Raw genomic sequence first — 55,429 nt, 5'->3', positions numbered from 1 at the left:
CCCGGCCATCCGCGTGGACGAGGACCGAGGTGAAGAACCCGATATCGCGCGGAGTCAACGCCGGTACCAGCCCGAGCCGCTCGGCAGCGGCATATCCGGGTCCGTGCAGGTTCACCAGGTAACCGCTACTGCGACGACTCGGCGCGCGTTCGACCACGACGACGTCCCAACCTTGCTGACGCAGCCGAAACGCGGCGGCCAAACCAGCGATACCCGCGCCGACGACCGTCGCCCGCCGGCCCGATGTCTTGGCGTGCTGGTGCGCGGCGTTCTCGAGGGCTTCCATGTGCGACTCCTGGATCGATCCGTTGTCGGCGAAAGTCATCCACGAGCTATCGCCATGCCGTCAACTAATAGTTGACGAGGAAATGATCGTCAACCTATGGTTGACGCATGGATCGACAGGTGCCGCTGCTGCGCGACGTGATCGTCGCGATCGAGCGGGCCCACCCCGATAGCAGCCTGGATCAGTTGGCAGCAGCAGTGATTCACGCTGCGCATTGGTTGGGGCTGGCTGATCAGCTGCTCGACTATTTCGTGGACCAAGCCCGGCACGCAGGCATGCCCTGGGCGGAAATCGGCGCCCACCTCGGTGTCTCCAGGCAGGCCGCGCAGAAACGATTCGCGACCCGCGTCGCAGAACGCCATGCGGCTACCACGCGGCAGTGACGAGCCGAATCGTGGTGGCGCGGCGGACAGGAGGAACCAAGATGCCAGAAGTACCGATTGTCACCGGCGCCCCGGCCAGCCGTGGTGTTGTCGCTGGTTCGGTCCGGCTGGTGCACAGTGTTGACGACTTCGACGCGGTTCGGCCGGGCGATGTCATCGTCTGTCGCACGACCGATCCGTCGTGGACAGTGCTTTTCAGCGTTGCCGCCGCGGTGGTGACCGAAACCGGGGGAATTCTGTCCCATGCGGCAATCGTCGCCCGCGAGTACAGGATTCCAGCCGTGGTGGCGGCCAAGGGGGCGATGGAGGCCCTGGCGAATCATCGGGTTATCTCGGTCGATGGGACCAATGGACACGTTCATGCCGTTCGCTCAACCCAACGTTGATGTCGCTTCACCAGGCATGGCTGCTCGACACGAAAGGGAGGTCCGGGATGACGTACGTTTCACGCAGTTCGTTGCTCGCGTTGCACGCAATCCGCCTTGGCGGGTTTGTTGATACGCAGGCGGTGGCCGACAGATACGCAATGCCTGTCGGCCTCGCCGAGTCGCACGTGCGGGACTTCCGAGAGTGTGGTTGGATCAGCCGCTTCCGTTTCGGGGCGGACGCAGGGTGGTCGCTCACCGAGAGCGGGCGTGCGGAGAACGAGCGGCTACTCGCCGACGAGCTTTCCGAGTGTGGGGCAAAAGCGTTCGTGGAAGACGTCTATCGCGAGTTTCTCCCGCTCAACGCACGGTTGGTGCAGGCTTGCACCGCCTGGCAGCTGACCATCCTTCCCGATGGCAGCATGCAGGACAACGACCACGGGGACGCGCAGCGGGACCGGCCGATCCTGGCCGAACTGGAAAGCCTCGCAGAGGAATTGGTTCCGCTGACGATTCAGCTCACCGAACGACTCGCCCGGTTCTCCGGTTACGATACTCGGTTCGCCGCGGCACTCTCCCTGGCCGCCGACAATCCCGAGATGGTTACCGGCACCAAACACGATTCCGCCCACCGGGTTTGGTTCGAACTGCACGAAGATCTGATTGCCACGCTGGGTATCGACAGGGCACTCCCCACCTGCCCCTAGGTAGGTTCTCCCAACCCCGGCCGTTCGGGCTGTCCAGGAAAGTGTGCAGGCCGTGCTCAGGAACGGCACCGTCGGCAAAACTCCTCACACAAGTGCCCCGGCTGATCGCCAGGAGGAATGCCGAGGGCCGCCAGACACAGCCCGCGGCGATTGCTGCGGTCACCGCACGAGCCGAATGCCCATTGGTCTGTAGAGAGCGGAATCTCAGAATGATGGCGGATCCGCCATGTCACCGCCGAACATTCTGAGATTCCGCCACGACTTTCGAGACCCGACACTTCGAAGGCTCGTTGCTATGCAGGCCGATTGAACTCGCCGTTATGGATGCCAGCGGTGAAGGCGTCCCACTCCGAGGGAGTGAAGACGAGCGCTGGGCCGGTCGGGTTCGTGGAGTCGCGCACTCCGACCATGCCCTCGGCGAGGTGCGCGACCTCGACACAATCCTTGCCACTGGCGCTGCGGCCGCTCTTGAACCACTTAGCCTCGGGCAAGTCGATATTCATGGTGCTAACTCCACGCGACGTAGGCCAGTCGCTATGCAGGCCGGTTGAACTTGCCGTCTTGGATGCCAGCGGTGAAGGCGTCCCACTCTGAGGGAGTGAAGACGAGCGCTGGGCCGGTCGGGTTCTTGGAGTCGCGTACTCCGACCATGCCTCCGTCCAGGTGTGCAATCTCCACACATGTGTCGTTGCCCGAGCTGTGGCTGCTCTTGAACCACTTAGCCTCGGGCAGGTCGATGTTCACCTTCGTACTCCTTCGCGATTGCCCTGATGAGACTCCGGGTGTCATGCTCGCTCAACGCTACCCGCTGTATACCGGAACAGGCTGCCTGATACTGAGCTATCTCGCTTGGCTTGTCCAAGTAGAGATTTCCGCTGAAGCCCTCTACGTAGACAATCGGTGATTCGTTGAGCGCCGGGTTCGGGTGGGCCGGGAACTCGAGGTACACGAAGTCTTTGGTCACCAGGCCCAGGTGATTTGCGGCTCGAAATTCGACAGCCCTGATCGATACGTTTGGGAGGTTACCGATTTCGACAAGCCGGTTCAGTTGGTCGCACATGTTCTGTTCACCGCCTATGCAATAGCGCAACGCGGACTCACTCAGCAGCACTTCCAGAGCGAATCTATCCGAATCGTGCAGTCGGTTTTGACGTTTCGTGACCAGATCAATGTCAGACCCGATTTCAACAGGTCGACCCTGCGCGTCCCATACCGCGTGACGGTAGGAGGGCGTCTGCAACAAACCCGGAAGCAATGTCGACTGCCACGAGATGACGCGGCTCGCGGATTGTTCGAGCCCAACGAACATCTCGAATTCCGGGACCATCGCGCCGGTGTAGGACTGCCACCACCCTTCCTTCTTGGACTCCTGAGCCAACCACAGCAGCAACCGTCGATCGTCATCGCTGGCTCCATACAGGTCGCAGAGTGCATTGATGACCATTCTCTTGATTTCGTTGCCGCGCCCAGATTCCAAGCGCCACAGAGTCTGTGAGCCCATCTCACACGCCTGTGCGGCTCGTGCCCTGCTCAGGTTGCGCTCCTCTCGCAGCTCTCGCAGGCGTCGTCCGAGCACCCGGCGCGGCAGAGTCGTGTTGTTCGATTCGGTCGACAAAGTAATGCCACCCACCCTTTCGTTAGCGTTACTCACGGTCATGTCAAGCTAGATGGAATAGTCAGCCTGTTTGGAGCGAATTCGATTCGGGCCGAATCGAATTGGAGTGCTCCCAACCTACCTGTTCGGTGTTTTACTAGCTATGCGCCAGACGGTCGGGTCTACCGAACATTCGCCCCCCTCAACCACCCCGCGCGGTGGTGAATTCGGCGATGCCGCGCCCCGCCGTCTGATGTTCCAAAATCGCTACCGTCACAATATCTTTCGGAGGTATCCCCGTGTCCGGTCCGACAGCAATTGAGCACAATACGGTGCCTCCCGATTCGAGGACGACCGCGATTCGGCGCGCGAGCGCTCGAGCGGGCGCTGCCGATATCGAAAGCGAGCGGCCGAAGGCGGTCGGAATGGTGCGCGGCGATGTGTCGGGACTGCAAGCGCCTCGGCACGCGATCGCCGTGCAGCGGCACGCCCGTGCGCTCGGCTATCACTACGTGTACACCATCCGGCCGCCACAGGATATCGACGATGCGATCGGCTACGCGCTCGGCATCGCGGCGGGTTTGGATGTGGCCGCGATCGTGGTCTACGGGCTGGACCAGGTGGATAATCAGCCTGCGCGAGTATGTGAGGACTTCGATCTCGAAACAGTCTGTCCCGCAACGACATGGGCGCGCGTAGCGGGTCCGGCGCCGGTCGAGACGGGTGCGGCGTGAGCGACGAGGCGATACTCACCCCGCCGCGGGTCTGCGGCCGTGCCGATGTGCGATTGGCGCACGAGTTGATGCGGCAGCACCGGGTATGTCGGGCCGATCGGTGTATCTGGAAATCGGCGGCGTACTACACGCTGGTGGCCGCGGGGCATCTCGCGCCGCAGACGCTGACGCCGCGCGAGCGGGCCGCGGCGCGCAATATCGCCTTCCCGCGGCTGGACGCGCAACCGCCGGTGTGCGGCGGACCTCCGCTACGAACGCTGCGCGAGGTGTTGGAGAGGTTGTCCGAACTGGCGGTAGCGGTGCCCGACTCGAACGGCACTGCCGACCAAAGGAATTGAACCCGATGGGGGGCCGAATATGCGCGAGCGTCGTACCGAGGTCGATGGGTGGGTGGTCATTTGGGAGATCGACCATTGGCGCATCCGAATTATGCTCGTGCGCAGCGTTATCGATAGTGCGCGGCCTTTGCTGAACGCTGATGTCTCGGTGGGTGCGCCCGATCTGGCCGATATGCGTGAGAAATATCCGAACCTGTCCCGGTTGTGGGATGCGGTGCGGCACGAGTTCTGGGCGGAAGTTATTACGCCCCAGGAGCATTCAGAGGGGACTATTTGATTGATGGACAGGAGCGTTATGGACTATCCACCCATCGAACCGGTGTTGGTGTTGAAGTTTATCGAGTTGGTCACGTCTTGGCCGGTGATGCGCTTGATGGATAGGGCCATGATATGGCCCATATCTTTGACGACCTCGATGTGTTCGCGGATGATCGCGTCTATTGAGTTGTTCTCCCCGGAGGCTTGGGCCTTGAACATCTTGGCTAGATCGTCGGCCATGTGGAAATCGCCAAAGCCGGAGACGTTTTGGGCGCGCTGTGCGAAGACAAGCATGTCCTCTAGCGTGGTGATCCGCTCATCACATGCAGTCATGCAGGCTCGGGCTGCCTGCTCGTCGTCCAAGTACAGCTCGCCGCTGCGTGCCTGGTCCGCGAATTTGCGCCACTGTGCGATGTCATCGCCACTCATGCAGATGCCCCTCCCTGAACGTTCACTGCGGTAGTACTGGAACTATCTCGGCACCGAATCGGCTGAGCAGCGCACATGGATTCTCGGGATTGTCCAGCGCGGCCCTGTTGCTGAGTTCTATCTGCAGAACTCCCTGCTTGGCAGGGAAGACCACATCGCAGAGGAGGTCTTTAGATCCGCCTTCGACCCGGAACTGCCTGCCCTGACGACCGCCGATGGTGACGTCACGGAACTCGACGTTCCCGGATTTGGTCTCGAAGTCCGAGACCGGGCGGGCGGTGGAATACACGGTGATGTAGTACCTGGGCCCCCGCCATCCGCAGATTTCCCAACCGGATTGGTGGACGCCCGCAACACCGCTATCTTTCGTTGTCGGGTCCACGCCCGCAGCCGTGAGCGTGCCGTCGGGGATCTGCGTGCACGGATCGAACAGCTTGACCAGCGCCGCACTCGTCGCACTGCTCGCGGTCGGATTACCGCTCGTAGAACCCCCACACGCGACCAACCCCGGCAGAACAGCCGCCGCGAGCACCATCAACTTCCATCCGTGCGCCATCCCCGCCCTCTCTAGCTGCGACTATCTGGAGAGGTCGACCCTATCAAACGGTATCCCCGGCATTGGGGGGCGAGAGGGGAGGCGCGCGTCGAGGATTCAGTGCAGAATCATGCGCGCTGAAACCCTCGGCGCAGCCGTGTGCGATGCCCGTCACGTCACACCTTCGAGCGGCATGGTGTGAGCGGATCGATACCGCGGAAACGTTGGATTACCAGCGTGTATACAAATGCGTCCGATGTCTGTTTTGTCCGCTTTTCGCGTTGACAGTGCCATACCCCAGGTGCAGGCTGCTGCGTGACTTTCCGTGCGCTCGCCGTAGAGCCGTCGCGGTCTGGCAATCGGAGGAGCAGGGTGGTGCGTTTACGTCAACGGTCGGAAAAATCCGGGGGCACACCGGATATTGCTGCCGACTCTGGAAGTGAACGCCAGGTTGCCGGGAACAGAATAGTGCGGCCGCGCACGATTCGGGGGCAATTGGCTCGAATCCTTGTCCTGTCATTGGTTTTGGTGCTGGCGCTGCTCGGGGTGACGATTGCTCGGGAGGTCGAGGCGTTCCGCGAGAGCGGTGACACCGTGCACGCGGTCTCACTCGCACTGGCCGTACAGGATCTGGTGCAGCAGGCGCAGCGCGAACGCGGGCTCAGCAATGGCCTGCTCGGCGGCGATATCCGATTGGTGCAGGCCGTGTCCGACCAGCGGGTCGAAACGGATCGGGCGATGCGTGCACTCGAGGACGCGGCGGCCGGGAATACGCCCGGCGCGGCCGAAGTGCGTTCGGCGATAGGACAATTCGACGCGCTCGATGCGACCCGCACGCAGATCGACGCCCGCCGGACCAGCAGGCAGGCCGCCTTCCAGTTCTATACCGACGGTATTTCCGCGCTGAATCGTCTGACGCTCGGGCTCGATCAGGCGCGCGATGCGGAGGTGCGGCACGGCTTGGCGGCGCTGTACGCGCTCGGCGAGGCCAAGGAGCAGACGGCCAAGGAGCGCGGCTTCCTCAATGGCGTTTTCGCCGCCGATGAATTCCGCAATGGCGAATATGTCGAGTTCCTCGATATCCGCGCCGCCAAGATGGCCGGGCTGACCGCCTTCGCGCGCGATGCGACCGCAGCACAGCAGGCCCGGCTCGATGCGGTGCTGCGCAGTGAAAATGCCGTCAAGGCAGGTGAATCGGAGCGGATCGCGATCGCGTCGAGCGCGGGTCCGCTGGTGCGTTCGGTGGATCCGAGCACCTGGTGGGCGCAGATGACGGCGGTCATCGATGAGCAGCGCGCGGTGCAGCAGGCGGTCGGCAACGATGTGCAGCGGCGCGCGGAGGCGCTGCGCCGGGATGCGTTCCTCACCCTCGGCGGCTTTCTGCTCGCGGCGCTGATCGCCATTGCCGCCGAGGTGGCGCTGGTCGTCGCCAGTGTGCGCGCCATTGTGCGCCCGCTCGGCGCGCTGGCGGCGGAGGCGGATGATGTCGCCAATCACCGGCTACCCGAGGTGATCGCGGCCTGGCAGGCATCCGGTGAGACCCACCCGGACCCGCCAGCACCCGTGCGCACACCGCGCGGCGCGAGTGCCGAAATCGCTGCGGTGGCAGGGGCATTGGACGGCGTGCAGACCACAGCCTTCGAATTGGCCTCGCAGCAGGCGCTGATCCGGCGCAATACCACCGAATCGATGGCGAATCTGGCGCGGCGCAATCAGAATCTGGTGCGCCGTCAACTCGGGCTGATCAGTGAATTCGAACGCGAGGAACTCGATCCCAAGGGGCTGTCGAATCTGTTCGAGCTCGATCACCTGGCCACCCGCATGCGGCGCAATGCCGAAAGTCTGCTGGTGCTGGTGGGCGCGGCGAGCCCGCGGCGCTGGGCGGAGCCGATCGCGCTCACCGATGTGATCCGCGCTGGGTTGTCCGAGGTCGACGACTATCGCCGGGTAGTGCTGCGGCGGGTGGACGAAGTCGCGATCACCGGCGCGGTGGTCAGCGATCTCGCGCATATGCTCGCCGAGCTGATCGAGAACGGATTGGCCTTCTCCCCACCAGATCTGGAGGTGGAGATCTACGGGCGCAAGCTGCCGAACGGATATTTGCTCGCGGTGGTGGATCACGGTGTCGGCATGCCGGTGGAGCAGTTGGACGAGGCGAATGCCCGGCTGAGCGGCGAAACCGATTTCATTGTCGCGCCGATGCGGTATCTGGGGCATTACGTGGTCGGCCAGTTGGCGCGGCGGCTCGGGATCGATGTCGAGTTGAATGTGTCGCCGGTGAGCGGGATCGTCGCGCGGCTGTTGCTGCCGGTGGGAATCATTGCGGGAGAGAAGGATCGGCGTGCGCCCGGGGAGCGAGGTGAGGCAGGTGCGGTGCCCGCTGGTGCGGTGCCGGGTATGCCGGGGCCTACCGAGTCGGCAGCGTCCGGGCTTGTCGGTGCTGCTAGAGGGTCCCTTGCGGGTGGGAACGACGTAGCTGTGGCTGGGGAGCGGGGCTCGCTGGCTGCTGGTGCGGTGTCGGGTGTGCGGGGGAGTGCCGAGTCGACGGTTGGGTTTGTCGGTGCCTCGGAGGGATCCGCCGCCGGTGAGGCTGTTTCGGCGAGACCGGTGCTCGGTAGGCCGAGACACGGTGCCCCGGTCAACGGCGCTCCGGTCAACGGTGCCCAGGTTAGTGGTGTTCAGGCTAGTGGTGCCCAGGTTAATGGTGCTCAGGTCGATGGCGCTCAGCTCTACGCGGCTCAGATCGACGATGCACTGATCAACGGGCGTCAGGTCGACGGTGCTCCACTCAATAGCGCTTCGGGACCTGGTGCGCCGACACATGGTAAGCGAATGACCGGCGGATCCGCGGACGACGGTGCCGGGCCTCGGCGACAGCGGTCCGGTGGACCCGCGCATGCACGACCGGAACTTCCATCGCCGACACCGGCACCGGCGCCGTTTGCGCGCTTCCATTCCGCGCCGGACGATTTCGGCGATGATGTCGCATCCATCGCAACCGACGTCGACCGAGCCGTAACAAGGGGCGACAGGGCGGCGTCCGAGGTTGTCCCCACGGGCGATAGGGCCTCGTTCGAGGTTATTCCGACCGGTGATAGGGCTGCGTCGGGGGGCATCCCGACGGGCGATATGGCTGCGTCGGGGGTCATTCCGACCGGTGATAGGGCTGCGTCCGGGGGCATCCCGACGGGTGATAGGGCTGCGTTCGGGATCAACGGATCGCTGGCGGGTCTGCCGAGGGTGAACGGCGCTGGGAGCGATGGTGCCAACGGATCCAGGACCGATCTGCTTGCAGTCAGCGGATCCGGGACCGATCGCCGCTTCGACGCCGTACCTGCGACCGATCGCCCAACCGACGCTGCACCCGCGACCGGTGGTCTGCGACCGGCTATCCCATCTTCGCTGAGCGGTTTGTCGTGGCCGATACCCGAAACAGCAACGGCAGTACCGGAATCCGATTCCGCACCGGCTGATGTGCAGCGAACCAAAAACGGATTGGTCAAGCGCAACAAGCGAGCACGCGCGGCTGGCAGCGGAAGCGACAGCACGCCAAGGGTTCTCACCCCGACGCCCAGTACTCCGACCGCGGAACGCTCACCGGCCGAAATCCGCAGCATGCTCTCGTCGTTCCGTGCCGGGCACGAGCGCGGCGCTCCCACCCCGCCGCGACCGGAGGCATCCGAAAGCATCCCGCGCGCCACGGATTTGGCGCAAACCCCCGCTTCACCCCCTACCGCAGAGGAGATTCGGTGACCACCCATATACCGACCGCGGACCCGCATACCTTCAACTGGATGCTGGCCAACTTCGTCCGCGATACCGACGGCGTTCGCGATACCGTCGCGGTCTCTTCCGACGGCCTGCTCATCGCCATGTCCGATGGGCTGGACCGCACCGGTGCCGATCGACTTGCCGCCATGGTCTCCGGCCTGGCCAGCCTGGCCCGAAGTGCTTCGCGCAGTTACGCATTCGATGGTCTGAAGCTGATCATGATCGAGATGAAGCGCGGCTTTCTGCTGGTCTCCGCACTCGGTGACGGCAGCTGCCTGGGGGTGATTGCCGACGGCAGCTGCGATGTCGGTCTGGTCGGCTACGAGATGGCGGTGCTGGCCGAACGCGCCGGTGCGCTGCTCGACCCGGCGCTCATTTCGGAATTGCGAGAGTCGTTGCGCAGATGAGACATCCAGACCGGCCGCGGCTGCCGGACCCGCGGATGATCCCGGTGAACCAATCCCTCGGCTGGCTCGGACCGAACCGGCCGCCGCGGGACAGTCCGGATGTGCAGATCCCCGATGATCGATTCGTGCGACCCTTCGTCGTCACGGCGGGACGCACCACACCGCTGATCGACGGGCTGCGCATCGAAACACTGGTGCAGGCAACGCCTGCCGCGCTGTCCGCACCGCTGCACTTCGAACAGCGCACCCTCGTTCGGCTGTGCCAGCAGCCGCATTCCATTGCCGAAATCGGAACGGCGCTGCACGTTCCGGTGGGCGTCGCGAAGGTGATCGTCAGCGATCTCGCGACCGCCGGGCATGTTTCGGTCCGGGACGCCCCCGAACTTTCCACCGCAGCCATCGAGAGGATCAGGGACCTTGTACGGGCACTCTGAATATCGGACCCCAGCGGCCGAGCGGCCCATGCCCGCCTCGGTCAAGATCGTGATCAGCGGCGGATTCGGGGTCGGTAAAACAACATTCATCGGTGCGATCTCCGAGATCGAACCGCTGGAGACCGAGGCGGCGATGACCGAGGTCGCCATCGGCGTCGACGATGCGGGGCGGCGCGAAGATAAGAACCAGACCACCGTCGCCCTCGATTTCGGCCGCATCACCCTTGACAGCTCGCTGATCCTCTACCTGTTCGGCACCCCCGGCCAGGACCGCTTCGTCTTCCTGTGGGACGACCTGGTCGACGGTGCGCTCGGCGCGGTGATCGTGATGGACACCGGCCGGGTCGAGGACTGCTATCCGGTGCTGGACTATTTCGAAGAGCACAACACGCCATTCGTGGTGGTGGTCAACCGTTTCGAACAGGGCGAGCGCTTCGAACTCGACGAGGTCCGCGAGGCACTGGAGCTCGACGAGTGGATCCCGATCCTGGAATGCGATGCGCGAGACCGGGAATCGGTAAAGGAGGTACTCGTAGCGCTGCTGGAACGGGTGCTCGTACAGCGCCTGTCCGCACCACGGCCGCAAGCCCGCGAGGTCGGCTGACCCGTAGCCTGGCGCTCGTGGGTGAGCACAAGGAGCGGATGCTGCGCGGGGAGCTGTACCGCGACAGCGATCCGGAGCTGGTAGCCGAGCGGATCCGGGCTCAGCGGCTGTGCGATGAGTTCAACCACACCGGACCCGAGGAGACCGAGGGGTAAGAGTGAACACTATGGATGCTTTCTACCTGCCCGACTCCTCGGACCCGGACCTGTTCCATCCCACCGAACTCACCCGTGGGCCGTGGTCGCCGAATGCTCAGCACGGCGGGGCACCGTCGGCACTATTGGGGTATGTGATCGAGCAGTGCGAGCCACGGCCGGAGTGCCGGGTCGGACGGGTCACGGTGGAGTTTCTCGGGCCGGTGCCGATCGCGCCGCTGCGGGCCGAAGCGCGAGTCACCCGGGCCGAGGCGCGAGTCGCCCAACCCGGGCGCAGTGTCGAATTGATCGAGGCCACACTGAGTTCCGACCGCGGACCGGTGCTGAAGGCCACCGCCTGGCGGCTTCGACCAGTTGAGCCGGAACTCGACGTACCGACCGAGATGCTGCCGACCGGCACCCGGCCCGGCCCGGACACCGTGACGCCGAGCCCGGATCACAGCTTCCCGAGTACGCAGCCGGTCGGATTCCACACCGGGGTCGAATACCGTTTCGTCTCAGGCGCTTTCCAGACCCCGGGCCCGGCCGTGTGCTGGATTCGCCTGCGCTACTCGATCGTGGCTGGCACCTCGCTCAGCCCGCTGCAGCGCACCCTCGCCGCCGCTGACTTCGGCAACGGCGTCAGCTCCGTACTGCCATGGGGCCGATACTTCTTCATCAATACCGATCTCACGGTGACCCTGCACCGCGACCCGGTCGGCGAGTGGATCTGCCTGGACGCGGCCACCTACCCCGAACACAGCGGCATCGGCCTGGCCGAGTCCCGCCTGTTCGATCAGACGGGCCCGATCGGACGCGGCACCCAGACGCTGCTGCTCGGCACGCGCTGACCCGGATGACAGCGGCGTAGCCGGGCTCGGTAGTCATTCGGTGATGGCGTGGTGGTCGGTGCGGGCAGTGTGGTCGCCCGCGAGCTGCCGTCGCGGCGGACGATCCGGCGCGGGTGCTGTGCGAGTTGTGAGCGTCCGCTCGGCGGGCTCGATGCGTCGGTCTTGGTCGTGACGCATTCGCGGCCATCGGTCGCGGCATCGGCGGGTGCGACGGATCCGTACACCATCGAACTGATCAAGTAATCCGGTGCTGAGCAGGGGATGTCGGACGAATCGGCGCGGTACCGGCCGAGGCGGTCAAAAATCTTCTCGGGAACCCGATGAATTCAGGATGCGCAAGACGTCATTCCTGTGTACCGCTCGAACCAAGGGAGACAGCAATGAGCAACGGCAAGGATTTCGCACTGACCCACGTGTCCATTCTGGTCGGCGACCAGGACAAGGCACTGGAGTTCTACCGCGATGTCATCGGCTTCGAGGTCCGCCAGGATATGCCGTTTCCGGGCGGTCGCTGGCTGACCGTCGGACCGGCGTCGCAGCCCGGTATCGAATTCATCCTGGAGAACCCGGAGATGAACCCGAGTGACGCCGCGCGCGAGGCCGCAAAGGGGCGGCTGGCCAGCGGTGCGCAGGGCACCTTGATCTTCACCACCGAGGCCGTCGACGACACCTTCGCCCGGCTGCGCGATGCGGGCGTCGATGTGGACCAGGAGCCGATCACCCAGCCGTATGGCGTGCGGGACTGCGGATTCCGCGATCCGTGGGGCAACCACCTTCGGTTCTCCCAGATCCTCGGCTGATCATGCCGATGCCGATGCCGATGCGGATCGGCATGAACCCAGGTCAGCACCTCGGCGCGTGGTGAGCACCTGGCAGATCGGACCACCCGAGGGGCGTGCGCAAGGCGGCCTGCGTCGACTGCCGTACGTGCGGCTGTGCACCCGTGCGGAGGCGAATGTCACCGCGAACCTGGTGGCGTCGCGCAGTAGGGTCGAATTCATGAGCGAGCGCAGCGAGCGAGTCATGACATGGCGCGTATGGCGCGCGATGGAAGCGAGCGCCAGCGAGGCACGGGCATGAACCAGGCGCGGATCGACACCGAACAGGACGCGACCCGGCCGCTCCGGGATGACATCCGATTCTTGGGCGGCGTGCTCGGCGACACCATCCGTGATCACGAGGGTCCGGAGGTGTTCGATCTCATCGAACGGGTGCGGATCGAGGCATTCCGGGTACGGCGCGAGGAGGTCGGGCGCAGCGCGGTGGCGGAGATGCTGGACGGCGTCGATATCACGGTGGCGCTGCCGCTGATCCGGGCGTTCAGCTATTTCGTCCTGCTGGCGAATCTGGCCGAGGATATCCAGCGCGATCGGCGGCGGGCGGCGCACGAGGCGGCGGGGGAGCCGCCGCAGGAATCCTCGCTCGCGGCGACCTATCGCAAACTCGACGCGGCGGCACTCGACGGGGCGGAGGTCGCGGATCTGCTGACCGATGCCCTGGTGTCGCCGGTGATCACCGCGCATCCGACCGAAACCCGGCGCCGGACCGTCTTCGATGTGCAGACCCGGATCACCGAATTGATGCGGTTGCGGCAGCGCTTTTCCGAGACCGAGCGGGAGCGGGCCGATTTCGAGCTGCGGATCCGCCGTCAGGTGCTCGCACTGTGGCGCACCGCGCTGATCCGATTGCAGCGCTTGCGGATTCAGGATGAGATCGCGGTCGGCCTGCGCTATTACGAGATCACCCTGTTCGATGTGATTCCAGCGATCAATGCCGAGGTGCGCACGGCGCTGCGGTCGCGCTGGCCGGGTGTCGAGCTGCTGCCGCGGCCGATGCTGCGACCCGGATCCTGGATCGGCGGTGACCGGGATGGAAATCCCTACGTGACAGCCGATGTCGTGCGCACCGCCGCGCAGCAGGCCGCCGCGGTCGCCTTCGGCCGGTATCTGCACGAGCTGGTGGAGTTGGAGAAGTCGCTGGCGCTGTCGGCGCGACTGGTGCCTGTCACACCCGAGGTGGCGGCGCTCGCGGAGATCGGTTACCCGAATCCGGCCGCGTATGCCGATGAGCCGTATCGGCGGGCGCTGCACGGTATCTGGTCGCGGCTGGCGGCCACGGCCGAGCGTGCGCTCGGCGCGGTGCCGGGCCGACCCGGCGAGCAGGGCGCGCGGTCGCAGGCCGTGGACGGGGCGGTGCCGGATACGGCGCTGCCGGTGGGTGTTGCGGCGCAACCGTATTCGTCACCGCAGGCGGTACTCGATGATCTGGATGCCATCGATGCCTCGATGCGGGCCAGCGGTGACGACCTGCTCGCCGACGACCGGCTGGCAGCACTGCGATATGCCATCGAGACCTTCGGATTCCATCTCCAGGGTCTGGATATGCGGCAGAACTCGGAGGTGCACGAGCAGGTCGTCGCCGAGCTATTGGCCTGGGCGGGTGTGCATCCGGACTATGCGAGCCTGTCCGAACCCGAACGGGTCGAACTGCTGGCCGCAGAGCTGCGGACCCGTCGGCCGTTGCTCGGTCCGCATGCGCGATTGAGCGAACTCGCCGCCAAGGAACTCGATATAGTTCGTGCCGCACGCGATGTCGTGGACACCTTCGGTACCGAGGCGGTGCCGAACTACATCATCAGCATGTGCACGTCGGTGAGCGACATGCTGGAGGCCGCACTGCTGTTGAAGGAGGGCGGGCTGCTCGATCCGGGTGAGCCCGACGGGCCGCCGAGCTGTTCGGTGAATATCGTGCCGCTCTTCGAGACCATCGAGGATCTGGGCGCCGGAGCGGACACACTGGCCGCCGCGCTGGATGTTCCGGTGTATCGAGAGTTGGTGTCCGCCAAGGGAATGCGGCAGGAGGTCATGCTCGGATACTCCGATTCCAATAAGGACGGCGGATATCTGGCGGCCAACTGGGCGTTGTACCGGGCGGAGCTGGATCTGATCGAGGTGGCGCGCAAGACCGGAATTCGGTTGCGGCTCTTCCACGGTCGCGGTGGCACGGTCGGCCGTGGTGGCGGCCGCAGTTATGACGCCATTCTCGCCCAGCCCGCCGGTGCCGTGCAGGGTTCGTTGCGATTGACCGAGCAGGGTGAGGTCATCGCCGCCAAATACGCGGAACCCCGTGCGGCGCATCGCAATCTGGAGTCGTTGATCGCGGGCACCCTGGAATCGACGCTGCTCGATGTCGAGGGGCTCGGTCCCGACGCCGAACCGTCGTATGAACTCATGGACGATCTGGCGGCGCGGGCGCGGGCGGCATATGCGCGGCTGGTGCACGAAACACCGGGATTCGTCGAATATTTCCGGCAGTCCACGCCGGTCGCCGAGGTCGGCGATCTCAATATCGGCAGCCGGCCGGCCTCCCGCAAACCGACGAATTCGGTCTACGACCTGCGGGCCATTCCCTGGGTGATGTCGTGGAGTCAGGCCCGGGTCATGCTGCCGGGCTGGTACGGGACCGGTGCGGCACTCGAGGAATGGGTGGGCGGTGATCCACAGCGTCTTGCCACGCTGTCCGACCTCTACCAGCGGTGGCCGTTCTTCCGCACCGTGCTGTCGAATCTGGCCCAGGTCATGGCCAAGAGCGATCTGGATATCGCCGCCCGCTACGCCGAACTCGTCGACGATGTGGCCCTGCGCGAGCACATCTTCGGCATGATTCGCGACGAGCACGCCCGCACCATCCGCATGCACGCCGCGATCACCGGCAACGATCACCTGCTCGCCGACAACCCGTCCCTGGCGGAGTCGATCCACAACCGCTTCCCGTACCTGGAGCCGCTGAACCAGATGCAGGTGGAATTGCTGCGGCGGCTGCGCGCGGGCGACGATTCCGAACTCGTCAAACGCGGCATTCTGTTGACAATGAACGGACTCGCCACCGCACTGCGAAATTCGGGCTAGGCCGTGCGGAACCGGGGCCGTGTGGCACCGGCCGGCGACCTTGCCCCGGCCGGTCCGGCATGGCAACCCGGCCGGGGCAGTCGGTGGTCTTGCGGTTGGAGCTGCGCGACCCGGCACAATCGCAGTGGGAACCGATGCCAGGACAGCGAGGAGCTCGGATGATGAACGACCCGATCCGGCGCGTCGGCCCTGCGGTCAGGATATTCCGCCGTCGACGCAGAGTTCCTGGCCGGTGATGTAGGAGGCGTCGGTCGACGCCAGGAATGCGACGGCCGCGGCTACCTCGTCGGGGCGACCGAGGCGGTTCAGCGGAGCCGAGGCGGCCATCCGCTGCAAGCGTTGGGTGAATTCGCTGTCGGCTAGGCCGGGCCGTCCGCCGGGGATCTCGATCGGGCCTGGGTTGACGGCGTTGACGCGAATTCCGCGGGGTGCGAGTTCGGCGGCGGCGCTGCGAGCCAGCGAACGCAGTGCCGCCTTCGACGCGGTGTATATGCCGGTTCCCGGTCTGCGCCAGGCCGGGTCTACCGGAGCGAGACCGCACAGCACGACGGCCGCGCCGTCGTTGAGATACGGCACCGCCTTCTGCAGTGTGAAGAACGCCCCTTTGGTATTGACGTCGAAAACCTCGTCGAAGCTCTCCGCTGTCACCGCGTCCATCGGTTGGAAGTGTTTGAAACCCGCGTTGACGAACAGGACATCGATCGAGCCGAGGGCCTGGGACACCGTGATGAACAGGGCGTCGAGTGAGTCCGTTTGTGCGACATCCGTCGGTACCGCGAGCGTCGACTCGCCGATCGATGCCGCTGCTGTGTCCAGTCGCTGCCGGTTTCGGCCAGCGATGGCGACTCGTGCGCCTTCGTTGTGGAACCGTTGCGCCGCGGCGTATCCGATGCCGCTGCCGCCCCCGGTGACGACCGCGACCCTTCCGTCGAACCGCCGCCCGGCCGTCACCATTCGATGAATCCGTCCGCGTGCCGCCATACGGTGAGCTCTCCCGCATCGATGCCCTCGACCTGCGTGAATTGCCGGTAGTGCCGATAGATTCCGTCGAGAGTCGGCCACGCGTCCAGCGCGAGGATCTCCGCCGTGGGGGCGGTGTGATCGACCGGCCGACCTTCGGCGCGGCGGGAGTTGGACGCCGGATGGCCGGAGATCGCTTGCCTTTCCCGAACATAGAGGGCATGCGACAGCTGACCCTGTCGGCGCGCGGACGGCAGCTGCGCGGACACGGCGTCGACGAAACCCGGCACCGCGTCGGCGACGGCAGCTGTCCGAGCGCGGAAGACCGCGAAGTACACCGCCTCGAGGCCGTCCGGGGTAGGCACCTGATAGTCGAATCCGCCTGGCGCCCGGTGCCATTCGGACTCCTCCCGGGAGGAGAACAGCAGGTCCCCGGTCTCCTGCGCGAACGGGTTACCGAAGAATGCCTCCATTCCGTTCCCGTCGACCCACAGGTCGACGAACAGCAGCTCCTGCGGCGCGGTGTCCTCCGCACTGACGAGGATCGCATGACTGATGTCTCCGAGGGATCGGGCGATCTCGATGCCCGGCTGCGGTCCGGATCCGACGAATTCGTTGTGGAGCGCGCGTGCTTTACCGAGTTCGACGGCCGCGGGGCCGCGGGTCAAATGGAGGATAGGTATGGGTATGGGCATGGTGCGCTCCTGGGGTGCTATCGGATGGTACGAGTACCGAAGCTATAGACCCCTTGGCAGGGTTTCCATGCCGTGCAATCCTGAAAATATGTCAGATCGTCCGGACATTGCGATAGATGTGCTCACTGACGTGTTGAGTGCCATGGAGCTGCGGGGCTGGTTGCACTCCCGCACCGAGGCCACCACACCGTGGCGTTTCGATTTCCAGGCCAGCCCCGACAGCATCTTCCACGTGCTGGGCGGCGCCGGCGGTTACCTACTCGTCGACGGGCACGCCGCGGTCCAGGTCGGCGCGGGGGACCTGATCGTCTTTCCACATGGCGACCCGCATGCGCTGGCCGACGATCCGGGTTCGGGTCCGGGCCGCACCGTGCGACTGGAATACGAGCCGAGCCGGCCACATCACGTCTTTCCGTTCGCCGGCGACGGGACCGCGACGGTAATGCTCTGCGGGGTGTTGCGGCTCGCTCGCGGTCGGCACCGCCAGCTGCTGGGATCACTCCCCGCGGTGATGCACATCCGGGGCGCCGACGGCCGGTTGTCACCGGAGACCGCCGACATCGTGGCCCTCATCGCGCGGGAATCCCGCTCGCAGCGTCCCGGCACCGAGGCGGTGCTGCGGCGGCTCACCGAGATCCTGTTCATCCACATGATCCGGGCGTGGTTGGAGCAGCAGTCGGCGAACAGCCGAAATTGGTTGCGCGGCTTGAACGATCCCGCCATCGGACGGGCCCTGAGCCTCATCCACCAGGCGCCGGAACGCCGATGGACAGTGGCCGAACTCGCCGCGGCGGTAGCCCTGTCCCGCTCGCAGTTCGCGGCACGGTTCACCGAACTGGTGGCCGAATCCCCGATAAACTATGCCGCGCAATGGCGCATGGAGCATGCCGCGCGCCTGTTGCGAACCGGCGCAACGGTCCCCGCGGTCGCCGCCAGGCTCGGATACACATCCGAGGTAGCCTTCCGCAAGGCCTTCGCCCGCCAGTTCGGCATCCCGCCGGGCGCCTACCGCCGAACTGCCGCCGACGGGCATCCCCGGACCGGTAAGAATGCCGCAACCGCCGCCGGCGCGCCGTAGCCGGGGCCTCGGTAGGCCACGGTCGCGCCCGGATCGGGTGCTGGCCGAGGCCTGCTCCGCACGCGCCAACCGGGCCTGGCTACGCCGCCGTGGCATCCGCGCGACCATCCTGATCCCCGCCAACCAGATCACCAACCGCCGCAACCGGGGCTCGGCCGATGGCCGGCCGCCCGCCTCTACCGCGACCGCAACGCAGTCGAACGCAGCATCAACCCGCTGAAGCAAAACCGTACCGTCGCAACCAGATACGAGAACTCGCAATCCGCTACCTGGCCACCATTCACATCGCCGCCATCAACCAATGGCTTCGAGATTGCTGACAACGCCCATCAAGCACCCACACCATACTTCGCAACACGGCCTCGGGAATTCGGGCTAGCGGTTACTCCGTGACGATCGCGAGTGCGTCGATTTCGACCAGCATTTCCGCACGTGGGAGGCCGGTGAATACCGTTGTGCGGCTGGGCAGTACGTCGCTAGTGGTGTTGGCGGTGACGAATTCGCCGTAGGCGTCGTTCATGATGGCGAAGTCCTCGCGCTTGGTGAGGTAGACGCGCAGCATCACCACATCGTCGAAGGTGGCGCCGCTGGCCTCGACAATGGCCTTGACGTTCTGCAGGGTCCGAATTGTCTGGGCGGCAACGTCGTCGGGGAACAGGTAGGCGTTGGTCGCCGGATCGACCGGGCCCTGACCCGAGACCTGGACGAACGGTCCCTTGCGCACGCCCTGGGAGAAGGTGTGGGCGGGTGCGGGGGCGTCGGTGGTGCGGACGGCGATCTTCTCACTCATGACTAACCTTTCGTTGCGGTCGGGTGTGCGGTGTGGACTGGAGTCCAGCCGAGTTCGCCGGAGATGGCGTCGGCCGCGGCGCGCACCCGCGGCAGTTCGGCAAGCACCTGGTCGTGGTCGAGCAGCATGTCCGGTACCGACATGGAGACCGCCGCGACCACCGTCCCCGTGCCATTGCGCACCGGGACGCCGATGCAGTTGACGAAGCTCTCGTGCTCCTCGTGGTCTTCGGCATAGCCCTGTGCGGCAACGAGTTCCAGCTCAGCGAGATAGCGTTCGGGGGTGCGGATGGTGCGGTCGGTGAATTCGCGGTAGTCGATGCGTTCCGCGATCACCCGCCACTCGGCGCGCGGTTGCGCGGCGACCAGCACCTTGCCGACCGCAGTGCAGTGCAGTGGGGCGGGGCGACCGATCCGTGAGTACATGCGGACGCTTTGGATGGCATCGAATTTGTCGATGTAGATGGCCTCGCCGGATTCGTAGGTGGCCAGGTGGATCGTCTGGCCGGTGGCGGAATTCAGCGCACTGAGATGCGGGCGCGCGAGGGTGCGGACGTCACGCTGTTCGAGTGCCCGGTTGGCGAGCTCGAAAAGCCGTGAGCCGAGCACGTATTGGTGCTGGCTGTCGTGGGTGACGAAGCGCTGGGACTCCATGGTCTGCAGCAGCCGCAGCACCGTCGACTTGTGCACGCCGAGTTCGGCCGCGAGCTGATCCAATGACCGGGCGTCCTCGCCGAGCGAGAGCAGGATGGTCAACGCACGCAACAGACTCTGGCTCATGACCGTGCCCTATTCGTCGCCGACGCTGTGTTCTGGAATCGCTCGCTCATGACTGCGCCTCGCTGGCGCTCGGCTCCGTCACGAGCGAGTGCTCGGCTGTGTTCATTGTTCGCTCGTTCATGACGTCACATTCTCGGCCAACACGTCTCTGCGGTAATGCACACGCCCCCAAGCGGACTCGTCGAGGTCGGCCAGGACTTCCAAGGCCCGCGGCGAGGGCAGTTCGGCGATATCGCCGGTGCCGGTGAGTGCGCCGGCGGCGCACAGATGGCCGAAGCGCAGGCGCTGCGCCAGCGGACGTCCGTGCAGCAGGGCGGCGAGGTAGCCGCCCGCGAAGGCGTCGCCGGCACCGATCCGCTCGGTGATCTCCAGTTCGAGGGCGGGCACTTCGACGCGCTCCGTACCGGAGAATCCGGTGACCGAATGCTCATTGTTCTTGACCACCAGATGTCGCGGCTGCGGGAACAGTGCGCGCAATCGGTCGGCGTCGTCTTCGCCGAAGACCGCACCGGCCTCATCGGCGCCGAGAAAGACCACATCGCAGCCGCGCACGTGGTGGGCCAGCACCTCGGCGGCCTGCGCCGCGCGTCCGGCCCACAGTGCCGGACGGTAATTCAGATCGAAGCTGACCAGCCTGTCCCGGCGCGGCAGTGTGACCAGGGCTTCGGTGAGCTCGGTCGCGGATTCCGAGAGTGCGGTGGTGATTCCGGTGCAGTGCACGACATCGCAGCGTTCGAGCAGACCTGCCGCCGCAGTGGCCGCGAGATCGGCGGTGGACAGTGCGCTGGCGGCGGAACCGGTGCGGTAGTAGAGCATGCGGCTGGCGCGTTCGGCCAGATCCGTGGCCTTGCCCGAACCGCTGCCGCGCTCTTTCACGTAGACCGCGGTGGGGCGTGCGGGATCGGTGACGACCGCGGACACATCGACTCCGCGTGCCGCGAGATGTCCGGTCAGGTACCGGCCGAAGCCGTCGTCGCCGACCCGCGAGATCCATGCGGCGTCCACGTCGAGCTGGGTGAGCACCGTCGCCACATTCGCCTCGGCGCCGCCCGCGGTTCGCTCGAAGTTGTCCGAGTCCTCCAGCGGACCGGGGCGCGCCACCAGAACGGCGAGCCCCTCACCGATGGTCACCGCCCGTGGGCGGGGCGACGTAGTAGCCCACGTCACATCGATCTCCCTTCTGCCCTTGCGGCCACCGGCCATCCAGTGCAGAATAACCACACTGAACACGATGTGCAACAAGCGTTGCAAAATATGCAATGCATGGCAGATATGGCTCAGCGGAGACGATTCCGCGGGAAGGAGCGACATGGCGATTGATGAGAAAGCCGTTGCTGCACTGGCGGATCGGACGCTCGGTCCGGAGCACAAGGGTCTGCCGCCCGCGGCGTGGGGCCGCACAGTCCGGGAATTCCTGGCCGCCGCGCCGTGCCTCGATGAGTTCGAGACACCGGTGCTGACCGTCGATCGCGCCGCCGTCGCGGCGAATGTCGCGGTCATGGCCGATTGGGCGGCGGCTGCGGGCATGCGCTTGGCGCCGCACGGGAAGACCACGATGGCGCCGCAGCTATGGGCCCAGCAATTGGCCGCCGGTAGCTGGGGCATCACCTTGGCCACCGTGTGGCAGGTACAGGTGGCCCGTGCATTCGGCGTCGAGCGGATCGTGCTGGCCAACTCGCTGGTCGATCCCGTCGGATTGCGCTGGGTCGCTGAGGAATTGGCGCGCGATCCGGAGTTCGAATTCCTCTGCTGGGTCGACTGCGTCGAGTCGGTCGCGTTGATGGACGAGCAGCTGTCGGGTGATGTGCGCATTCGGGTGGTCGTCGAACTCGGTGGGCCGCATGGCCGTACGGGTGCCCGAACCGTCGAGCAGGCGCATGCGATCGCGGAGGCGGTCGGCAAGTCCGAGTGGCTGACGCTGGCCGGAGTCGGCGGATACGAGGCCGCGCTTGCGCACGACCGGACTCCGGACGGTATCGACGCCGTTCGGCATTACCTCGACGAAGTCGCTCGCCTGCACCGCGAACTCGCCGCGGCCGGTCGCTATCCGGATCGGGCGATCGTCACCGCAGGCGGTAGCGCCTACCCGGACCTGGTCGTCGAATGTCTCTCCGGGCTCGTCGATGAACGAGGCGCACAAGGTGTTCCGACCACGGTGGTGCTGCGCTCGGGTGCGTACATCATCCACGACGACGGTTTCTACGCGGGTATCTCACCGCTGGCCGCACCGCGCAGCGAACGGCCGCTGCGCTCGGCGATGCACGGGTGGGCGCGCACCGTCTCGCGACCCGAGGCGGAGCTTGCGCTCCTGGATGCGGGGAAGCGCGATCTTCCCTTCGATGAGGGGCTTCCGGTCCCGCAATTCGTTGCGGGACCGGAGGGGCCACTGAATCCGGACGCACATGTCAGCGCGCTCAACGATCAGCACACCTTCCTGCGGCTGCCGGGCGGTGCGCCCACCGATGTGCCCATCGGCAGTGTGGTGCGGCTGGGGCTGTCGCATCCGTGCACGGCCTTCGACAAGTGGCGGCTGATCCCGGTCATCGATGATGCCGATGCCGAGCGGCCGCGCGTTGTCGACCTCGTGCACACCTTCTTCTGACGCCATGACGGACTTAGTGTTTCGCGATATCGACGTCATCGACGGCACCGGAGCGCCGCGTTTCCGCGCCGATGTCGCCATCGACCGGGGACGCATCACCACGATCGCGGAACCGGAAACCATCACCGCGGCGGCGCGGTTCATCGATGCCGCGCCCGGTGCGGTGCTCGCGCCGGGCTTCATCGATATGCACGCACACTCCGATCTGCATCTGCTCACCGATCCCGGTCATTTCCCGAAGATCAGCCAGGGCGTCACCACGGAGGTCATCGGACAGGACGGGCTCTCCTACGCCCCGATCGATGACGCCGCGCTGTCGGTGCTGCGGCGGCAGATCGCCGGGTGGAACGGCAACCCCGGCGAACTCGACTTCTCCTGGCGCACAGTCGGGGAGTATCTGGACCGGCTGGATCAGGGCATTACACCCAATGCCGCCTACCTCGTGCCGCAGGGCACGCTGCGGTTGCTGGTCGTCGGCAGTGAACAGCGTCCGGCCAGCGTCGATGAGATCCGGCGCATGCGTGAACTGCTGGCGCAGGGACTGCGCGAGGGTGCGGTCGGGATGTCGAGCGGTCTCACTTACACCCCCGGAATGTATGCCGACACCGCGGAGTTGGCGGCACTGTGCGAGGTCGTCGCCGAGTACGGCGGCTTCTATGCGCCGCATACCCGCTCCTACGGCAAGGGGGCGTTGGCGGCCTATGCCGAGATGATCGGCCTGGCTCGGAATACCAGGTGCGCACTGCATTTCACGCACGCGACCATGAACTTCAGCGTGAACCGCGGGCGCGCACCGGAATTTCTGGCATTGATCGATGCCGCAAGGGACGAGGGGTGCGATATCACCCTCGACACCTATCCGTATCTGCCCGGCTCGACGACGCTGTCGGCCCTGCTGCCGAGTTGGGCGATGTCCGGTGGCCCGGATGCGGCGCTGGCCCGTATCGATGATCCGGAGATGCGTGCGCGAATCGCCTTTGACGTCAATGTGAATGGTTCCGACGGCTGTCACGGAGTCACGGTCGAATGGGAGACCATTCAGATCAGTGGCGTCGCCAACCCGGAGTTGGGGGAGTGCGTCGGCCGGACGGTCGCCGAGATCGCGGCCGATCGTGATCGCGCACCGGTCGAGGTGTTCTTCGAACTGCTGCGCCGAGATCAGCTGGCCACCACCATCCTCCAGCACGTCGGGCACGAGGAGAACGTGCGCGCGATCATGGCGCATCCGGGGCATATGGGCGGCAGTGATGCACTGCTCGTCGGCGATCGGCCGCATCCACGCGCGTGGGGCACCTTTCCGCGCTATCTGGGCCATTATGTCCGTGAACTCGGGGTGCTCGCACTCGAGGAGTGTGTGCATCATCTGACCGGACGGCCCGCCGAGCGGCTGCGGCTGAGCGACCGCGGGCAGGTATTCACCGGATACGCCGCCGATCTCGTGCTGTTCGATCCGTCGACGATCAGTGATACCGCGACCTTCGACAACCCCAAGCAGCAGGCGCGTGGGATTGCGCATGTGCTGGTCAATGGGGAGTTCGCCATCGAAAACGGCTCGCCTACCGGCAAACTCGCCGGGCGTGCGCTGCGGATGGATGCCTCGCGGAAGGAGACATATTGAATGCCAATGGCGGTCTCGGCGCCCTGGAAGTCATTCGCGCCGACCGGGTGCTGAGTGTGGTTCGCGCGCCCGAGATTCCGGATCCGGCTGCACTGGCAGATGCCTTGGCGCGCTCCGGGATTCGCACGTTGGAACTCACGTTCACCACCCCCGGCGTGCTCGACTACCTGCCGGTGGCCGCGGCCGTCGATGGCGCGGTCGTCGGTGTCGGGACCGTGCTGCACGCCGACCAGGCCAAGGCCGCGATCGACAGCGGGGCTCGGTTCCTCGTCACTCCCGGCGTGCGTGCCGAGGTCGCGGCCGTCGCGGCCGAGTGCGACATCCCGGTCGTCATGGGTGCTTTCACTCCCACCGAGGTGCTCACCGCTCTCGATCTCGGCGCCGCCGCGGTGAAGATATTCCCGGCCAGGGCACTCGGCCCCGGCTACTTGAAAGACCTGCGCGGCCCCTTCCCCGATGTGGCGCTCATTCCCTCCGGGGGCGTCAATGCGGGCAATGCCGCCGAATTCCTCGCCAACGGAGCCGTGGCCGTGACCGCGGGTACCGATGTCGTGGCCCCATCCGACGTCGCCGCGGGCCGATGGTCCGAAATCGCCTCGCGCGCGGCGTCATTCGTTCGATCCATGAATTGAGAGGTACCCACGGTGAGGGAGCGCAGCGAGCGAACAATTCCACCCAGTGCCCAGCGGCGTATGCCCGGGCCGAGCGTCAGCGAGGCACGGGCATGAACGCCACTGTCGACTGGCTGCGCACCACCACCCCGGGGTTGCTGGTGCTGTGCGGTCTCGCGATTGCCGTACTGCTGTTCGCCATTATCAAGGTCAAGCTGGAGCCGTTCATCGCGCTGCTGCTCACCGGACTCGGTCTGGCCCTGGCCGCCGGACTACCGGTGTCGAAGATCGTCGGCACGGCGATCAAGCCCGGTGATTCGCTCTTGGAGACCGGATTCGGCGGCATCCTCGGGCATATCGCGGTCATTATCGGCCTCGGCACGGTGCTCGGCGCGATTCTCGAACGCTCCGGTGGTGCGGATGTATTGACCGGCAAGCTGTTGAGCATCTTCGGCGCCAAGGGCGCGCCGGTGGCCATGGGTCTGCTCGGGCTCATCTTCGGCATCCCGGTCTTCTTCGATATCGGCATCTTCGTACTGGCGCCGCTGATCTATGTGGCCGCCAAGCGCGGCGGGCGGTCGCTGGTGCTGTACGCGATGCCGATGCTGGCCGGTCTGTCCATGACCCACGCCTTTCTCCCGCCGCATCCCGGACCGGTGGCGCTCGGTGGCCTGCTCGGAGTGAGTCTCGGGTGGCTGATCATTATGGGGTTCGTCTGCGGCATACCCGGATTCATCGCGGCTGGCCTGGTGTGGGGCACCTATATCGGCAAGCGGGTCCAGGTGGAGGTGCCCGCCGAATTCCTGGTCCGACCCGATCAACCGGTCGAAGCGAAGGGGGAAGGCCCCGGCACCGCAACGGATCCCGGTTCGACGCGGACCGAGACCCGCGCGCCGTCGGTCGTGCTCATCGGTGGCATCATCGCGATTCCGCTGGTGCTCATCCTCGGTGCGACCTTCGGCACCCAATGGCTGGCCAAGGATTCGCAACTGCTGCAGGTGTTGACCTTCCTCGGTACGCCCGCCGTTGCGCTGTTGATCGCGGTACTCGTCGCCTTCTATCTGCTCGGTGTGCGCCGCGGCTCGAGCGTGCAGGAACTCAGCACGCTCACCGCGGAATCACTCAAGCCGGTCGGCATGTTGCTGCTGGTGGTCGGTGCGGGCGCCTTCTTCGGAAAGGTCATCTCCGCCACCGGAATCGGTACCGCGCTCGCCGACACCATGTCGGCCGCCGGGCTGCCGGTGATCGTGCTCGCCTACATCATCAGCTGTGGTCTGCGCATCGCGCAGGGCTCGGCCACCGTGGCGATTGTGACCACCGGCGGCATCGTCGCACCGCTGGTCGCCGGACACGGGTACTCACAGCTGGCGATCGCGCTGATCGCCATGGCCATCGCGGCGGGCTCGATCATCCTCAGTCATGTGAACGACGGTGGCTTCTGGATCATCTCGAAGTACTTCAACCTGAGTGTGAAGCAGACTCTACAGACCTGGACGGTGTTGGAAACCGTGCTCTCCGTGGTGAGTTTCGCGGTCGCCGCGGTGCTGTTCGCGATCGTCAGCTGAGTGAAGGTCGGACAGATGGCGTCAGTCCGGCACGGGTCGAATCCTCGTGCCGGGCTGGCCGATTCGTGTGGCGCGATGCCATCGAGATAGGCGAAGACGGTTCGCCAATCCGGGCGACCGACGTGGTGCACGCCCATTGCCGTGCTGGTCGGTGCTACGGTGCAGATGATGACATCGAATCTCGGGCAGGAGGTGTGCCCGAGAGCGGAGCCCATGCGGTCTTGTTCGCGAAAGTCGCTGCGGCGGACGGTGATCTGACCCGATGCCCGACCACGAGGGTAAGCCGTCAGCGCAGATCATCGCGGCACGGTCGGTGCTGTCACCCAACGGGAGTCGGTACCGGTGCGGCTGTGGGGCTGGTGCCGCCATCGGTTCAAAACGCGTGGGTTGGTGCTCGATCTGAGTCGAGTGCGGATCATTCGAAATTGCGCAGGGCGACTGTGCAGCGGTTGGCTTGGGCGCGGATGGCGGCGACGAGTTCGGGGGGAGCGCTGAGCAGCGTGAAGTCGATATCGGTCGAGGTGATCATCCAGACCAGTGCTTCCGGAGTGTCGGCACCGACGTGGAGTTGGCAGCTGTGGTCGTCGACGGCCTCGATGACGCCCATACCGGGCCAGACATTCGCCGCGGCCGCCTCGGCGGACCTGTGCAGCAGCGCAATTGCCTGATACGGCCAGGCGCGGGAGGACAGTCGCAGCGAAAGGTGCACCGCGACATCGCCTTCCGGCAGTTCACGCGGGGTGAAGCGCGGGCCGGTCGGGGTGCGTGGCGTGATGCGGTCCGCTCGGAAGGTTCGCCAATCGCCGCGGTCGACATCCCACGCCACGAGGTACCAGCGCCTGCTGAAGTGCACCAGACTGTGCGGCTCCACCGAGCGGCGGGTCGTGGTGCCGCTGTGCGCTCGATAATCGAAGCGCAGCCGTTCGTGCCGTTGACAGGCCTCGGCAATGGCCATCAAGGTATTCGGTTCGACCGTGGCATCCGATGCCCCGACCCGGACCGTCGCGCCACGCAGGGTGCGGACCCGATGGCGCAGGCGCGGCGGCAGCACCTGCTCCAGTTTGGTCAGTGCGCGCAGCGATGCCTCCTCGATGCCCGCCACGGTGCCGTCGGACGCGCTGCGCAATCCGACCGCCACCGCGACGGCCTCCTCGTCATCGAGCAGTAGCGGCGGCAGCGCGGCCCCGGCGCCGAGCCGATAGCCCGCGGTGCCCTGGGTGGCGTGCACCGGATAGCCGAGTTCACGCAGCCGATCCACATCGCGGCGGACCGTGCGGCCGGTGACGCCGAGCCGTTCGGCGAGTTCGGTGCCGGTCCAGTCGCGGTGGGTCTGCAGCAGGGCGAGCAGTTTGAGCAGGCGTGCCGAGGTCTCCAACACGGAATCCAGCATGCCAGAGGCTTAGGAACGATCCTGTCCTAAGCGGGTCATATCGTCGCTTGCATGAGCACCGAACACGACATCCGCCCCTTCCGCATCGATATCCCGCAGGTGCAGATCGACGATCTGCACGCCCGGCTGGCGAATACCCTGTGGCCGGACGAAATCCCAGGCGCCGGTTGGGATAGGGGCGCGTCGATTTCGTATATGCGCGACCTCGCCGAGTACTGGCGCTGTGAATACGACTGGCGGGCAGTCGAAGCACGGCTGAACCGGCTGCCGCAGTTCGTCATCGATATCGATGGGCAGCAGGTGCACTTTCTGCATATCCGCTCGCCCGAACCCGATGCCATGCCGCTGGTATTGAGCCACGGGTGGCCCGGCTCGTTCATCGAATTCCTCGATGTGATCGGACCTTTGAGCGATCCGCGGGCGCACGGTGGTGATCGGGCCGATGCGTTCCATCTGGTCATTCCATCGCTGCCCGGATTCGCATTCTCGGCGGCCGGGCCGAAGGTCGGGGACGGTTCGACCGAGCGGTTCGCACAGGTGGTCGCGAAGCTGATGGCGCGGCTCGGCTACGACCGGTATGGCGCACAGGGCGGCGACGCGGGGTTCTTCGTCTCGACCGAGCTGGGACGGATTGCGGCCGACCGTGTAGTCGGAATCCATGTGAACGGGCCGATTACGCTGCCGTCCTGGGACGACGGTAATGCCGATGCACAGGTTCGGGAACCGGAGTACAGCCCGGAGGATCGGGCGAAGCTGGACAAACTCACCGGCAGCCAGAGCTACACCCGCTACGGCTATGCGATGGTGCAGGCGGGACGCCCACAAACCCTGGCGATCGGTATGCACGATTCGCCCGCGGGGCTGCTGTCCTGGATCGTCGATATCTTCCAGCGCTGGACCAATCCGTCACTCGAATTGCCCGATGCCGCGGTGGATCGCGATGCGCTGCTCACCAATGTCAGCCTGTATTGGTTCACCCGGACCTTCGTCTCCTCGATCAGGCTGTACGGGGAGGGGGACTCGTGGGGGATGGCCTTGCGGAGTTCCGGCGTGCCGACGGCCGCGGCGGTATTCGCCGGTGACAATTCCATTCGCGTGATCGCCGAGCAGCAGCACAATATCGTGCGCTGGACCGAATATGACCGGGGCGGTCACTTCGCGGCAATGGAAGCACCGGATCTGCTGATCGACGATATGCGCGCGTTCTTCCGTGCACTGCGCCGACTCATTCGGTAGCGGCCGTGCCCCGGTAGCGCTCGGCCATGGCGAATGCCGTTGCGGCGAGCCGGTCGCGCAGTTCGGGCGGGTCGAGGACCTCGCAGAATTCGCCGAGCGGGAGGAGGGCGCCCGCCAGCACCTCGAAGGACTCCGATGGGATCGTCACTTCGATCCACCCCTCGGCGTCGGGTGCGGTCGCGGAGGCCATGGCCTCGGCGACCGCGGCGGGCTCATTCGTCAATCGCAGCCGCTGCACATGCGATGCCGCGATCCGGCAGCGCGCCCGCACCCGCAACATTGAGCGCGCGAAATCGTCGGCCGACGCCGACCAATGCCCGGCGAGGTCGAAACCTTGTGGGCGCGTGAATGATTCACCGGTCGGCTCGGCGGAGGTGATCCGGCCGACGCGATAGGAACGCACTGCCGACCGGTCGCGTGCGATGAGATACCAGGTCCCGGCCTTCAATACCAGGCCGAGCGGATCCAGGCGGCGTTCGACGGCGCGGTCCTTGCGTTGGTAGCGGATATCCAGTCGCCGGTCGTGCCACAGCGCATCGACAACCGTTGCCAACGTTGGTGTTTCGTCGGGTCGATGGAACCAGCCCGCCGCGTCCACATGCACGCGCTCCGCGATTCGCGTTGCCCGGCCGCGCAATTCGGGTGGCAGTGCGGCCAGCACCTTGAGCTGTGCGGTGGCCAGTACCGTGCCGAGTCCGAGGTCCGCCGCGGCGGCGGGCTGTCCCGCGAGCAATACCGCATCGGCCTCCTCGGTGGTGAGACCGGTCAGCCGGGTTCGGTAGCCGTCGACCAGCTGCACGCCGCCCGCGCGTCCCGGTTCGCTGTAGATCGGCACGCCAGCGGCGGAGAGCGCCTCGATATCGCGATAGACCGTGCGCACCGATACCTCGAGCTCGCGCGCGAGCTCCGGCCCTGTGGTCCGGCCGCGGGTCTGCAGCAGGAGCAATAGCTGCACCAGTCGACTCGCTCGCATAATTCGAGATTAGCCATAAAACCTGACAGAAGATGTCAGGTTTGGCTCGTACCGTCTTATTCCATGACCACATGGAGCCAGTTCACCGAAGAAGCGCCACACATCGCGACCGTGTTCACTCGTCGGCACAAGGCCACCGGCAATCTCTGCATGCTCGCAACCCTGCGCTCGGACGGCTTCCCCCGCATCAGCCCGGTCGAACCGCGGATTTTCGAGGGGATGCTGGTGATCGTGGGTATGCCGAACACAACCAAGTTCAAGGACCTCGCTCGCGACCCTCGGTTCTGCCTGCACACCGCCACGGTGGACACCCAGGTCGGCGATGGTGACGCGAAGCTGTTCGGCACGGTCGTCGACCTTCCGGACAAGCAGGTGTACGGCCGGTTCGCGCAGCAAGTGTTCGACGAGATCGGGCTCGATATCCGCGACCAAGAATTCGACCACTTCTATATCGCGGACCTGACCAGCGCCTCCACCGTCGAGGTCATCGACGATCACCTGGACATCACCATCTGGAAGCCGGGGCAGGGGGAGCGAGTGGTGCGCAAGCACTGAGCGGTCGGCGGCTTCAGTCGTCGCCGCACTGCGCCGAAGCCGCGCGAGATGGGCTAGCCACGACTCCCATTCCTCGATAAGCAGTTCGAAGAATGGGAGTCGTGTGCCCGGCAACAACTTTCACACGGAAACAGACCGCCATCGACAACCATCCACCATTTGGTGAGGTGAACGAAATGCGTTGATGGTGAACCGAACCCGGGCGGCGATCGTATGCTGTACGCGCGCGGTCAGTTTCGCTGCAGCACCTTCTCGCGGCGCGCCGCCACACTGGATCCGGACTCACGCCGTGCCATCCGGCGCAGCACGATCGGCGCGAGGAGTAGTCCGACCACAGCCCAAATACTGAGCACCCCAAGGGTTTCCAGGTGTCGCCAGGAATCGCCGATCTCGACCGTCACCGTGCTGGCGGGCAGCAGCGCCGACCGCATGCCGAGGCCGAGCCAGTAGATCGGAAACGCCTGGGCGATCCACTGAACCCATTCCGGCAGTGCCGTAATCGGATAGAAGATCCCGGAAATCGCGATCACGCCCAGGATCGGCAGGGTGAGCAGACCCTGGCTGCGTGCGCTGGTGAATACCGACCCCAGGACGGCGCCGATCGGCAGCGTCGCCACCAGTCCGAGCGTGAGCACCCAGGCAAGGGTCAGCCAGGAGCGCACGTCGCCGGTCGCCAGACCGGAGATGATGAACAGCGCGGGTATCAGGAAAATCGCCAAGTCCGCGATCAATCCACCGGATACCGACACGATCTTGCCGAGTAGATAGCCCACCATGCCGTGCGGTGTCGCCTTGGCGCGCAGAAGAGTTCCGTCCTCCCGGTCGGCGGTGAGCTGCTGGCTCATGCTGACCATGGACATCGCGGCATTCATGCCGAGAACGCTCGGCAGCGCCAGCGCACCGAGGAAGAACCCGGTCTGCCCGAAGGATACGTCGCGCAGGAAGAACAGGGTGGTCACCATCAAGACGGGCCAGAGGAAATGGCTGAACAGTTCCTCGGCATTGGTGAATGACTGCCGCAGTTCGATCAGTCCGCGCGACCATCCGGAGCGCAACGCCATCGCGGTAGGGCTCATCGGGCCACCAGCTTCGTTTCGGGGGTATCCATTGCGTGCGTTTCGGATTCGGACTGATGCACGAGTGAGAGATAGGTGTCCTCCAGCGAAGCCCGGCGGACCTCGAGGTTCTCGATCTCGCGGCCGAACCGCTGGAACAGCTCGAAGGTGAATCCGGTCGCATCCGGGGTCGACTGCTGGAAGCTCTGTCCGTCGCGATCCCAGCGCACCTCGTCGGTGCCGGCGATCTGCCTGGCGAGTTCGGCTGCGGTGCCGTCGGCGATAATGCGTCCATTGTCGAGCACCAGGATGCGGTCGGCGAGCTTCTCGGCTTCGGCCAGATCGTGAGTGGTGAGCATGATGGTGGTAGCGCCCTCGGCGGCGAGGTCGTCGATGAGCTTGTGGAAGGCGCGCCGGGCCACCGGATCGAGCCCGGCCGTCGGCTCATCGAGGAATGCCACCTCGGGCCGGCCCACCAGCCCGATCGCCACATCCAATCGGCGTCGCTGTCCGCCGGAGAGCATTTTCACTTTGTGATCCGCCTGTTCGGTCAGGCCGACCGCCGCGATGAGTTCCTCAGCGTTCCAGGGCCTTTCGACCGACTCGGTGGTATAGGCGGCGTAGTACCTGCCGAGGTGTTCCAGGAGTTCCCGTACGCGCCATTTACCGTGATCACGCCAGGACTGCAGGACGATCCCGATCCGCGCCCGCCAGTCCTCGCCGCCGTGCGCCGGATCGGCCCCGGCTACCTCGACCCGGCCCGCCGACCGCATCCGGAACCCCTCCATGATTTCGATGGTGGTGGTCTTGCCCGCGCCGTTCGGACCGAGCAGGCAGAGCACTTCGCCCCGATACGCCCGGAAACTCACCTCGTGCAGGACATCGGTGGCGCCGTAGCGCATGCGCAGGCCCTCCACATTAACGACGACTTCACTCGTCTTCATCGTTTACCTTTCAATGCCGTGATCATGGCTCGGCTCAGGAGAGTGTTCGCTGGATGCGTGCGCGCAGGTCGGCCATGTCGATCCCGGCCAGTGTGAGTGCCCTGGGTACCGTGCCGACCTCGGCCTTCATGATCCCGAAGAGCAGATGTGCCGGCCGTACGTCCTTCTTGCCGACCGAGGTGAACGTGCGGTCGAGCGCTAGTTTGGCCGACGCACCCATCTGTTGCGGACGCTCCACGCGGGGATCGACCGGCAGCAGTTCGAACTCGGCGAGTGATACGCCGCCCACGCGCAGGCTGTGCTCGTACTCCCGGTCCAGCGCGTCGCGGATGCCGTGATGATCGAGCCCGACCGCGGACAGGATCTGTTCGGTGCCGGGATCGCGCTCGGCGGCGATGGCCAGCAGTAGGTGCTGCGCTTCGATCGTCGCCGATCCCATCTCCTGGGCTTGTTCGGCGCCACCGGTGATGATCGCGTGAAAGTACTTGTCGAAGCTGGTCATTGACGCCTCCTCAGCGTGACGCCAGCGGCAATGAGCCGCTTGGCATGTTTCTTGTGCACCGCTTGGCGCGTGACACCGAGCGCCTCCGCGACCTGCGGCCAACTCCAGCCCGCCCGCATGGCCTGCTCGACAGCGGCGTCTTCCAATTGGTCCGCCAGTCGCCGTAGCGCTGCGACCGCGGCCAAGTGATCGGCTGGATCCGGGGTATGTTGGCGCTCTTCGTCAGCCATAAGAGCAACCGTAGTTGACTAAATCTGGTTAGTCAACGAATGTTGCTTATCGCATGCGAGTGTGAGGTGTCGCCGATCTCGGCGAGTGGCGAAGGAGTTTCGATGTCATTGCTCATAACCTCGACCTTCGACCCTCGCCCGCTCTTCACATCGAATATGGTTCCCCAGCAACGACTTTCACACGGAAACTGACACATCTGGCATCGCCATCGACAACCATCCACCATGTGGTGCACGGCGCAGCCGCCAACCGCACCCCTGGAATCAATCATCTGGGGGAGTCCGTCGGCGCCGGACCACGTCAGGTCGCCGACATCGTCAACATCAGCTCGACCGCGGGCCGGGTGGCTCGGCCCGGGACCGCCGTCTACCACCTCACCAAGTTCGGCGTCAACGCGTTCAGCGAAGCGCTCCGGCAGGAACTGCAACCCAGGCGCGTGCGGGTCGGGGTGATCGAGCCCGGCAACGTCGCCACCGACCTGGTCTCCCACACCCGAGCCGAACTACTCGAAAGTGTTCAGTCCCAGATCAATTCCATCGAGCGGCTCGTGCCCGAGGATATCGCCGACGCGGTCACCTACATGGTCGGCCGACCCCGACGTGTAGCTGTCAACGAAATGCTCGTGCGTGCCGCCGACCAGAGCTGGTAGGCCCGGCGTCTCAGTGCGTGGTGAGCTGGGTTGCGATCGATGTCGGAACCGGGATGCCGCGGCGGATCAGGTCTGCTGTGAAGCGTTGTGCGAGCGGGTCGTTCGGGGTTGTGGTCAGGGCGACGACGGCGCGGGTGAGCCGTGGTTTCAAGCTGGCTACCGCGCCGGCGAAGGTGGCGGTCACGGCGGTGGTGGGAACCAGGGCGATGCCGAGTCCGGCGGCTGCCAGTTGTGCCGCGGTGGTGGCCTGACGGGTGCGGGTCGCGGCGGTCAGGGTGACGCCGTATTGGGCGGCGATCTCGTCGAGCCAGGCGCCGAGGCCGTTGTCGGGGTGGTAGTGCACGATCGGATGCTCCGCGATCCGTGCGAAAGTCATTGTGGTGCTGGGCCGTTCGGTGGCTGGCAGGGCGGCGACGATTTCTTCCTCGCCGATGATGTCGAGATGTCCGTCCCAGTGCGTCGGTTCGGGACCGATCGCGATATCCACCCGACCCGATGCCGCCAGTTCGGCAAGGGCGTCGGCGCTCGACAGTTCCGTCAGTGCGAGCTGGATACCCGGATGCCGCCGATGCCAGGTGCGCAGGACCGGTGCCAACAGCGCGGCGGTCATGCTCTCCGCGCAGCCGATGCGCAGTTGTCCCTCGGTGCCCGCGGCGACGGCCCGGCCGGTCGCAATGACACGCTCGGCGGCGGCCAGCGCGGCCCGTGCGTCCGCGACGATCGCGCGACCGGCCGCGGTTGGGCGTACCCCGCGCGGCAGTCGCTGCACCACCGGCGTGCCGATCTCGCGTTCCAGGGCCGCGATCTGATGCGACAGGGCGGGCTGCGACATGTGCAGGCGCGCCGCGGCTTCGGTCACCGATCCGTAATCCAATACGGCGACAAGGCATTCCAGGGCGCGCAGTGTTGCCATTCGGTGATTCTATCGAAATCAGAGAAAAGATTCATGGTGCGACGGGATTGCGACGATACCGGAGCACGTTCGATCTCGGTGAAAGGCAAACAACTACCGAGGAGGCAAGGCATGTCAGCTGTGCTGAATGGGAAGAAGCTGCTCGTCATCGGGGGAGGTTCCGGGATCGGGCAACAGATCGCCGCAGACGCCCTGATCGCGGGTGCACACGTCGTAATCGCTGGCCGGGATCCGAAGGCGATCAGTGCCGCGGTTGCCCGAATTGCCGATGACCACCTAGCCGGGGTCACACCGGGCACCGACGAGGCGACCATCGCCGAACGGGTGTTCGGCGCAACGGTCGACCTGACCGATGAAGATTCGATCCGCATGCTCGCCGAACAGACCGGTGACCTGGACTACCTGGTATCGGTGGCCGCCGCACATGCCAATGGTCCGGTCGCGCAGCTGGATCGAACCGCGATCACCAGGGCATTCGACGCCAAGGTCATCGGCCCGCTTCTACTCGCCAAACACTTCGCCCCGCAAATCCGCACCGGCGGAGCAATCCTCCTGTTCTCCGGCGTCGCCGCTTGGCGCCCCGCCCCCGAACGCACGGTCATGGCCACCACCAACGGCGCCGTCAGCTTCCTCGCCGAAGCCCTAGCCGTAGAACTCGCCCCCATCCGGGTCAACGCCCTCTCCCCAGGCATCGTCGATTCCGGCGCCTGGGACAAAATGGGCACCGCCAAGAACCAGTTCTTCACCGATGTCGCCACCGTCAACCCCGCCCGCCGCGTAGGCCACCCGTCCGACATATCAGCAGCCGCTCTCCTAGCCCTGACCAACCCATTCCTGACGGGCACCACCCTGCACATCGACGGCGGAGGCCGCCTCACCTGAATCACGGCCCCGATCCCGTTCGTTCCGTCGGCATTTCGAGGGCGAGGCGTCATGGCACTCGGCATCGGCGCTCTCGCCTCAGTTGCCCGCGGCCCGCATAACGCAGCGCTTGGTGACCCTCCTACCGCTCGTGCCACAAGCCCTGCCGCTGTCTGACAGAATCTAGGCAGTGCTCAATGCGAGGGGGAACGCAAAGATGGTGTTGTCCGCGCGATTTCAGCCGGGGGCTACTCGGCGACCATTCGTGGATCGGGAAACTGTTCTGGCGACTTTCGACGAGTTGCTCGTCGGATCCGTGGACCAGCCCCGGGTTCTGCTGCTGAGCGGCGTCGGTGGCATCGGCAAATCGCGTCTGGTTGCGGAGCTGCGTTCGCGGGTCGCAAAGCGGCATCCGGCGGCGGTACTGGATCTGCAGGTGCCGAGTCAGCGCCAGGCAGCCGACGGTTTGGCGGTGCTGCGGACGCAGTTCGGCGCACAGAAGGTCAAGTTCCATCGATTCGATATCGCCTGCGCGGTGCTGTGGCAGCGCCTACATCCTCATCTGCGGCTGACGTCGGAGCTGGCATTGGCCGAACACAGTGAGGTACTGACCGAAATCCTCAACGACGCCACCGGAATTCCGGTTTTCGGTACGGCGTCTCGGCTGTTGGAATTGGGTGCCCGGCGCGCGGTTCGCACCCACCGAATCCGCCACGACCCGATCCTGCAGGAGCTCGATCAACTGAGCCTCGGCAATCTGGAAGCCGCGGTGTCGTATCTCTTCGCGGAGGATCTGAAGGCCGCAACGTCGGGTAAGAAACCGTATGTCGTCTTCCTGGACGCATATGAAGCGCTGATGGGAGGTGTCGATCGCGAGGGCAAGGTCGCGGCTTCGGATGCCTGGCTGCGAGATGTCGTGGCACAGTTGAACACCGGGCTCGTCGTCATCGCGAGTCGGGAGCCGCTCGGGTGGGAGCGATACGATCCCGAATGGGCCGCACGAGTGCATTCGGTACAGGTCGACGACCTGCCGATGGCCGCACGGTACGAATTGTTGGACTCCTCCGGTGTCGATGACGCGGAGGAGCGCGAGGCGATCGCGGTGTCGAGCGCCGGGGTCCCGTTCTATCTGCATCTGGCGATCGATGCGCGGAGTCGGATCGAGGGGGCGTCGGTAGCGGCTCTGGTCTCACCCGAAGCGATCTTGGAACGGTTTCTGCAGCATGTGCGGCCGGACGAAGTTCGGACGCTAGAACTGCTGAGCTTGCCGCGCACATTCGATCTCGAGATATTCACCGGTATCGCAGGCCAATTCGGGCTCCCTGGCCATCTCGCCGCGTGGAAGTCGCTGATCGCGTACTCCTTTGTGCACGCCGCGGACGAGGGCGGTGAGGGCGAGCGGTATCAACTGCACCAATTGATGGTCACAGCATTGCGGCACCGACTGGACGCCGATGTGCGGTCGGTTTTGCACGCTACGCTGCACTACCTGTGGCGGGCTCGCGCGGAAAGGCCGGGCGGTCGGGTGTCGGCGCTGCGCGAGGCGGGCTACCACGGTGTCCGAGCTGGAATTCTCAATGCCGTTGCCCTGCTGGAGTACGTCGACCGGATCGAAGCCGCGGGCGGAAATCAGGGGATCGACGGGGTCCTCAGCGATTTGCATAGCTTCCTGGACCAGCCGCATGACACCCTGGCAGATATGGCGGAGCTTTCCGAACTCACCCGGTGCCTCGAGGCCGAGGCAGCGGTTCTGTTGGGCGATGCGAAGCAGGCCGACCGCTTGACCCGCCACGTCGACCTGGCCCGAACCGGTCCGGTCGCGGAACGTCTCGCGCTCGCGGCGGCGAATGCGCGCCGCATACTCGGTGCGACGGACGAAGCACTGTCGATCTATTCGAACGTGTGGGCACGCGGCTCGGGGCGAACGCGATTGCATGCCGGGCAGTGGGCGGCGGATCTGCATATGTGCCAGGGACGTTTCGCTCGAGCGCTGGAATTGTGCGACGAACTGGTCGAATCGGCCGACGATGATGATCGCGACTTTCTTGGAGATGTGGCTCGGTTGCGGCATCTCACCTACCGCTTGTCGTTCGATACCGAAACGGCCGCAAGGTATTTGGCCGAGGCGGATGCGCACTACCGTGCAGCCGGGAGCGTTGTCGGACAGGCCAATGTCGCGACCAACCTGGCCGAGCTATTGGCTTTGACCGATCCGGCACGGGCCATTGCCGCCGCCGGTACGGCGATTGCCGAGCAGCGCGAGCTCGGTGCGCTGCACGAGCTCGGAAAGGCTTACACCGCACTTGGTTTGGCCGAACTCTCACTCGGCGATCCGGACGCGGCCGACCGCGCACTGACCGATGCCTGTGAGATCTTGGAGCGGGCCGGTTACCGTTCCGGTCGGGCGCGGGCGGAGTTGTTCCGCGCCGCTGTGTGCGCGCGGCGAGGTTTGCGCGGCGAGGCCGTCGAGAGCGTCCGATGGGCAGTGACCGAACTGGAAGCGGCGAATGTATACCCGGGATTGGTTCTGGTCGCACGAGTGGTGCTCGCTCTGTTCGGATGGATCGAGCCCGATATCGCCCTGGCGGCTGCACAGGCCCGCCTGCGGACGCGGCCGCCGACCCCGGATCGGAATCTGGACTTGGGCGCCCAGCAGTTGATCGCGCGGATACTGGGCATCAATGCCGACACCTACTACCGTGAGGCGGTTGTGCGAACCGATTCGTCGGCGGGGTACTACAACCACAATGTTCGCGTCGATGGCGCCATGGGCGTGGTGAATGTACGGGTACCGGTCGACGGGGCCGACGTGATGGATCTGCGGATATGGCCCGAGGCGGCGGTATTGCGCACCATCGAGCCGTTCGTCCCCGCCGCGCCGCGCCTGCGCTGGGAGTCCGCGGAACCTGCGTACCAGATCCACGAGTACGTCGAGGGCGAAGTGCTGGACCGGATCGCGCCACGCGGTACGGCTGTTCCTGTACATGTACAGGGCGACGTCGCGACACTGTTCGCGGATCTGCGCCGAATACCGCCCGAACTGCTGCCGCCGAGTTCGACAGGGCGAGCGGAGGATCCGGTTGCGTTCGCGCGGCAACTGTCGAATATCACCAGCCGAGTGCACCGTGAGAACAGTGCGGCGTTCGGTGCGCTGTATGCCCGTCTCGGCGTGCCCGCTAGACCGCTCGACGATGTCGTCGATGCGTGGAACACACTCGAGCCGAGACCATTTCGGCTGTTGCATGCCGATGTGCATCGGAAGAACATGATCATTCGCGAACACGCGGTCGTATTCATCGATTGGGAGCTTGCGCTATTCGGTGACCCGTTGTACGACGTGGCCACCCATCTGCATAAAATGACCTACCTGCCGGATGAGCTCGATACGTTCCTGACCGCATGGGCAGCTGCCGAGCCGGTGGCCGCGCAGGGTTCATGGCGGCGTGACCTGCAAACCTACTTGAATCATGAGCGGGTCAAATCCGTTATTGTCGACTCGGTTCGCTATGCCAAGGTATTGGCTGAAGGGCACGTCACAGCCCAAGCGGCGGGGGCGCTGATTGCCAGTCTGGTCGGCAAACTGGAAGCGGCGCGAGTGATCTGGGGGCAGGACGAAGCGATCGACCCCGGGCTGGTCGAGATAGCGCTGAGGTCTTGGCGCTGACGTGTTTGTCCGAATCGTGATCCGTTGTTCGCCACACTAGTTCGCGGAGACGAGGCGGATACACTGCTCGCCAGGCCTCGGGAAAGTGGTTGCACTGACGTCATCAGCGCGATAGCCTCTCAACATGCATGGGGATGAGGGAGTACTCACTACACGGGGGAAAATTTGGCGCTGGAATAGCAAGCGCGCCACGGGAATCGTTGAGTCCTCCACTGGAGACCACATCTGGTTCGGGTTGGACTCATTACGTGGGAGGAATTTCGACGACATCTCGATAGGTGATAACGTCGAGGTCGAGTTTGAATTCGCCCAGCAAGACTCCCATACTATGCGCGCAGTAAGAATAGACTGGTTGTAAATCGCGCCTTTCGTGGGCAGTAGAGATAATGAAATATTCGTTTGTGGTGGCTCTCGCGGCTGCCGCGGCTTTCTGTATTTCGGGTCCTGCTGCTGCGGCACCCAATCCGGCCGATCTGGAATTCACGGCAAGTTCGTCATACCGGGAGTACCAGAACAATGTCGCGAGGTTCACCGGCCAGGTGAACTACAGCGCGAACATGTTTGCATGGTCCTTGAAGCTTCTGCCCGCGACTCAAAGTGTCGTGTACGGCAGCATGAATTGCCGTACAACTATAGATGGGATCGCGGGTTACTCCGACAATCATCAAGATATTCCGCCCGATTACCTCCTCCATTCGAGCATTCAAATTGATCGAGGAAGATGGTACAAGCTACGCAGTCGATGCGATTTCAAGGTGCTGACAGATGCTGGAATGCAGCCAGGGAATGTGGAAACTGCTGTCGACTTCATCGCTAGGTAGCCAACCTTCTGGCATCGCCAGAAAGCCTCTAACGGAGTGGTCAAACCTGGCATAAGAGTGCAGGCACACGCAGCCCTCGCGCCCACGACTGACGACCACACTGCGCTCCGATCCGTAGCTGCCACCGCGTTTGACTCGCGAAGCTTCCTCGTCCAGTTCACATTGCACCGCAGCCGAAGGCGGTTGCGCTTGGCGCGGTCCGAGACTTTTCGCTACTTGCGGTGGCAGTCCTGGAATGTCACACATCGACGTAGCTGACGCATCAGCCACCCGCAAAGGCGAGCGCTCCGGAGAGCACTCGCCTTTGCTGCTCCCGGACACTCGGCGAACGTGTGTGCTTGGTCAATTACTGGGCGATTGGTGCTCTTCTCCCGGATCCTTCGGGTGCGCTCGTCTGATCGGGTTCGGATTGACGGTTGCGCCGTGGCTCGGCAGGCCGTAAAGCGATTTGATGCGAGAGCTCGTTTAGCGGGTTGGAAACCGGGGTTACACAGGCCTGGTAAATCACGGCGGCTGGGCTGATGATCTCTGCTGCCGGGCAGACGATCTCGATCTAGTGTGGTTTAGCGTTGAAGCCCGCGCATGGACAGTTGGTCAGGCTGGTGTCTTCTACTGTGCAGGGGACCGCCCGCTTCATCCACGATCGGGCTGAGATCCTTTTGGACGGGAACGTGCAGATAAGTTAGCCCTGACCAGCCCATTCCTGACGGGCACCACCCTGCACATCGACGGCGGAGGCCGCCTCACCTGATCCATATCCGCGCCAAACCTTCTGGAGCACCGGCAAACCCGTGCAACCGGAAGGTCCGGAGTCGACCTAGTTCGCGGAGGCGAGGTCATTGCGTCTGCGCTGGAGGAAGGTCTTTTCGGCGGTATTGGTGGCGTAGGTGATGGCGGTGTCGTAGGCGTGGATGGCCGCTGTGTTGCGACCGAGTCGGCGTAGGAGGTCGGCGCGGATCGCGTGGTACAGATGGTGATTCGGTAGGTCGATCTCGTCTAGTAGGGCGAGTGCGGCGGCTGGGCCGATGAGCTCGGCGACGGCTACTGCTCGGTTCAGTGCTACCACTGGGCTCGGTGCTACCGCGGTCAATTGGTCGTAGAGGCATAGGATCTGTTGCCAGTCGGTGGATTTCGCGTCGGGGGCGTCCGCGTGAACCGCGTTGATGGCTGCCTGGATCTGGTAGGGGCCGGGTTGGTTGCGGCGCAGGCATTCTCGGACGAGTGCGTGGCCTTCCGCGATGAGGGTGCGATCCCAGCGGTGACGATCTTGTTCCGGCAGTGGCACCAGCGAACCATCGGGTGCGGTGCGGGCGGGGCGGCGTGATTCGGTGAGCAACATCAGTGCGAGCAGTCCGCGCACCTCCGGCTCATCGGGCATGAGCTCGATGAGTAAGCGCCCCAAGCGGATTGCCTCGGTGCACAGGTCGGTTCGCACGAGCCGATCGCCGGAGCTGGCCGTGTGACCCTCGGTGAAAATGAGGTAGGTGACGGCGAGTACTCCGGGTAGCCGAGTGGGCAGGTCCGCATCGCGGGGAACTCGGTAGGGAATTCGCGCGTCACGGATCTTGCCCTTGGCTCGGACGAGTCGCTGGGCCATGGTCGACTCGGAAGTGAGGAAGGCGTGGGCGATTTCGGGGGTGGTCAGCCCGCCGAGCAGCCGCAGGGTGAGCGCGACCTGGGCATTGAGTGATAGTGCGGGGTGGCAGCAGGTGAAGATGAGGCGGAGCCGATCATCCTGCACCGCACCGGAATCGGACGGTTCGTCATCGGCGTGCAGGAGTGCGGTCTGGGCGTGCCGGTCATCGCGAGATGCCTCACGCCGCAAGCGATCGATGGCTCGGTTGCGTGCGGTGGTGATGATCCAACCGGGTGGGCTGGGCGGGACTCCGTCGGTCGGCCAGCGTTGTACGGCGGCGGTGAACGCGTCCTGTACCGCGTCTTCGGCGATGGTGATATCGCCGAAGACGCGGATCAGGCTGGCGACGGCGCGGCCGTAGTGTTCGGTGAACACGGCCTCGATGGTGGCGGAGGTGACCATCTCAGTGATCGGCGACCGGCCGGACCTCGACCGGCAGGGTGAGCACGGCGGCCATTCTCTTGCCCCAGTACAGCGCCTCGTCCAGATCGGCCGCCTGGATGACGGTGAAACCGCCGATGTGCTCCTTACTTTCGACGTAAGGGCCGTCTGTAACAAGGACATCGCCATCCTTGGCCCGGAGCACGGTGGCGGTGCTCGGCGCATGCAGGCCCGCGGCGAAAACCCAGGCGCCGGCGGTACGCATCTCGTCGTTGAGCGCCGCCAGATCGCGCATGATCTCGTCGAGATTGTCCGGCGGCGGCTCTTCGCCGGGCTGATAGATGGTGAGCAGGTACTGCTTCATGGCTCCTCCTCATCCCCGCTGATAGGTGGCGATCACCACGCCGGTGGTGGTCGTGACGCTGTCGATGAGTCGCAGGTCGCCGAGGTCGACCCCATCGAACAGGCGATGCCCGCCGCCGACCACGATCGGGTGGATCAGCAACAGATACTCGTCGACCAGATCGTGACGCATCAATGTTTGCATCAGATTGCCACTGCCGAGCACCACGAGATCCTGCTCCAACGTAGATACCGCGCCCACGACATCGTCGCCGAGCAGGGTGGAGTTCTGCCAGGGCAGCGGCTCGGTCAGGGTCCGGGATGCGACGAACTTCTCGGCCTTGTTCAGTACCTCGGTGAACGGATTGTCGGTTTGATGCGGCCAAAAACCGTAGAAGTCCTCGTACGTCCGCCGCCCGAACAGGAGCCCACCGTGATGGGTCGACATATGTTCGCCCATCGCCCTGGCCTGCACGGAATCGTGATAGCGATGCGCCCAGCCGCCGTAGCGGAACCCGTCCCGGGTGTCTTCGTCGGCCCCGCCGGGGGCCTGCATGACACCGTCCAGGGTGATGTTCTCGACCGCGGTGATCTTGCTCATGGGAAGTCCTTTCGGCTGGCCGGTCCGTTACCGGCTTCACCTCCTACACGAACTGCTCCTCGCCGAATCGACATCATCGACAGAATTTCTTCGAACGAATTATTCCGAGCCCGTGATGGCCTGGACTTCGCGGTAGGTCGGGATGCCCGAAGGAATGGCCCTGCCGTCGCGTACTGCCCGCGCGATATCGACGATCCCGGCCAGCGCCGCCCGATACAGCAGCGATCCCGTGCTGATCCGCCGCACACCCAATGCCGCGAGCTCCGCGATCGACGGTCCGGCCACCGAGTACAGCATGTTGATGGGCAACGGCACCGCCGCGACGATCCGGGTGATCTCCGCCGGATCCGTCACACCGGGCACAAAGATTCCATCGGCACCGGCCTGCAGGTAGGTCTCGGCACGGGCCAGCGTCGAATCCTGTTCCAGCTGTAGCCAATACGTATCGACCCGGGCATTGACGAACAACTCGGGCACACGGGATTTGATCGCGGCGATCAACTCTGCCTGGTGCCCGGCATCGGCCAGCGCCGTATCCGCGCGCCCGTCTTCGAGATTCACCCCGGCAATGCCCAAAGCGGCAAGCTGCGTGACGTATTCGGCGACCGTCTCGGGGTCCTCGCTGAATCCACCCTCGATATCCACGGTAACCGGCAGCGGCAAACGCGCGAGTCTCGTTGCCAGCGCGAGTGTTTCATCGCGTGTGATACCGGTACCGTCGGCGAGCCCGGCCGCCACCGCGACGCCGAGACTAGTGGTGCCGATTGCCGAGAACCCCTCGGCGGCCAGCACCGCAGCCGAGCCGAAGTCCCAGGCATTGGGCAGCACCAGCGGTTCGGCACGGTGGTGCAGGTCGTGGAAAGTCTTCGTCTTGTTCATCAGGACCTCTCGATGATTCCGGCGGCAATGGCGATGGCATGGTCGCGACCGGGGCATATATGCGGCCCTGCGCCGAATCCCAGGCCCGTGAGATCGACTTCGACCAACTCCTCGTCGACAACCCGTCGAGTGCGGCGCACCGGCGGATCCTCGATCATGGTGCGTGCGATGACCTCGTCCGCGGTGCCTTCGAACCGCCGCGCGTTGTCCACCAGCGCCCCCGTCGCCTGACAAGCCTGGATCAGCAGACCGATCCGAGCGGCCGCGCGCTCGTCGGCCACCCCGCCGCAGGCGGCCACCAACTCGGCGACGGCCCGGTCCGCCTCGGCGCTGTCGGGTTCATGGGGCTGGTAGTGCGCGGCGGCAATCGCGACTGCCGATACCGAGATGTCCGGAATCCCAAGGGCTTCCGCCAGCACTCGGACATGGGGAAGGTCGCCCTCGACCGTGCGGACCCGTTCGCGCAGCACCTCGGGCGACAATCGAGCCAATTCCGCGACGACCAGCGCGCGCCGTCGATCATGGTCGACCCCATCGCAGAATCGGGCGACATGGGCACGCAGCCAGCCGATGCCGACAGCTTGCGCGCTCCGCGGTACCGCGGGCATCGGTGCGCCGGTCAAAACCTCCCGCACCCGATCGGGCTCGGTGATCAGATTCATGCCGCGACGGTATCCCCCTGACGTTTCGGTGGCCGCCGAAATGATCCGGCGCGATCATGGTGTGGTGCAGACCCGAGGAACCGAACTGGCGGGACTGGCCACCCTGCTGGCCGATCGCACCCGCGCCGATATGTGCCTGGCCCTGGTCGACGGCCGCGCCTGGACGGCCGGGGAACTGGCGCGATATGCCGGAGTCGCGCCGTCCACCGCGACCGAGCATCTGAACCGGCTGCTCGACGGGGGTCTGCTCGTCGAACGCCGTCAAGGCAGGCACCGGTACGTGCAGTTGGCGAGCCCGCAGGTGGCCGAGCTGTTGGAGACGATGGTCACCCACCTGGAGCCGTCACACCCCGAGCCGACGACGCTGCGCGCGTCCACCGCCGCCGCGGCTCTGGCCCGTGGCCGAACCTGCTACGACCACCTCGCGGGCCGACTCGGCGTCGCCATTGCCGACGCGATGATCGAACGCGACCTGCTCGACGACGAAGGCGGCTTCGCCCTCACCGAGGCCGGGGCGGCATGGCTCACCGGACCGATGGGCGTCGAAGCGACGACACTGCACGCGACGCGCCGTCCGGTCGCGCGCCCCTGTCTCGACTGGACGGAACGCCGCACCCACCTCGGCGGCGCCGCCGGAGCCCAGCTGTGCCGCCGGTTGCAGGCACTGGATTGGGTGCGGCGCGTTGGATCCGGCCGTGCCGTGCGCCTCACACCGAAGGGTGAAACCGGCCTGTTCGAGGCGCTCGGCATCGATCCCGCGTCAGTTGCTTGACGGAATGCTTCGTCCCGCACGGACCTCCTCGGCTCGGGAGCGCGTCCAACCCGTGCGCTATGTCGCGACCGGCCAGCCTATGGTGGCCCAGATCGTGACGAGCACCGGTCCCCGATGGGATAGGGAGCTGGCCCAGACTCTGATCGCCACCACGCGAGTGTCTGCCCGGCTGCACGTCGGAGCGCCTGCCCTTCCCCGGCGCGGTCGCCCATGATCTCGCGCCGCATGGTGCTGAGCTCTCTGCTCACCGTCCGCCCGGTTGGAGTGTGTGCCGAATCTCATCAATGCGATTGAACCGGCTTCATCCCGGGTATCACGGCACGGGCAGGAACCGAACGACCTGGTGACCAGGGTCCGGCCGGGCGATGCGGTACCCGGTTCATGAATGGGCTTGCATAATCGTGCATAATCATCACATGGTTGATTCGTCGGGCAACCCGGTCTTGCGGGTTGCGGTGGCCGGTGCGAGTGGATACGCCGGTGGTGAGGTGCTGCGTCTGTTGCTGGGCCATCCGGCCTACCGCGACGGGCGCCTCGTCATCGGGGCGCTGACCGCCGGATCGAATGCGGGCAGCACGCTGGGGGAGCTCCAGCCGCATCTGCTGCCGCTCGCCGATCGCGTGCTCGCGCCGACCACGGTCGACGAGCTGGCCGGTCACGACATCGTCTTCCTCGGCCTGCCCCATGGGCAGTCCGCCGCCATCGCGCAGCAGCTACCGGCGTCCACGGTGATCATCGACTGCGGTGCCGACTTCCGGCTGACCGATGCGTCCGCATGGGAGAAGTACTACGGCAGTCCCTACGCGGGCAGCTGGCCGTACGGGCTGCCGGAACTGCCCGGCGGACGCGACCGGCTCCGTGGCGCGACCCGGATCGCCGTGCCCGGTTGCTATCCCACGGTCGCCAGCCTCGCGCTGGCACCGGCGATCGCGGCCGGAATCGTCGAGCCGACGGTGAATGTGGTTGCGGTGAGCGGTACTTCGGGCGCGGGCCGCAAACTCGACGTCGGCCTGCTCGGCTCGGAGGTCATGGGTTCGGCACGGGCATACGGCATTGCGGGCGCGCATCGGCACACCCCGGAGATCGCGCAGAATCTGAAGGCCGCGGGTGGCATCGACGTCGCCGTATCGTTCACCCCGGTGCTGGCGCCGATGCCGCGGGGCATTCTCGCGACGTGCACCGCCCCGACCAAGGTCGATGCCGAGCAGGCACGGGCGGTTTATGAAAAGGCCTACGCCGAAGAACCATTCGTGCATCTGCTGCCGGAAGGCACACTGCCGCAGACAGGTTCGGTGGTCGGCTCCAACGCCGTCACCCTGCAGGTCGCGGTGGATGCCGATGCCGGGCAGCTGGTGGTGATCGGTGCGATCGACAACCTCACCAAGGGCACCGCGGGCGCCGCGGTCCAATCCATGAATCTGGCGGTCGGATTCGACGAGACCGCAGGACTTTCCACCGTAGGAGTGGCACCGTGACGACGTTCCAAACCGAGACCGGCAAGCTGGTCCGGACCCAGGGCGTAACCGCGCCGCTCGGCTTCCGGGCGGCGGGCATCGCCGCGGGCATCAAGGCCAGCGGAAAACCCGATCTGGCATTGGTATTCAACGAGGGTCCGGAATATGCGGCCGCTGGCGTGTTCACCCGCAACCAGGTGAAGGCCGCACCGGTGCTGTGGTCGCAGCAGGTGCTCAGCGGCGGCCGGTTGCGCGCGGTGATCCTGAATTCCGGTGGGGCCAATGCCTGTACCGGTCCGGGCGGCTTCCAGGACACCCACCAGACCGCCGAGGAACTGGCCACGGCGCTGAGCAATTGGGGTACCGAGACCGGCGCGGGCGAAATCGCGGTCTGCTCAACCGGTTTGATCGGCGACCGACTGCCGATGGACAAGGTGATTCCGGCCGTCACCGAAATCGTGCACGAGATGGGCGGCGGCATGTCCGGCGGGCTCGATGCGGCACACGCCATCATGACCACCGATACCGTGCCCAAGGAAGCGGCGTTCCACCACCGCGACAAATGGAATGTCGGCGGTATGGCCAAGGGCGCTGGCATGCTCGCGCCCTCGCTGGCGACCATGCTCGTGGTGCTCACCACCGATGCCGCCGCAAGCGCCGAACAGTTGGATCGCGCGCTGCGCAACGCGACTCGGCTCACCTTCGACCGGCTCGACGTCGACGGCTCCTGCTCCACCAATGACACCGTGCTGCTGCTCGCCAACGGCGCCAGCGAGGTCGCACCGGCGCAGGAGGAACTGGACGCGGCGGTACTCGCGGTGTGCGACGATCTGGCCGCACAGCTGATGGCCGATGCGGAGGGCGTGACCAAGCGGGTGCTGATCACCGTCGCCGGTGCGGCCTCCGAGGACGAGGCCCTGATCGCGGCGCGCGCCGTCGCCCGCGACAGTCTGGTCAAGACCGCGCTCTTCGGCTCCGACCCCAACTGGGGTCGGGTGCTCGCCGCCGTCGGTATCGCCCCGGTCACCCTGGATCCGAACCGGATCTCGGTGTCGTTCAATGGAAATCCGGTCTGCGTCGACAGCGTCGGCGCGCCCGGTGCGCGCGAGGTCGATCTGTCCGGCGCCGATATCGAGGTGCGGATCGAACTGAATGTCGGTGCCGGCACCGCCACCGTGCGGACCACCGACCTGTCGCACGGCTATGTCGAAGAGAATTCGGCCTATAGCTCATGAGCGAGCGCAGCGAGCGAACAATCAACACAGCCGGCTTCGCTGGCATGGCGGAGCTGAGCGCCAGCGAGGCGAAGCCATGACCAGCGATGCGGTGCAGGACCTTTCGGCATTGGACAAGGCGCACGTCCTCGCCGATGCGCTGCCGTGGCTGCAGAAGTTCCGCGACAAGATCGTGGTCGTCAAATACGGCGGCAATGCGATGGTCGACGCGGACCTCAAACAGGCCTTCGCCGCCGATATGGCATTCCTGCGCACCGTCGGGGTGCATCCGGTGGTGGTGCACGGCGGCGGACCGCAGATCAGCGCGATGCTGAAAAAGCTGGGTCTGCAAGGCGAATTCCGCGGCGGCTTCCGCGTCACCACACCCGAGGTGATGGATGTGGTGCGGATGGTGCTGTTCGGTCAGGTCGGCCGGGAGCTGGTCGGGCTGATCAATGCGCACGGTCCGTACGCGGTCGGCATCTCCGGTGAGGACGCGCGGCTGTTCACCGCGACCCGGCGCACCGTCGATGTCGACGGCGAGGCGACCGATATCGGTCTGGTCGGCGATGTCACCGAGGTGAATGCCGATGCGGTGCTCGACCTCATCGGCGCGGGCCGCATTCCGGTGGTCTCGACCATCGCACCGGACGCCGATGGTGTGGTGCACAACATCAATGCGGATACCGCCGCCGCCGCACTCGCCGAGGCGATCGGCGCGGAGAAGCTGGTGATATTGACCGACGTCGAGGGCCTGTACACGAACTGGCCGGACCGATCGTCGCTTACCTCGTGCATCGATACGGCCGAATTGGCCGGGTTGCTCCCGCGCCTGGATGCGGGCATGGTGCCCAAGATGGAGGCCTGCCTGCGCGCCGTGCAGGGTGGGGTGCCGACCGCGCATGTCATCGACGGTCGGGTCTCGCATTCGGTGCTGTTGGAACTGTTCACCGGAGAAGGAATCGGAACGATGGTGACGCCCGCCCCGCTCCCCATGAGCGCGGCGGACACACTGAACGGAACGAAATGATGAGCGACACAGCAGAATTGCAAGAGCGGTGGTCTGCCGCGCTGATGAAGAACTATTCGACGCCAAAGGTCGCGCTGGTGCGCGGTGCGGGCGCGGTGGTCTATGACGCGGACGGCAAGCGCTACGTCGATTTCCTCGGTGGTATCGCGGTCAATAGCCTCGGCCATGCCCATCCGGCGATTCTGGAAGCGGTCACCCAGCAGCTCGGCACGCTCGGGCACACCTCGAATATCTACGCCAACGCACCGGTCATCGAACTGGCCGAGCGGCTGCTCGCGCACTTCGGCGACGGCGAATTCGGCGACGGCCACGGCCGCGCGTTCTTCTGCAATTCCGGCACCGAGGCCATTGAGGCGGCCTTCAAGATGGCGCGGCTGACCGGGCGGCGCAAGATCATCGCGACCGATGAGGCCTTCCATGGCCGGACCATGGGCGCGCTCGCACTCACCGGGCAGCCCGCCAAGCGCACGCCGTTCGAGCCGATGCCGCCCGGTGTCGTGCACGTGCCCTACGGTGATGCCGAGGCCCTCGCGGCGGTCGTGGACGAGGACACCGCGGCGGTATTCCTCGAGCCGATCATGGGAGAGAGCGGCGTTGTCGTGCCGCCCATCGACTATCTGGTGAAGGCCCGCGAGATCACCGCGCGCCACGGCGCGCTGCTGGTGCTCGACGAGGTGCAGACCGGTATCGGGCGGTGCGGAAAGTTCTACGCGCACCAGGCATTCGGCATCGTGCCGGATGTGATCACCCTCGCCAAGGGACTCGGTGGCGGGCTGCCGATCGGTGCGGTGCTGGCCACCGGACCGGCCGCCGACCTACTGACCCCGGGTCTGCACGGCACCACCTTCGGCGGCAATGCCGTCTGTGCCGCAGCGGCTTTGGCTGTCTTGCGGACCATCGATGAGACCGATCTGCTCGCGCACGTCGAATCGGTCGGCAAGCGGCTCAGCGATGGCATCGAAATGCTCGAGCATCCGCTGATCGATCATGTGCGCGGCGCCGGTCTGCTGCTCGGCATCGTACTGAACGACGATGTCTCGGCCGAGGTGGAGAATCGGGCTCGCGAGGCGGGCTATCTGGTGAATGCGCCCAAGCCCAATATCATTCGGCTCGCGCCGCCATTGGTGCTCACCGAGACGCAGTCCGACAATTTCGTCGCCGATCTGCCCGATATCCTCGACGGGGCGATCGCCGATGCCAAGGGGGACAAATGAATACAGCATCGCGGAGCGATTCCATGAGGGGTGGCGGTCAGGAGACGGCTATTCGCCACTTCCTGCGCGACGATGATGTGACGCCCACCGAACAGGCCGAAATCCTCGCACTCGCAGCGGAACTGAAGAAGGATCCGTTCGCCCACCAACCACTGGCAGGGCCGCGCGGAGTCGGCGTGATCTTCGAGAAGAACTCCACCCGCACGCGCTTTTCCTTCGAAATGGGCATTGCTCAGCTGGGCGGGCATGCGGTGGTGGTCGACGGCCGCGACACCCAGCTCGGCCGTGAAGAGACCCTCGGCGATACCGGCAAGGTGCTCTCGCGCTACGTCGACGCGATCGTGTGGCGGACCTTCGAACAGGTGCGCCTGGACGAAATGGCCTTCACCGCAACGGTTCCGGTCGTGAACGCGCTGTCCAATGAATTCCACCCCTGCCAGGTGCTCGCCGATCTGCAGACCCTCGTCGAGCGCAAGGGCAGCCTGACCGGCCGCAACCTCGCCTATTTCGGTGACGGCGCGAACAATATGTCGCATTCGCTGCTGCTCGGCGGCGTGACCGCGGGGTTGAATGTAACCATCGCCGCCCCAGCAGGTTTCGAGCCGCTGCCGTGGATTCTGGAGGCCGCGCGCAAGCGTGCCGCCGAGACCGGCGCCACCATCACGCTCACCGGCGATCCGGTCGCAGCTGCGGACGGTGCGGACGCCCTCGTTACCGACACCTGGACGTCCATGGGCCAGGAAAACGACGGCCTCGACCGCGTCGGCCCCTTCCGTCCCTTCCAGCTCAATGCCGACCTGCTGACCAGGGCCCAGCCGGATGTCGTTGTGCTGCACTGCCTTCCGGCGCACCGCGGCGAGGAGATCACCGACGACGTGATCGACGGACCGCACAGTGTGGTGTGGGACGAGGCGGAGAATCGGCTGCACGCGCAGAAGGCGCTGCTGGTGTGGTTGCTGGCCAAGCGAGGTGAGGCGCAGTGAGCGCACGCGCGAGACGCAGCGGCGAGGCGTGGTCATGACCGTCCAACCCGACGCCGGTAAGTCCGCTCCCGCCATCGCCCGCACCCGCGCCGGTCGGCAGTCCCGAATCATCGAACTGCTGACCGCGCACGCGGTCCGCAGCCAAACCGAACTGGCCGCCCTGCTCGCGGCCGAAGGCATCGAAACCACCCAGGCCACCCTCTCCCGTGACCTCGATGAACTCGGCGCCGTGAAATTGCGCGCCGCCGACGGCGGTGCGGGCGTCTACGTGGTTCCCGAAGACGGCAGTCCCGTCCGCGGCGTCACCGGCGGCACCGACCGCCTCTCCAAACTGCTCGGCGATCTCTTGGTGTCCACCGATGCCAGCGGAAACATCGCAGTGCTGCGCACTCCGCCCGGTGCCGCCCACTACCTGGCCAGTGCCCTGGACCGAGCGGCCTTGCCGTTCATCGTCGGCACCATCGCAGGCGACGACACCATCGCCGTCATTGCCCGCGAACCGCTCACCGGCGCCGAACTAGCCGCCAAAATCGAGGCACTTGCCTGAGTAGTCTCTTGATCGGCCGTTCTGCTCGCTTGCCGTCGTCATGACCACCCCGAGGGTATCGTGATGTACACCCCTCGGTCCGCTGGGGCGAGTCCGGAAAACCCTGCGGGCCAGCGTCATTCGGATCTGCTGAGCTCGCACATCCACATCGAGAACAGGATCTCGGAGCTATCCTCGAGCTGTCCACCACCGCGATTCGTAGCATTGTCAGTATCGGGGCAGCCCGCCCACCAGCACTCCATGACGTGGTAAAGGTGCTGCGAATCCTTGATCTGCCAGTGTTCGTCGGCCTACGACCACGCGGCGAGCTTGGTCGAATCGTTCTGGCGCGGATGCTCGATGAGCTGGAGATGGCGGCCGACGGTGAGAAATACCGGCCACCGCCGCCTGAGAAACTCTGGACTAACGCCGTACCGGCTACGACAGGTCGAGATGGCGATTCATCGACATCGCAGCATCGGCCAGCTCCGGCAGTTCGATCACGCTGACGCCGTTCTCCTTCAACTTCTCGACACCGATGCAATCCTCCACGAATGTCGACGGTTCACGCCAGGCGATCACGACTACTGGAATTCCGGCCTGCAGAATGCGATCGGTGCACGGCACCCGGTTTTTGGTGGCCCGCTCCGAGCATGGCTCCAGCGTGCTGTAGATCGCTGCGCGCTTCAGCCGCGCATCGTCTGCGTCGAGTTTGTCGAGCGCGGACTCTTCGGCGTGCACCTTCTCGTCAGTCTCGCGGGAATAGCCGGTCGAGATCTCCTCGCCGTCGGCAACGATCACGGCGCCGACCGAGAAGGCACCTTCTACGACCGGGCACAGCTTGGCGAGCTCGATAGCCCGGTTCATCCAGTAAGTGTGGTCGAACTCGGTCACCGGTCTGTCTCCTTTGATGGTTGGTAGCGCAACAGGGCGACGTCGCCGATTTGAGTGACGTCGAGCAGATGCATCCTGCGCGTGGACCCGCCGGGGAAGGTCGCTGGGTTCGTGAACCGCGGTGCCTGCGGGTCGCCGACGAGTGTAGGCCCGATCGCGATCTGTAGTTATCTCGTTGCGCTACTTCAATGTCGCGGGCGCGCACGACTGCGGCGACGGCACAATGATCGGCGAACGTCACGACCCCGAAACCCACCTGATCCCGCTTGCCCTGGGTGCCGCGATCGGCCGGGCCGACAAATTCTCGCTGTTCGGCGACGACTACCCCACCCCCGACGGCACCTGCGTGCGTGACTACATCCACATCACCGACCTTGCCCGCGCACACCTGCTCGCCCTCGACGCCATCCACCCCGGCGAGCACAAGATCTACAACCTCGGCAACGGCATCGGCTTCTCGAATCTCCAAGTAATCAAAGCGATTCGCGAGGTCACCGGAACACCATTCGAAATCGAGAACGCACCACGGCGACCAGGTGACCCCGCAACCCTCTACGCCTCATCCGAGCTGGCGCAACGCGAACTCGGATGGACGCCGGAGAAGCCCGACATCGTCGAAATCGTGCGCGACGCATGGCGATTCCATCAACAACGGAGCTGAGCACGCCAGCACACCAACAGTAGGGTGCATTGGCGATGCCGTCGAAGGATGGAGATGACGATGGAGGCCAGCGTATCCCGCAGGTGCTGAGGTTTGTCTGCCGATTTGTACGTCGGGTCGAGTGGAGTAGCCGAGTTGCCGTTCATCGTGTTGGACCTTCGCTGGCCGGGCGCACGCCTCGGATTCGATTGCTACAAGACCTGACCGAGGGACCGCGCTCAATCGAGTCTCCGGGCTAGCGAGCGCTCGAGACGAGTGGGTATGCGAGCCGCCGATGAAGACGGCCCGGCAGGAAGACGTCCGGCTCAGCCGAAGGGATATTGGCCGCCACCGCCCGGCGAGCTGTGGCCGGGGGTGCCTACGTTGATGATGTCCTGGATCAAGTCGACGAGGGCGCGGCCGACGTCGAGGACGGCGTTGCCGAGAGTGCTGAAATCGCCTGCGATGAGGTGCAGCATGTCGTACATCCTTCTGCCCGCCCAGATGGTGTTGTTCTAAGGGTAGGGCACGGCGCAAGCGGGACCCGGGTGTGAATGGGCTTGCATCGTCATGCATAATCATTTGTACGACGGTGTGGGCCGCCTGACGTGCGATGGGCGCGTTCGGCGTGCGCCGCGCCCACCGCCCGCCGCTACGGGCACGACCTGCAGACAAGCACGAAACCGAGGAGCACATAGACATGTCCGAGCGCGTCGTACTCGCCTACTCCGGTGGGCTCGATACCTCCGTTGCGATCAGCTGGATCGGCAAGGAGACCGGCGCCGAGGTCGTGGCGGTCGCCATCGATCTGGGCCAGGGCGGCGAGGATATGAACGTGGTGCGCCAGCGCGCGCTGGACTGCGGTGCGGTCGAGGCGATCGTGGTCGATGCGCGCGACGAGTTCGCCAACGAGTACTGCCTGCCGACCATCCAGGCCAACGCGATGTACATGGGCCAGTACCCGCTGGTGTCGGCGATCAGCCGCCCGCTCATCGTCAAGCATCTGGTGGAGGCCGCCAAGTTCCACGGCGCGAGCACGGTCGCGCACGGATGCACCGGTAAGGGCAACGACCAGGTGCGTTTCGAGGTCGGCATCGGCGCGCTCGCCCCCGATCTGAATGTGATCGCGCCGGTCCGCGACTATGCCTGGACCCGGGAGAAGGCCATCGCCTTCGCCGAGGAGAACCAGCTCCCGATCAATGTCACCAAGAAGTCGCCGTTCTCGATCGACCAGAACGTGTGGGGTCGCGCGGTGGAGACCGGCTTCCTGGAGGACCTCTGGAACGCGCCGACCAAGGACGTCTACGACTACACCTCGGACCCGACGGTCAACTTCGAAGCGCCGGACGAACTCATAGTCACTTTCGACAAGGGTGTGCCGGTCGCCATCGACGGCCGCCCGGTCAGCGTGCTCGAGGCGATTGTCGAACTGAACCACCGCGCCGGACGTCAGGGTGTCGGCCGCCTCGATATGGTCGAGGACCGCCTCGTCGGCATCAAGAGCCGCGAGATCTACGAGGCCCCGGGTGCCATCGCGCTGATCACCGCGCACCAGGCACTCGAGAATGTCACCATCGAGCGCGAGCTGGGCCGCTACAAGCGCCAGGTCGAGCAGCGCTGGGGCGAGCTGGCCTACGACGGCCTCTGGTTCTCTCCGCTCAAGCGCGCGTTGGACGCGTTCGTCGCCGAAACCCAGGAGCACGTCACCGGCGAGATCCGGATGGTGCTGCACGGCGGTTCGGTCGTGGTCAACGGCCGCCGCTCCGAGCAGTCGCTCTACGACTTCAACCTGGCCACCTACGACGAGGGCGACACCTTCGACCAGTCGCTGGCGAAGGGCTTCGTGCAGATCCACGGCCTGTCCTCGAAGGTCGCGCTGCCGGACTGTCGCGGCAGATAGCGCAGCAGCGCGATATCACCGATCTGCGTGACATCGGCCAAATGCATTCTGCGAGCCGGGTAGGCGGCCGG

Annotated in this window: 60 protein-coding genes and 1 pseudogene (1 of these 61 cut by a window edge); 36 read left to right on the top strand and 25 right to left on the bottom strand. The window is 65.4% G+C overall.

Annotation, left to right across the window (positions count from 1 at the left end):
* A protein-coding gene (locus ABZW16_RS07170) for an FAD-dependent oxidoreductase (RefSeq protein WP_354953130.1) crosses the window boundary here: on the bottom strand, positions 1-286 show its beginning. Its footprint begins 923 nt before the window's first position; only the first 286 of its 1,209 coding nucleotides appear in the window; the start codon lies at positions 284-286; its stop codon lies beyond the left edge, outside the window.
* A gap of 107 nt (positions 287-393) precedes the next feature.
* Here ABZW16_RS07170 and ABZW16_RS07165 point away from each other — a divergent pair, with 107 nt between their 5' ends.
* The 3 genes from ABZW16_RS07165 to ABZW16_RS07155 are packed head-to-tail and all read left to right on the top strand — an operon-like array spanning position 394 to position 1,741.
* A complete protein-coding gene (locus tag ABZW16_RS07165; protein WP_354953128.1) occupies positions 394-669 on the top strand; it encodes a hypothetical protein in 276 nt (91 codons plus the stop codon).
* A 41-nt stretch (positions 670-710) separates the two neighbouring features.
* On the top strand, positions 711-1,055 hold the full coding sequence (locus tag ABZW16_RS07160; protein WP_354953126.1) for a PEP-utilizing enzyme: 345 nt from the start codon (positions 711-713) through the stop codon (positions 1,053-1,055).
* A complete protein-coding gene (locus ABZW16_RS07155) occupies positions 1,055-1,741 on the top strand; it encodes a hypothetical protein (protein ID WP_354953124.1) in 687 nt (228 codons plus the stop codon). Before ABZW16_RS07160 ends, ABZW16_RS07155 begins: the two co-directional genes overlap by 1 nt.
* 293 nt (positions 1,742-2,034) lie before the next feature.
* Here the strand turns inward: ABZW16_RS07155 and ABZW16_RS07150 are convergent, their stop codons facing one another.
* Genes ABZW16_RS07150 through ABZW16_RS07140 form a run of 3 tightly spaced genes read right to left on the bottom strand, consistent with a single transcriptional unit; the run spans position 2,035 to position 3,398 of the window.
* Positions 2,035-2,244: a DUF397 domain-containing protein gene (locus tag ABZW16_RS07150; RefSeq protein ID WP_354953122.1), complete on the bottom strand. Its 210-nt coding sequence runs from the start codon at positions 2,242-2,244 to the stop codon at positions 2,035-2,037.
* A 31-nt stretch (positions 2,245-2,275) separates the two neighbouring features.
* A complete protein-coding gene (locus ABZW16_RS07145; protein WP_354953120.1) occupies positions 2,276-2,485 on the bottom strand; it encodes a DUF397 domain-containing protein in 210 nt (69 codons plus the stop codon).
* Positions 2,460-3,398: a helix-turn-helix transcriptional regulator gene (locus tag ABZW16_RS07140; protein WP_354953117.1), complete on the bottom strand. Its 939-nt coding sequence runs from the start codon at positions 3,396-3,398 to the stop codon at positions 2,460-2,462. The genes ABZW16_RS07145 and ABZW16_RS07140 overlap by 26 nt, the downstream gene beginning before the upstream one ends.
* A 362-nt stretch (positions 3,399-3,760) precedes the next feature.
* On the opposite strand from ABZW16_RS07140, the gene ABZW16_RS07135 reads away from it, so the two are divergent.
* The 3 genes from ABZW16_RS07135 to ABZW16_RS07125 are packed head-to-tail and all read left to right on the top strand — an operon-like array spanning position 3,761 to position 4,684.
* Positions 3,761-4,069, top strand: a complete 309-nt coding sequence (locus ABZW16_RS07135; RefSeq protein WP_354953115.1) for a hypothetical protein — start codon at positions 3,761-3,763, stop codon at positions 4,067-4,069.
* Positions 4,066-4,407: a hypothetical protein gene (locus ABZW16_RS07130; protein ID WP_354953113.1), complete on the top strand. Its 342-nt coding sequence runs from the start codon at positions 4,066-4,068 to the stop codon at positions 4,405-4,407. Before ABZW16_RS07135 ends, ABZW16_RS07130 begins: the two co-directional genes overlap by 4 nt.
* Positions 4,408-4,426: 19 nt before the next feature.
* On the top strand, positions 4,427-4,684 hold the full coding sequence (locus ABZW16_RS07125; RefSeq protein WP_354953111.1) for a hypothetical protein: 258 nt from the start codon (positions 4,427-4,429) through the stop codon (positions 4,682-4,684).
* Positions 4,685-4,707: 23 nt separating this feature from the next.
* Here ABZW16_RS07125 and ABZW16_RS07120 read toward each other — a convergent pair whose 3' ends face one another.
* Entirely contained in the window at positions 4,708-5,094 is a 387-nt protein-coding gene (locus ABZW16_RS07120) for a hypothetical protein (RefSeq protein WP_354953109.1), read from the bottom strand.
* Between the two features lie 22 nt (positions 5,095-5,116).
* Positions 5,117-5,650, bottom strand: coding sequence for a DUF3558 domain-containing protein (locus tag ABZW16_RS07115; protein WP_354953107.1), 534 nt, complete (start codon positions 5,648-5,650; stop codon positions 5,117-5,119).
* Between the two features lie 474 nt (positions 5,651-6,124).
* Here ABZW16_RS07115 and ABZW16_RS07110 point away from each other — a divergent pair, with 474 nt between their 5' ends.
* The 10 genes from ABZW16_RS07110 (at position 6,125) to ppc (ending at position 15,738) form a co-directional block, all read left to right on the top strand.
* Positions 6,125-9,382 carry a nitrate- and nitrite sensing domain-containing protein gene (locus ABZW16_RS07110; RefSeq protein WP_354953105.1) on the top strand — a complete coding sequence of 1,086 codons (3,258 nt, stop codon included), beginning with the start codon at positions 6,125-6,127 and terminating at the stop codon, positions 9,380-9,382.
* 41 nt (positions 9,383-9,423) lie between these two features.
* Positions 9,424-9,807: a roadblock/LC7 domain-containing protein gene (locus tag ABZW16_RS07105; protein ID WP_354953202.1), complete on the top strand. Its 384-nt coding sequence runs from the start codon at positions 9,424-9,426 to the stop codon at positions 9,805-9,807.
* Between the two features lie 35 nt (positions 9,808-9,842).
* Positions 9,843-10,241 carry a DUF742 domain-containing protein gene (locus tag ABZW16_RS07100; RefSeq protein ID WP_354953200.1) on the top strand — a complete coding sequence of 133 codons (399 nt, stop codon included), beginning with the start codon at positions 9,843-9,845 and terminating at the stop codon, positions 10,239-10,241.
* Positions 10,242-10,269: 28 nt separating this feature from the next.
* A complete protein-coding gene (locus ABZW16_RS07095; RefSeq protein WP_354953104.1) occupies positions 10,270-10,845 on the top strand; it encodes an ATP/GTP-binding protein in 576 nt (191 codons plus the stop codon).
* 17 nt (positions 10,846-10,862) lie between these two features.
* Complete coding sequence (locus ABZW16_RS07090; RefSeq protein ID WP_354953102.1) at positions 10,863-11,000, top strand: maltose acetyltransferase domain-containing protein; 138 nt, start codon at positions 10,863-10,865, stop codon at positions 10,998-11,000.
* A gap of 11 nt (positions 11,001-11,011) precedes the next feature.
* A complete protein-coding gene (locus ABZW16_RS07085; RefSeq protein WP_354953100.1) occupies positions 11,012-11,830 on the top strand; it encodes a thioesterase family protein in 819 nt (272 codons plus the stop codon).
* 48 nt (positions 11,831-11,878) lie between these two features.
* The gene (locus ABZW16_RS07080) at positions 11,879-12,073 is read left to right on the top strand and encodes a hypothetical protein (protein WP_354953098.1); all 195 of its coding nucleotides are present in this window, start codon (positions 11,879-11,881) and stop codon (positions 12,071-12,073) included.
* Positions 12,074-12,210: 137 nt separating this feature from the next.
* On the top strand, positions 12,211-12,630 hold the full coding sequence (locus ABZW16_RS07075; protein ID WP_354953096.1) for a VOC family protein: 420 nt from the start codon (positions 12,211-12,213) through the stop codon (positions 12,628-12,630).
* Between the two features lie 61 nt (positions 12,631-12,691).
* Positions 12,692-12,910 (top strand): hypothetical protein, encoded by a 219-nt coding sequence (locus tag ABZW16_RS07070; RefSeq protein WP_354953094.1) that lies wholly within the window; start codon positions 12,692-12,694, stop codon positions 12,908-12,910.
* A complete protein-coding gene (gene ppc / locus ABZW16_RS07065; RefSeq protein WP_354953093.1) occupies positions 12,907-15,738 on the top strand; it encodes a phosphoenolpyruvate carboxylase in 2,832 nt (943 codons plus the stop codon). Before ABZW16_RS07070 ends, ppc begins: the two co-directional genes overlap by 4 nt.
* A 195-nt stretch (positions 15,739-15,933) precedes the next feature.
* Here the strand turns inward: ppc and ABZW16_RS07060 are convergent, their stop codons facing one another.
* Together ABZW16_RS07060 and ABZW16_RS07055 are read right to left on the bottom strand one after the other, a co-directional pair.
* Complete coding sequence (locus tag ABZW16_RS07060; protein ID WP_354953091.1) at positions 15,934-16,692, bottom strand: glucose 1-dehydrogenase; 759 nt, start codon at positions 16,690-16,692, stop codon at positions 15,934-15,936.
* Complete coding sequence (locus ABZW16_RS07055) at positions 16,686-17,393, bottom strand: hypothetical protein (protein WP_354953089.1); 708 nt, start codon at positions 17,391-17,393, stop codon at positions 16,686-16,688. The genes ABZW16_RS07060 and ABZW16_RS07055 overlap by 7 nt, the downstream gene beginning before the upstream one ends.
* A gap of 88 nt (positions 17,394-17,481) precedes the next feature.
* Here ABZW16_RS07055 and ABZW16_RS07050 point away from each other — a divergent pair, with 88 nt between their 5' ends.
* Entirely contained in the window at positions 17,482-18,471 is a 990-nt protein-coding gene (locus ABZW16_RS07050) for an AraC family transcriptional regulator (RefSeq protein WP_354953087.1), read from the top strand.
* Positions 18,472-18,853: 382 nt separating this feature from the next.
* On the opposite strand, the gene ABZW16_RS07045 is transcribed toward ABZW16_RS07050, so the two are convergent.
* The 3 genes from ABZW16_RS07045 to ABZW16_RS07035 form a co-directional block, all read right to left on the bottom strand.
* A complete protein-coding gene (locus ABZW16_RS07045; protein ID WP_354953085.1) occupies positions 18,854-19,261 on the bottom strand; it encodes a RidA family protein in 408 nt (135 codons plus the stop codon).
* A gap of 2 nt (positions 19,262-19,263) precedes the next feature.
* Complete coding sequence (locus ABZW16_RS07040) at positions 19,264-20,040, bottom strand: IclR family transcriptional regulator (protein ID WP_354953083.1); 777 nt, start codon at positions 20,038-20,040, stop codon at positions 19,264-19,266.
* A gap of 117 nt (positions 20,041-20,157) precedes the next feature.
* The gene (locus ABZW16_RS07035) at positions 20,158-21,261 is read right to left on the bottom strand and encodes a sugar kinase (protein ID WP_354953081.1); all 1,104 of its coding nucleotides are present in this window, start codon (positions 21,259-21,261) and stop codon (positions 20,158-20,160) included.
* Positions 21,262-21,349: 88 nt separating this feature from the next.
* On the opposite strand from ABZW16_RS07035, the gene ABZW16_RS07030 reads away from it, so the two are divergent.
* The 4 genes from ABZW16_RS07030 (at position 21,350) to ABZW16_RS07015 (ending at position 26,436) form a co-directional block, all read left to right on the top strand.
* Positions 21,350-22,642: an amino acid deaminase gene (locus tag ABZW16_RS07030; RefSeq protein ID WP_354953079.1), complete on the top strand. Its 1,293-nt coding sequence runs from the start codon at positions 21,350-21,352 to the stop codon at positions 22,640-22,642.
* Between the two features lie 4 nt (positions 22,643-22,646).
* The gene (locus tag ABZW16_RS07025; RefSeq protein WP_354953077.1) at positions 22,647-24,260 is read left to right on the top strand and encodes a D-aminoacylase; all 1,614 of its coding nucleotides are present in this window, start codon (positions 22,647-22,649) and stop codon (positions 24,258-24,260) included.
* Complete coding sequence (gene eda, locus ABZW16_RS07020) at positions 24,257-24,892, top strand: bifunctional 4-hydroxy-2-oxoglutarate aldolase/2-dehydro-3-deoxy-phosphogluconate aldolase (RefSeq protein ID WP_354953075.1); 636 nt, start codon at positions 24,257-24,259, stop codon at positions 24,890-24,892. The genes ABZW16_RS07025 and eda overlap by 4 nt, the downstream gene beginning before the upstream one ends.
* 92 nt (positions 24,893-24,984) lie before the next feature.
* Complete coding sequence (locus ABZW16_RS07015) at positions 24,985-26,436, top strand: gluconate:H+ symporter (protein ID WP_354953073.1); 1,452 nt, start codon at positions 24,985-24,987, stop codon at positions 26,434-26,436.
* A gap of 415 nt (positions 26,437-26,851) precedes the next feature.
* Here ABZW16_RS07015 and ABZW16_RS07010 read toward each other — a convergent pair whose 3' ends face one another.
* Entirely contained in the window at positions 26,852-27,814 is a 963-nt protein-coding gene (locus ABZW16_RS07010; protein ID WP_354953198.1) for a YafY family protein, read from the bottom strand.
* Between the two features lie 63 nt (positions 27,815-27,877).
* Between ABZW16_RS07010 and ABZW16_RS07005 the strand changes: the two genes are divergently transcribed.
* On the top strand, positions 27,878-29,062 hold the full coding sequence (locus ABZW16_RS07005; RefSeq protein WP_354953071.1) for an epoxide hydrolase family protein: 1,185 nt from the start codon (positions 27,878-27,880) through the stop codon (positions 29,060-29,062).
* On the opposite strand, the gene ABZW16_RS07000 is transcribed toward ABZW16_RS07005, so the two are convergent.
* Positions 29,052-30,035 carry a YafY family protein gene (locus ABZW16_RS07000; protein WP_354953069.1) on the bottom strand — a complete coding sequence of 328 codons (984 nt, stop codon included), beginning with the start codon at positions 30,033-30,035 and terminating at the stop codon, positions 29,052-29,054. The genes ABZW16_RS07005 and ABZW16_RS07000 overlap by 11 nt on opposite strands.
* Positions 30,036-30,098: 63 nt before the next feature.
* On the opposite strand from ABZW16_RS07000, the gene ABZW16_RS06995 reads away from it, so the two are divergent.
* Entirely contained in the window at positions 30,099-30,590 is a 492-nt protein-coding gene (locus ABZW16_RS06995) for a pyridoxamine 5'-phosphate oxidase family protein (RefSeq protein ID WP_354953067.1), read from the top strand.
* A 230-nt stretch (positions 30,591-30,820) separates the two neighbouring features.
* Here ABZW16_RS06995 and ABZW16_RS06990 read toward each other — a convergent pair whose 3' ends face one another.
* Genes ABZW16_RS06990 through ABZW16_RS06975 form a run of 4 tightly spaced genes read right to left on the bottom strand, consistent with a single transcriptional unit; the run spans position 30,821 to position 33,321 of the window.
* Positions 30,821-31,666, bottom strand: a complete 846-nt coding sequence (locus tag ABZW16_RS06990; protein ID WP_354953065.1) for an ABC transporter permease — start codon at positions 31,664-31,666, stop codon at positions 30,821-30,823.
* Complete coding sequence (locus ABZW16_RS06985; protein WP_354953063.1) at positions 31,663-32,589, bottom strand: ABC transporter ATP-binding protein; 927 nt, start codon at positions 32,587-32,589, stop codon at positions 31,663-31,665. The genes ABZW16_RS06990 and ABZW16_RS06985 overlap by 4 nt, the downstream gene beginning before the upstream one ends.
* A 34-nt stretch (positions 32,590-32,623) precedes the next feature.
* Positions 32,624-33,091 (bottom strand): Clp protease N-terminal domain-containing protein, encoded by a 468-nt coding sequence (locus tag ABZW16_RS06980; RefSeq protein WP_354953061.1) that lies wholly within the window; start codon positions 33,089-33,091, stop codon positions 32,624-32,626.
* Entirely contained in the window at positions 33,088-33,321 is a 234-nt protein-coding gene (locus tag ABZW16_RS06975; protein WP_354953059.1) for a hypothetical protein, read from the bottom strand. The genes ABZW16_RS06980 and ABZW16_RS06975 overlap by 4 nt, the downstream gene beginning before the upstream one ends.
* A 227-nt stretch (positions 33,322-33,548) precedes the next feature.
* On the opposite strand from ABZW16_RS06975, the gene ABZW16_RS06970 reads away from it, so the two are divergent.
* Positions 33,549-33,971, top strand: coding sequence for an SDR family NAD(P)-dependent oxidoreductase (locus tag ABZW16_RS06970; protein ID WP_354953058.1), 423 nt, complete (start codon positions 33,549-33,551; stop codon positions 33,969-33,971).
* A gap of 10 nt (positions 33,972-33,981) precedes the next feature.
* Here ABZW16_RS06970 and ABZW16_RS06965 read toward each other — a convergent pair whose 3' ends face one another.
* Entirely contained in the window at positions 33,982-34,884 is a 903-nt protein-coding gene (locus ABZW16_RS06965; protein WP_354953056.1) for a LysR family transcriptional regulator, read from the bottom strand.
* A gap of 111 nt (positions 34,885-34,995) precedes the next feature.
* Here ABZW16_RS06965 and ABZW16_RS06960 point away from each other — a divergent pair, with 111 nt between their 5' ends.
* The 3 genes from ABZW16_RS06960 to ABZW16_RS06950 all read left to right on the top strand — a co-directional run bounded on the left by ABZW16_RS06960 (position 34,996) and on the right by ABZW16_RS06950 (position 40,230).
* Positions 34,996-35,766: an SDR family oxidoreductase gene (locus ABZW16_RS06960; RefSeq protein WP_354953054.1), complete on the top strand. Its 771-nt coding sequence runs from the start codon at positions 34,996-34,998 to the stop codon at positions 35,764-35,766.
* Positions 35,767-36,010: 244 nt separating this feature from the next.
* Positions 36,011-39,409 carry an aminoglycoside phosphotransferase family protein gene (locus tag ABZW16_RS06955; RefSeq protein WP_354953052.1) on the top strand — a complete coding sequence of 1,133 codons (3,399 nt, stop codon included), beginning with the start codon at positions 36,011-36,013 and terminating at the stop codon, positions 39,407-39,409.
* 386 nt (positions 39,410-39,795) lie between these two features.
* Positions 39,796-40,230 carry a hypothetical protein gene (locus ABZW16_RS06950; protein ID WP_354953050.1) on the top strand — a complete coding sequence of 145 codons (435 nt, stop codon included), beginning with the start codon at positions 39,796-39,798 and terminating at the stop codon, positions 40,228-40,230.
* A gap of 817 nt (positions 40,231-41,047) precedes the next feature.
* Here ABZW16_RS06950 and ABZW16_RS06945 read toward each other — a convergent pair.
* From ABZW16_RS06945 to ABZW16_RS06925, 5 genes are all read right to left on the bottom strand, one after another.
* Positions 41,048-42,268 (bottom strand): RNA polymerase sigma factor, encoded by a 1,221-nt coding sequence (locus ABZW16_RS06945; RefSeq protein WP_354953048.1) that lies wholly within the window; start codon positions 42,266-42,268, stop codon positions 41,048-41,050.
* Position 42,269: 1 nt separating this feature from the next.
* Positions 42,270-42,611: a YciI family protein gene (locus ABZW16_RS06940; protein ID WP_354953046.1), complete on the bottom strand. Its 342-nt coding sequence runs from the start codon at positions 42,609-42,611 to the stop codon at positions 42,270-42,272.
* A gap of 9 nt (positions 42,612-42,620) precedes the next feature.
* Entirely contained in the window at positions 42,621-43,190 is a 570-nt protein-coding gene (locus ABZW16_RS06935) for a dihydrofolate reductase family protein (protein WP_354953044.1), read from the bottom strand.
* A gap of 99 nt (positions 43,191-43,289) precedes the next feature.
* Positions 43,290-44,069: an isocitrate lyase/phosphoenolpyruvate mutase family protein gene (locus ABZW16_RS06930; protein WP_354953042.1), complete on the bottom strand. Its 780-nt coding sequence runs from the start codon at positions 44,067-44,069 to the stop codon at positions 43,290-43,292.
* Positions 44,069-44,731: a hypothetical protein gene (locus ABZW16_RS06925; protein ID WP_354953040.1), complete on the bottom strand. Its 663-nt coding sequence runs from the start codon at positions 44,729-44,731 to the stop codon at positions 44,069-44,071. Before ABZW16_RS06925 ends, ABZW16_RS06930 begins: the two co-directional genes overlap by 1 nt.
* On the opposite strand from ABZW16_RS06925, the gene ABZW16_RS06920 reads away from it, so the two are divergent.
* The 7 genes from ABZW16_RS06920 to ABZW16_RS06890 all read left to right on the top strand — a co-directional run bounded on the left by ABZW16_RS06920 (position 44,730) and on the right by ABZW16_RS06890 (position 51,945).
* Positions 44,730-45,503 (top strand): winged helix-turn-helix domain-containing protein, encoded by a 774-nt coding sequence (locus ABZW16_RS06920; RefSeq protein ID WP_354953038.1) that lies wholly within the window; start codon positions 44,730-44,732, stop codon positions 45,501-45,503. The genes ABZW16_RS06925 and ABZW16_RS06920 overlap by 2 nt on opposite strands.
* 416 nt (positions 45,504-45,919) lie before the next feature.
* Complete coding sequence (gene argC / locus ABZW16_RS06915; protein WP_354953036.1) at positions 45,920-46,978, top strand: N-acetyl-gamma-glutamyl-phosphate reductase; 1,059 nt, start codon at positions 45,920-45,922, stop codon at positions 46,976-46,978.
* Positions 46,975-48,192, top strand: a complete 1,218-nt coding sequence (gene argJ, locus ABZW16_RS06910) for a bifunctional glutamate N-acetyltransferase/amino-acid acetyltransferase ArgJ (RefSeq protein ID WP_354953034.1) — start codon at positions 46,975-46,977, stop codon at positions 48,190-48,192. Before argC ends, argJ begins: the two co-directional genes overlap by 4 nt.
* Before the next feature lie 76 nt (positions 48,193-48,268).
* Complete coding sequence (argB, locus tag ABZW16_RS06905; RefSeq protein WP_354953032.1) at positions 48,269-49,201, top strand: acetylglutamate kinase; 933 nt, start codon at positions 48,269-48,271, stop codon at positions 49,199-49,201.
* Positions 49,201-50,415, top strand: a complete 1,215-nt coding sequence (locus ABZW16_RS06900) for an acetylornithine transaminase (RefSeq protein WP_354953030.1) — start codon at positions 49,201-49,203, stop codon at positions 50,413-50,415. Before argB ends, ABZW16_RS06900 begins: the two co-directional genes overlap by 1 nt.
* A gap of 23 nt (positions 50,416-50,438) precedes the next feature.
* On the top strand, positions 50,439-51,398 hold the full coding sequence (gene argF / locus ABZW16_RS06895) for an ornithine carbamoyltransferase (RefSeq protein ID WP_354953028.1): 960 nt from the start codon (positions 50,439-50,441) through the stop codon (positions 51,396-51,398).
* Between the two features lie 34 nt (positions 51,399-51,432).
* The gene (locus tag ABZW16_RS06890) at positions 51,433-51,945 is read left to right on the top strand and encodes an arginine repressor (protein WP_354953026.1); all 513 of its coding nucleotides are present in this window, start codon (positions 51,433-51,435) and stop codon (positions 51,943-51,945) included.
* A 417-nt stretch (positions 51,946-52,362) separates the two neighbouring features.
* Here ABZW16_RS06890 and ABZW16_RS06885 read toward each other — a convergent pair whose 3' ends face one another.
* Positions 52,363-52,818, bottom strand: a complete 456-nt coding sequence (locus ABZW16_RS06885; RefSeq protein WP_354953024.1) for a deaminase — start codon at positions 52,816-52,818, stop codon at positions 52,363-52,365.
* 172 nt (positions 52,819-52,990) lie between these two features.
* Between ABZW16_RS06885 and ABZW16_RS06880 the strand changes: the two are divergent.
* Positions 52,991-53,479 (top strand): annotated as a pseudogene (locus ABZW16_RS06880) (NAD-dependent epimerase/dehydratase family protein); the annotation flags it as partial.
* A 305-nt stretch (positions 53,480-53,784) separates the two neighbouring features.
* On the opposite strand, the gene ABZW16_RS06875 reads toward ABZW16_RS06880, so the two are convergent.
* Complete coding sequence (locus ABZW16_RS06875) at positions 53,785-53,937, bottom strand: hypothetical protein (protein WP_354953022.1); 153 nt, start codon at positions 53,935-53,937, stop codon at positions 53,785-53,787.
* A 221-nt stretch (positions 53,938-54,158) separates the two neighbouring features.
* Between ABZW16_RS06875 and ABZW16_RS06870 the strand changes: the two genes are divergently transcribed.
* Positions 54,159-55,358, top strand: coding sequence for an argininosuccinate synthase (locus ABZW16_RS06870; protein ID WP_354953021.1), 1,200 nt, complete (start codon positions 54,159-54,161; stop codon positions 55,356-55,358).
* Positions 55,359-55,429 lie beyond the last annotated feature (71 nt).

It is taken from the genome of Nocardia sp. NPDC004604 (assembly GCF_040609795.1).
Classification (GTDB): Bacteria; Actinomycetota; Actinomycetes; order Mycobacteriales; family Mycobacteriaceae; genus Nocardia.
This window is presented reverse-complemented; position numbering and strand designations above follow the sequence as displayed.

Coding starts and splice junctions, on each gene's coding strand:
- ABZW16_RS07075 (WP_354953096.1), top strand. CDS start 12,211: ATGAGCAACGGCAAGGATTTCGCACTGACCCACGTGTCCATTCTGGTC.
- ABZW16_RS07115 (WP_354953107.1), bottom strand. CDS start 5,650: ATGGCGCACGGATGGAAGTTGATGGTGCTCGCGGCGGCTGTTCTGCCG.
- ABZW16_RS07005 (WP_354953071.1), top strand. CDS start 27,878: ATGAGCACCGAACACGACATCCGCCCCTTCCGCATCGATATCCCGCAG.
- ABZW16_RS07100 (WP_354953200.1), top strand. CDS start 9,843: ATGATCCCGGTGAACCAATCCCTCGGCTGGCTCGGACCGAACCGGCCG.
- ABZW16_RS06870 (WP_354953021.1), top strand. CDS start 54,159: ATGTCCGAGCGCGTCGTACTCGCCTACTCCGGTGGGCTCGATACCTCC.
- ABZW16_RS07150 (WP_354953122.1), bottom strand. CDS start 2,244: ATGAATATCGACTTGCCCGAGGCTAAGTGGTTCAAGAGCGGCCGCAGC.
- ABZW16_RS07155 (WP_354953124.1), top strand. CDS start 1,055: ATGTCGCTTCACCAGGCATGGCTGCTCGACACGAAAGGGAGGTCCGGG.
- ABZW16_RS07055 (WP_354953089.1), bottom strand. CDS start 17,393: ATGCCCATACCCATACCTATCCTCCATTTGACCCGCGGCCCCGCGGCC.
- ABZW16_RS07050 (WP_354953087.1), top strand. CDS start 17,482: ATGTCAGATCGTCCGGACATTGCGATAGATGTGCTCACTGACGTGTTG.
- ABZW16_RS07095 (WP_354953104.1), top strand. CDS start 10,270: ATGCCCGCCTCGGTCAAGATCGTGATCAGCGGCGGATTCGGGGTCGGT.
- ABZW16_RS06930 (WP_354953042.1), bottom strand. CDS start 44,069: ATGAACAAGACGAAGACTTTCCACGACCTGCACCACCGTGCCGAACCG.
- ABZW16_RS07015 (WP_354953073.1), top strand. CDS start 24,985: ATGAACGCCACTGTCGACTGGCTGCGCACCACCACCCCGGGGTTGCTG.
- ABZW16_RS07000 (WP_354953069.1), bottom strand. CDS start 30,035: ATGCGAGCGAGTCGACTGGTGCAGCTATTGCTCCTGCTGCAGACCCGC.
- ABZW16_RS07085 (WP_354953100.1), top strand. CDS start 11,012: ATGGATGCTTTCTACCTGCCCGACTCCTCGGACCCGGACCTGTTCCAT.
- ABZW16_RS06950 (WP_354953050.1), top strand. CDS start 39,796: ATGAAATATTCGTTTGTGGTGGCTCTCGCGGCTGCCGCGGCTTTCTGT.
- ABZW16_RS06925 (WP_354953040.1), bottom strand. CDS start 44,731: ATGAATCTGATCACCGAGCCCGATCGGGTGCGGGAGGTTTTGACCGGC.
- ABZW16_RS07120 (WP_354953109.1), bottom strand. CDS start 5,094: ATGAGTGGCGATGACATCGCACAGTGGCGCAAATTCGCGGACCAGGCA.
- ABZW16_RS06890 (WP_354953026.1), top strand. CDS start 51,433: ATGACCGTCCAACCCGACGCCGGTAAGTCCGCTCCCGCCATCGCCCGC.
- ABZW16_RS06965 (WP_354953056.1), bottom strand. CDS start 34,884: ATGGCAACACTGCGCGCCCTGGAATGCCTTGTCGCCGTATTGGATTAC.
- ABZW16_RS07140 (WP_354953117.1), bottom strand. CDS start 3,398: ATGACCGTGAGTAACGCTAACGAAAGGGTGGGTGGCATTACTTTGTCG.
- ABZW16_RS06945 (WP_354953048.1), bottom strand. CDS start 42,268: ATGGTCACCTCCGCCACCATCGAGGCCGTGTTCACCGAACACTACGGC.
- ABZW16_RS07025 (WP_354953077.1), top strand. CDS start 22,647: ATGACGGACTTAGTGTTTCGCGATATCGACGTCATCGACGGCACCGGA.
- ABZW16_RS07040 (WP_354953083.1), bottom strand. CDS start 20,040: ATGAGCCAGAGTCTGTTGCGTGCGTTGACCATCCTGCTCTCGCTCGGC.
- ABZW16_RS06990 (WP_354953065.1), bottom strand. CDS start 31,666: ATGAGCCCTACCGCGATGGCGTTGCGCTCCGGATGGTCGCGCGGACTG.
- ABZW16_RS06900 (WP_354953030.1), top strand. CDS start 49,201: ATGAGCGACACAGCAGAATTGCAAGAGCGGTGGTCTGCCGCGCTGATG.
- ABZW16_RS06985 (WP_354953063.1), bottom strand. CDS start 32,589: ATGAAGACGAGTGAAGTCGTCGTTAATGTGGAGGGCCTGCGCATGCGC.
- ABZW16_RS06935 (WP_354953044.1), bottom strand. CDS start 43,190: ATGAGCAAGATCACCGCGGTCGAGAACATCACCCTGGACGGTGTCATG.
- ABZW16_RS06920 (WP_354953038.1), top strand. CDS start 44,730: ATGCCGCGACGGTATCCCCCTGACGTTTCGGTGGCCGCCGAAATGATC.
- ABZW16_RS07030 (WP_354953079.1), top strand. CDS start 21,350: ATGGCGATTGATGAGAAAGCCGTTGCTGCACTGGCGGATCGGACGCTC.
- ABZW16_RS06995 (WP_354953067.1), top strand. CDS start 30,099: ATGACCACATGGAGCCAGTTCACCGAAGAAGCGCCACACATCGCGACC.
- ABZW16_RS07165 (WP_354953128.1), top strand. CDS start 394: ATGGATCGACAGGTGCCGCTGCTGCGCGACGTGATCGTCGCGATCGAG.
- ABZW16_RS07060 (WP_354953091.1), bottom strand. CDS start 16,692: ATGGTGACGGCCGGGCGGCGGTTCGACGGAAGGGTCGCGGTCGTCACC.
- ABZW16_RS07045 (WP_354953085.1), bottom strand. CDS start 19,261: ATGAGTGAGAAGATCGCCGTCCGCACCACCGACGCCCCCGCACCCGCC.
- ABZW16_RS07160 (WP_354953126.1), top strand. CDS start 711: ATGCCAGAAGTACCGATTGTCACCGGCGCCCCGGCCAGCCGTGGTGTT.
- argB (WP_354953032.1), top strand. CDS start 48,269: ATGACCAGCGATGCGGTGCAGGACCTTTCGGCATTGGACAAGGCGCAC.
- ABZW16_RS06980 (WP_354953061.1), bottom strand. CDS start 33,091: ATGACCAGCTTCGACAAGTACTTTCACGCGATCATCACCGGTGGCGCC.
- ABZW16_RS06875 (WP_354953022.1), bottom strand. CDS start 53,937: ATGCTGCACCTCATCGCAGGCGATTTCAGCACTCTCGGCAACGCCGTC.
- ABZW16_RS07125 (WP_354953111.1), top strand. CDS start 4,427: ATGCGCGAGCGTCGTACCGAGGTCGATGGGTGGGTGGTCATTTGGGAG.
- ABZW16_RS07135 (WP_354953115.1), top strand. CDS start 3,761: ATGGTGCGCGGCGATGTGTCGGGACTGCAAGCGCCTCGGCACGCGATC.
- ppc (WP_354953093.1), top strand. CDS start 12,907: ATGAACCAGGCGCGGATCGACACCGAACAGGACGCGACCCGGCCGCTC.
- ABZW16_RS06940 (WP_354953046.1), bottom strand. CDS start 42,611: ATGAAGCAGTACCTGCTCACCATCTATCAGCCCGGCGAAGAGCCGCCG.
- argC (WP_354953036.1), top strand. CDS start 45,920: ATGGTTGATTCGTCGGGCAACCCGGTCTTGCGGGTTGCGGTGGCCGGT.
- ABZW16_RS06975 (WP_354953059.1), bottom strand. CDS start 33,321: ATGGCTGACGAAGAGCGCCAACATACCCCGGATCCAGCCGATCACTTG.
- argF (WP_354953028.1), top strand. CDS start 50,439: ATGAGGGGTGGCGGTCAGGAGACGGCTATTCGCCACTTCCTGCGCGAC.
- ABZW16_RS07105 (WP_354953202.1), top strand. CDS start 9,424: ATGCTGGCCAACTTCGTCCGCGATACCGACGGCGTTCGCGATACCGTC.
- ABZW16_RS06960 (WP_354953054.1), top strand. CDS start 34,996: ATGTCAGCTGTGCTGAATGGGAAGAAGCTGCTCGTCATCGGGGGAGGT.